This is a genomic window from Seleniivibrio sp., from assembly GCF_021209385.1.
GTDB lineage: Bacteria > Chrysiogenota > Deferribacteres > Deferribacterales > Geovibrionaceae > Seleniivibrio.
Map to the genome: position 1 here is coordinate 1 of NZ_JAJOIL010000005.1, position 55,672 is coordinate 55,672.

Here is a 55,672-nt window from a genome sequence, read left to right on the forward strand (position 1 = left end):
GATGTTTCATCATCTGCGCAACAACTGAATAAGGGATAGTGGCGATATCAACGCCTACTTCCTGAAGCTGGAGCATATGCGCTGTGCTTCTGATGCTGGCGGCGATAACCTCTGTTTCAAATCCGTATGTTTCAACAAGCTGTTGGCACTGGCTGACAACTTCTATACCGTCGTGACCTATATCGTCCAGACGACCTGCGAAGGGGCTGATATAAGCAGCGCCTGCTTTGCATGCCAGAAGAGCCTGATTTGCAGAGAAGATAAGTGTTACGTTAACAGGGATACCTTCGCCTGCGAGGATGCTGGTTGCTTTCAGACCGTCCTTTGTGAAAGGAACTTTAACAACGATATATTCGCTGATGTCCGCAAGCTCTCTGCCCTCTTTAACCATAGTTTCCCAGTCAAGGGCGATGACCTCTGCGCTGACGGGGCCGCAAACGATCTCGCAGATTTCAGCAACGGTCTTTTTAAAATCTTTTTTCTCCTTCGCAATAAGCGAGGGATTGGTGGTAACGCCGTCGAGTATGCCAAGGTCTTTAACCTCTTTTATCTCTTCAACGTTTGCAGTATCAAGAAACAGTTTCATCTTTTTCTCCGCTTTTTTGGGCAATAAACTTGTCCATAGAATCTTTAGAGTCGAAATAGTACACTTTATCGTACAGTTTCACCTTGAACTCTGTGTCTTTGCTGACATAAGTTCCGCTGATGGGGTCAACTGCCGTTTCAAGTGCCTGCGCCTCCTCCCTCACTTTTTTAAGTGACTCAGGCTTACGGAAAAGTTTGAATGCTACAAATGCAATGAGAACGAAAAGAAGTAATTTAACCATAGTTAATCTTCCTGTTTTGCCTCGGCATCCTGTTTTGGTGCCTCGGGTTCTGTATTGTTATTTTCACGGTGGTCGTTTCTGGGACGGAAAGGACGTCTGTTGCCGCCGTCTCTGGGGGCGCCGCCGCCTTTACGCTCGGGAACGATGAGTATCTCTTTAAGATGCCCTTCCCCCTTGCTCACCGTACTGATTCCTTTTATCTGTTTGAGCGCAATGTGTATTTCCTTGCGCACCATTGTGACCATAGGAGCCATTTTGATGGGTTTTCCGGTTCTGCGGACTGTTTTTGCAAGTTTGATCGCTTTGTCCTTAAGCTGTTCAACAACTCTGTCTCTGTAATCCTCAACATCAACGATGAACGTGCCTTCGTTGTCCCCCCAGCTCACCATACGGTTCAGGAGAAACTGCATAGCGTCAAGCATCTGGGCGTTTTTGCCTATCAGAAGTTTTGAATCCGGAGAAATGATGTTGTAAATAACATCGGGGTGTCTGAACTTTGTTTCTATTGTAACTTCATGGAATCCTGCTTTTTCAAGCAGTTCTGAAAGAACCAGCCTGCCTTTGCGTTTGTAGAATTCCACGTCGTTGAATTTAATCTTCACAAGCGCGTTCTTGCCGCCGAAACCGAGAAAGCCTTTGCTTCCTGCTTCAAGGGTTTCAAATGTGATGAAATCCTTGGGTATATTGTTCTCCGAAAGGAAATTAGCTACAGCTTCTTCTGCGTTTTTCCCTTCTATTTCAAAATATTTCATAAAAATCCAGTCTCCGTTTTAGGCAGCCTTTTTATTAATATAATACTGCTGCGCAATTGAAAGTATGTTGTTCGTAAGCCAGTATACCACCAGACCTGCCGGAAAGGTAAGGAACATAAAGGTGAAAATGAACGGCATCAGCATAAATACTTTCTGCTGAATGGGATCCTGTACACTGCTGGGTGTCATTCTCTGCTGGATGAACATTGTTGCGCCCATGATTATGGGTGTTATGTAGTAAGGGTCTTTCATTGAAAGGTCAACTATCCAGCCGAAGAAGGGTGCGCCCTGAAGCTCGATGGCGAGGAGCAGGGTTTTATACAGCGCGAAGAATATCGGTATCTGAAGTATCATGGGGAGACAGCCGCCAAGCGGGTTGACACCCTCTTTCTTGTAAAGCTCCATCATTGCCTGATTCAGCTTTTCTTTATCCGCGCCGAATTTTTCTTTCAGTTCAGTCATCTTGGGTGCGAGTGAACCCATCTTTCTCATGCTGACCATACTTTTATGCGTAAGGGGCAGGGTTGCAACCTTAACAACGATGGTGAGCAGGATGATGGCGATACCGTAGTTATGCACATATCCGAAGATGAGGTTCAGGAAGTAGAGCATAGGGATAGCTATGAAAGCGAAGATGCCGAAGTCGATGCTCTTTTCCAGTTTAAGGTGATAGCCTTTGAGAAGTTCATATTCTTTTGGACCTGCATAGATATTGAAGTCAACGACCTGTCTTGAACCGGGGTTAACCTGTACCGCAGTATCTCCGTAGATGTCCGCTTTTTTATCTTTAGGAACAAATTCGCCTTTTGCGAATGAGTTTGTAATAGCCGCCAGATAATATTTGGACGTATAGCCAACCCATGTGGGTTTGTCATAGGAGACCGTTTCGTCCAGTTTTTCCGGTTTTTCGGTTCTGAGCTTCTTGCCGTCATACATAAGAGGTCCGCCGAAGGTATATTTGTCTTCGCGCAGAGCCTGATTGATGCCGCCTGTCATACCCATGCGGACGGGAACCTCAAGGGTTTTTCCGCCGATGTTGTTGACAGTCACCTTGCCGCTGACAAGGTAGCTTGTTTTGCTTATAACATATGTCTTATCCACAACCATGTCGCCCTGAGAACCTGAAAAGGTCACTGTGATGTTTTCAGCGTCCTCTTTTTTGGAGGTCGTATAGCTGTTCACCAGCGGAACGGTTATGAATATGGAGTCGTCTGTTTTGCTGTCAAAGATTATGTCCTGAAGCGGTTTACCTTCATAGGCAAGAACCTGTGCGCTTCTGATGTTACCTGTGTTCTGATTGAATGTATACTTTGCGAGTGGGGTCTGAACGTCGAATGTAACAACTTTTTCTTTAACTTTCGGAGTGTTGTCCACAGTGAGCTTGACAGAGGGCTCCTGTGTTTTTGCTGTTTCGGTCTGTTCTGTTTTTTGTACGGGAGTTGCTTTGGGAGCGAAGAATGTCTGGAAGCCTATCAGAACCAGCGCGCTGAGACCGAAAGCCAGAATTAAATTCTTATTCATTATGAATTATCCTCCGAGGGTCGTCCTTTTTTCATTTAACAGGGTCGTAGCCGCCCTTTGAAAGGGGGGAACAACGTAAGATACGCCACACTGCCATGAGCGTACCCTTGACAAGCCCTTTTTTACGCAGTGCCTCCACCGCGTAGTCCGAGCAGGAGGGATAGAACCTGCATCTGTTGCCGAGCAGGGGGGAGATGAAAAGCTTATATAATCGTATCAGAAATATTATCGGTCTTCTTAAGTCCAATATCTGCCGCAAGGCTGATAACTTCATCTCTCAGTTCACCGTAATCTGCGTTCGTACATGCCGGCAATGCACGGAACACCATGTCCAGACAGCAGGGAAACACTTGTCTGTTTCTGCGGAAAATTTCTCTCAGTCGGCGTTTGATCAGGTTGCGTACCACCGCCCGCTTGTCAACTTTCTTGCTGACGGTGATACCGACCCTCGTGCGGTCTTCTTCATTATATAAATAGTGGAGGCAGATGAATCTGCCCTGTTTCTTTTTTCCCTGTCTGAAGACCCTTTCAAAATCCCGCGTGGTCTTTAAGCGATCCTTTTCCGGAAAGCTTTCCGACATTAAACGGCGAGACGTTTGCGGCCTTTCGCCCTTCTTCTGGCGATAACTGCTCTTCCGCCTTTGGTTTTCATTCTTGCCCTGAATCCCTGTGCGCGTTTGCGTTTCAGGTTGCTGGGCTTTCTCATAGTGAGCTGTGCCATTTGAAACTCTCCTTTCTATTTTTGAAGACTAAAATATTAGCATACTTTTAAACGTAAGCCTGTGATTATATCTATGACGTGTCTGTTTGTCAACCGCATATCAAATAAATTTGAATAACGACCCGCCGCCATACTGCGAAAGACGCAAATTTTCTCTATATTTTTTCTTGACACAATATTGCATGGCATGTATAACTGATTTCCCTGTTTAGACAGGATTCGTGGAGGTATGTGAAAAATGTTCGCAATCATAAAGAGCGGCGGCAAACAATATACTGTCAAACCCGGCGATGTGCTGAAGGTTGACAGCATCAACGCTGAAGTAGACTCTGACATCCAGATAAGCGATGTCCTCGCAGTCAGCGAAAACGGACAGCTCAACATCGGTAAACCTTTTGTTGCCAAAGCTGTTGTTACTGCGAAAGTTGTAAACCAGATTAAAGACGACAAAATTCTTGTTTTCAAAAGAAGAAGACGTAAAGACTACAAATCAAGGTTCGGTCACAGATCTCACCTGACCGTTCTTAAAATCTCCGACATCAAAGTCGGCTAAGGAGGCGTAAGATGGCTCACAAGAAAGCTGGCGGATCGACCAGAAACGGAAGGGACTCCAATTCCAAACGCCTCGGCGTTAAAAAATATGACGGTGAAGTGGTTATCGCAGGAAACATCATCGTCAGACAGCGCGGTACCAAGTTTAAACCCGGTACAGGCGTTGGCATCGGCAAAGACGACACACTCTTCGCACTGACTGACGGCTTCGTCAAGTTTCAGGACAGAGGCAGCAAGGGTAAATTCGTTAACATTCTTTCCGAAAGAGCATAGCAACAAGGCCCGCTGACAACAGCGGGCTTTTTTCTTGAGTTTTCAGCGTAAATCCTATAGTTTCAACACATCAGAGGTCTTTTCATGAAATTTATTGATACATGCGAAATTATGGCCATTGCAGGCGATGGCGGAAACGGATGTATGAGCTTCCGCAGAGAAGCATACGTTCCCAGAGGCGGTCCCGACGGCGGTAACGGCGGTGACGGCGGAAACGTCATACTTGTTGCTGACAACTCAAAGCATACCTTAATGGATATACGCCAGCAGTACCATTACAAAGCTGAACGCGGCGTCCATGGCAAAGGAAAAGGTATGCACGGTCGCAGAGGCGTTGACCAGCTCATCAAAGTTCCTGCCGGAACCATCGTATACAATGCCGAAACCGAAGAGATGCTTGCAGACCTTACAGAGAACGGTCAGCAGGTGGTAGTTGCACATGGAGGAAAGGGCGGACGCGGAAACGCGAACTTCATGTCACCCACTCACAGAGCGCCCACACGCCACGAACCCGGTTTTGAAGGCGAAAAGATGAAACTCGCCCTTGAACTTAAACTCATTGCCGACGTGGGTATTATAGGATTTCCCAACGCAGGCAAATCCACATTCATATCAACAGTGTCCGCTGCAAAACCTAAGGTTGCGGATTATCCCTTCACAACACTTACGCCCCACCTCGGCGTGGTGAAAGGACATTACGGCAACTCGTTCGTTCTGGCAGACATGCCCGGACTTATCGAAGGTGCGGCAGACGGTATAGGTCTGGGTATACAGTTCCTCAAGCATATCGAACGCACAAAGGTGCTTCTGCACCTCATAGACGCTTCAGCCGATGAATCAATGGTGGAACGATACAAAATACTTCGCAACGAGCTTGAAAAATATGAGGGCGAAGTTGCAGACAAGATAGAGGTAATCGGAGCTTCCAAAATGGATTCTCCCAACGAGGAGAATCTGGCAGAGTTTGAGGCATTCCTCAAAGCTGAAATGCCGGATACTGCATACTTCCGCTTCTCTTCTATGGCACAGGAAGGCACAAAGGAAGTTACAGATCATCTGGAAAATATTATCCGTGAAATGGAGCAGGAGAGTGAAGAGACTTTCTGAAATCCTGTCGGAAACAGTCAGCAGGGAAATGCGGGACTACGCCCGTATTGCCCGTGCATGGGAAACGTCATGCGGCGAGGTGATCGCGCGCATGACCACCGTTCAGAAGCTCAAATCCGGCGTACTTGAAATTGCCGTCCACGATTCTGACTGGGTCACTGAGCTTAATTTCCTGAAGGGTGAATTTCTGGAGCGCATCCGCGAAAAAAATATTCAGGCGGACAGCATCAGATTTTTTTATAAGCAAAAACCGGCTCCGGAGGCGTATAACCTTATTCCCAAAAAAGAGATGTCACCTCGCGAAAAACAATATGCAGATGCTATGGCGGACGGTATTGAAAAAGAGGAATTAAGAGAAGCGTTCAGACGCGCAATGTACTCTTATTTCACGGTCTATTCTCTTGACGATAAACATAATTCTTGATTTTCTCCATAATTCACTTATTCTCTTAAACAGGAGGAACGATGATAAGAAAGATTCACACTTTCCCTGATGATGTACTTAGAAAAAAGGCACAGCCTGTTGAAAATATAGATATCGAGATATCAGAGCTGATCAACGACATGACAGAAACCATGTACAGCCAGAAAGGCGTTGGTCTTGCGGCTCCGCAGGTTGGAGTAAGTCTGCGTGTGGTTGTCATAGATACATCTGCAGGCGAGGACCCGGGCGCCCTGATTCAGCTTATAAATCCGGAGATAACCGCTTCCGAAGGTGAGCAGACAGGTGAAGAAGGCTGCCTGAGCATCCCCGGCGAATATGAACCGGTTCGCAGATATAATAAGGTAACAGTAAAGGCACTCAACCCCGCAGGTGAAAATATCGAACTTGAAGCGGAAGGCTTCCTTGCAAGAGCTGTCCAGCACGAGCTTGATCACCTTGAAGGTGTGCTTTTCATAGACAGAATCCCTCCCTATAAAAGGGATATTGTGAAAAAGCATATAAAACGCCGCATAGCCGACGGTGATTATGGTTATGCGGAGGATATAAAAAGTTAACTTTATTTTGTCCTGCACAATGATATAATCTTGTATTCATAGGAGGACTGTCATGGTTGAGGCTGTTGCTATTGCTATTGTAAAAACTCTGGCTGCTTTCCTTTTCAAAACCTATATGTTGGCTGCAAGCAATGTTAAAATTGACGGTGCTCCATACTGGTACATGAAAAATGTCAACTCTTCCGTCTGTGTTTACGACTTTAAACAGGGCGGACTGGAATCTGTTGATGCGGTGAAAGATTCCACAGCCACAAAGATGCGTGCGGAACTCACAAAGATAATCGAAACGGTCATCTATTCCGAATACTCCAATCTGAAAGACCCTAAAGAAAAACAGTTTGTCTATATGTTCAAGAACGATCCTGAACTTAACATCTTCGTAAACAAGAATATTCAGTTCCCAAATCTTGAATACAACGAAAAAAGAAGAATTGCTTTCGCACAGGGATGCATAGATAAGGAAGTAATACTTGACTATCAGACCAAACGCGCTGAAAAGATTAAATTTGAACTGACCCACAAACGCGCCAACGACGCTTTCGACGAGCTGGACAAAGGCGACATTTCAATACAGTAGGTTAATATGAAATACTTTTTATTATTTCTTTCAGTGATCTTCATAGTATCGTGCGGGGATAAAAAGTCACCGACCTCCGTAGCCAGTCTTGATGCACACAATATGGCTCTACAGGACTATATGTGGCGATTTGTTTTCAAAAAGCCCGACGAGCAGCTTAAGATAATTTTCTCTTCAGAGCCTTTTCAGCCTTTGCCCTCAGATATTGCAGTTTATGAAACTGATCTGAATGAAGACGGCAAACCGGATTTCATAGCATCAATGATACATTTCAGATATTACGAAAACGGAACCTATCCGCTTTATATCATGATGCAGAATGACTTTAACAGCTATAAACCCATGAAACTTAACCAGCGAACAACTAATTTCGATATTAAAGTTCTGCCGGAGAAATCTAACGGCATGCAGAACATAATGGTTGACGGCAAAGTGCTTCTTTTCGATGGTAAAACATACACATCAGGACTGTAAAATGAAATATGTTATCGTTGCGCTTCTCGTGCTTGCTTCTGCTACAGCTTTTGCACGTGTTAAGATAAAAGACCCGATGGTGATAACGGATTCCGTTACAATCAGCTCATCTGCGAAACCGGATATAATGGAATCCGGCATGACGGTTCAGTACAAATCACAGAATTATGCGGCAGTAGCGTCTGCTATGGAAAAGATAACCGGAGCCGTTAAGAAATCTAAAGATATCTGCACTTTTTCAGGGTATAGAATATCACCCGAATATCAGTACGTTGACGGAAAACAGATAAACGACGGCTATATGGGGTATCTGGATTTCGACTGTAAGTTCAACTCTGCGCCCGTTTACGAAGCCGTGGGGAATGACGTTTTCGCAATAGCGGATGCAGACAGCGCCTACCTGCTCACTTCAAAACAGATACGCTGGTCGGTATCGCGCAAAGTTATGGACGCTCAGCGCTCCCAGATGAAAATTGAAGCTATAAAGACGGTTCTCAGGACTGCCAGAGACTATTCCAGAGCGTCAGGGCTTCATTGCACACCCAAGGACATAAATCTTGAGTATAACGACTTTTCACCCGTCGCAAGAGAATACAGCGCTGTAAGGGCAAGCAAGACCTCCATACAGGTAAGTGAGCCGGACAAGACAGACCAGACGGTCAGCCTTTCCGTTAAATACAACTATGTATGCAGATAGGAGCGCTTAGGCTCCTGTTCCGTCAGCAAGATTTGAAAGCACTGTCTGTCCGGGGCGTATCACACAATTCTTTCCTATCCGGACACCGGCTCCGATGACTGCTCCCGCTCCGATAGCCGTCTCGCTGCCGACAGCAGCTCCTGTCTCAAGGATGGCACCGGCACCGATACTCACACCGAATTCAAGGATACAGTCGCTTTCAAGAATAACCCCTGCCCCGATTATGCACGCCTTTCCACATATTACTGAATGATTTATAAGAGCACCTGCCATAACTATGCACCCTTCACTTAAGGAAGCATTATCCGATATCCAGCATGCCGGATGCACCAGAGGGAGAACTTTCGCTTTTATCATTTTGAGTTCGTTGAAAAGAAGTGTTCTTATTCTGTTGTCTGTGATGGCGAGGATTATTTTATCATCTGTTACGATTTCTTCCTCGCTAATGACTTTTATATGATTGAAACCTGCGCACCTCGTGTCCGAAACTGCAAGCCCGTCTATCTGTATCCCATTTAAAACCGCCGCGTCGTATACCATTTTCGCGTATGCGCCCGCACCCATAATATATGTTGACATAAAAAAGCACCCTACTTGTTTTCGGGATACTATAACAAAAAAGCCCGCTTTGAAAGCGGGCTTTTCATATTTGCAAAGATTATTTTCAGTTTTCTATGTTTATGATGTCATCATAGATATACTGAATGTCCTTCTTATGGCAAGCGACATCATAAGCGAGGCGCTCGAAAGCTTCTCCCGCTTCTGAGCCTTTGAACTTATCTGCCATAGACTCATAATACTTCATACTGGCATCTTCGTGGCGGATGGCGATGAGCAGGAGTTCCTGAACGTTCAGACTGTCTGTTACAACCTCTGAGTGTCCTGTTTTTCCTATGCCCAGATCTCTAAGCTTGCAGCTTGAGTCACGCCCGAGATCCTCAAGGCAGTCACACTTTATCGCTTCCTCTATGACACTTTTGAACTTCTTCTTCGTTTCGATAAGTTCCTTGATTATCTCTTTGGAACTGAGTTCCGAAACGATATCCAGAAGTTTTTCATAAAAGTCCAGAGTAAGCTGCTCTTTCCTTGCCGCCTCGTTCAGTGCCTCAACAACCGTAGCTTCCATCGTTTCTCCTTACACCAGCAGGTGTTTTACGAAGTTGATAAACACTGCGGGGAAGAATCCCACGAACAGCACCATTGCAGCTCCGATAAAACTTGTGATGAATGCTGAACGACCGACAGTAGCATCAACTTCATACTCAGGCTCGTTGAAGTACATGTAGATTGTTACTCTCATGTAATAGTAGCAAGCGAGAGCCGAGTTAAGCGCACCTATAACTGCCAGCCAGATCATATCTGCTTTCATAGCAGCCATAAATATCTGGAACTTGCCTATGAATCCTGCCAGAGGCGGGATGCCTGCCAGAGAGAACATGAATATCAGCATGCCGAGAGCATACAGAGGGTTCTTTTTGGCAAGACCTGAAAAGCTTTCCAGACGCTCGTCCTCAACCATACCTTTGTTTTTCAGAATACCGAGCAGTGTGAATGCTCCGATGTTCATAAACACATAGATAAGGGAGTAAAGTGCGATGGCTCTGTAGCCTTCGGGGTTCATAGCAACCAGACCGATCATCATGTAACCTGCGTGGGAGATTGCGGAGTAAGCCAGCATTCTCTTAACGTTTGTCTGAGCAAGCGCCACAAGGTTACCGTATGTCATTGTTAAAACCGCGAGGATTGAGAACAGAGGTACCCAAAGTCCTGATGCGGGTTCAAGTGCGATGTAAACAAATCTGATAAGAGCGGCAAACGCTGCAGCCTTAGGAGCCACGGTCATAAAGCCCGCAGCGGGTGTGGGTGCGCCCTGATAAACATCAGGAGCCCACATGTGGAAAGGCACGGCAGAGATTTTGAACGCGAAGCCGGTAAGCATAAGGATAAGCCCTATCTTAACTGTCATGTTGTCCGCGATCATACCGCTTTTAAGCACCTCGGCTATCTGAATGTAGTTCAGACTGCCTGTGGCGCCGTAAACGTATGTCATACCGAACAGGAGCATAGCGGAAGAGAAAGCACCGATGATGAAGTATTTAACTCCCGCCTCGGATGAACGCATCTCATTCTTGTTGAATCCTGCAAGGACGTACATTGCGATTGCCATGGTTTCAAGACCGACATAGAAAATTGTAAGGTCAAACGCTGACACCATGAACATCATACCGAGTATGCTGAAGAACATGAGTGTGTAAAATTCGCCTTTCAGTATCCCTTTGTCTTTAAGGTACTCAACAGAACCCAGTGTGGTCAGTGTGTACGCCAGAGCGAAGATCACAAAGAACACATATGAGAAGTTATCCCACATGAGCATGTTGTTGAAACCGAGGTATTTGCCGCCAAGCTGAGGGTTGGTCAGCAGAGCGACTATAAGCAGGAAGGCTATTCCGAAATAGCCGACCATGGACTTCTTCTCTTTTGAGGTCATGACATCAAGCACAACCATTATCAGACCGAAGATGGTCATCAGCACTTCGGGAAAAATTGATTGCAGGTTCATCATAAAGTTCTGCATTTCAGCCCCCTACTGCATTGCCACTGCGGCAGTGTTCATATGCTCAACAAGCTTGATAACGCTTGCGTGCATGTAAGACTGGAAAGTCTCAGGGTACATTCCGACCCAGAACACTATGATAAGCAGCGGGAATATGTAGATTACTTCTCTGAGGTTCATATCGGCGAGGTTTTCCCATCTTTTGTTCAGGCTCTGATACAGAACTCTCTGGAACATCCAAAGCATGTAAACGGCGGAGAAAATCACACCGATAGCAGCGAGGATTGCCCAGTCGGAGAATGCGGCGAACGCACCCACCAGAACAAGGAATTCACCGATGAAGGCTCCCATTGAGGGAAGACCTATTGACGCCATTGTAAACACAAGGAAGATCGTTGCGTATACGGGAACGCTTGCAGCGATACCGCCGTAGTCCGCTATCTCTCTCGTATGTGTTCTTTCATATATCAGACCTATCAGAAGGAACAACGCGCCGGTGATGATACCGTGGTTGAACATCTGGAGGATACCGCCTTCGATACCAGCCTGATTAAGAGCGTAGATACCAAGGGTTACAAAACCCATGTGAGAAACTGAAGAGTAAGCAACCAGTTTCTTGATGTCTTTCTGAACCATCGCAACCAGTGCGCCGTAGATGATGGCTATCACGGACAGAGCCGCAACGAAAGGCATCAGCTTGATGGCAGCGTAGGGAGTCATGGGAAGACAGAAACGGAGCATACCGTATGTACCCATTTTCAGCAGTACGCCCGCCAGAATGACCGAACCCGCAGTGGGCGCCTCAACGTGCGCATCGGGAAGCCATGTGTGCAGCGGGAACATGGGAACCTTGATGGCAAATCCGAGGAAGAATACCGCGAAAACAACCATCTGGAATCCCTGAGTGTACATCCCGTACTGTTCAGTTATCTTAAGAACGTCAAATGTGTAGTTGCCTGTAATCTGACCGTGTGTGTAGTACAGAGCGATGATTGCAAGCATCATCAGAACTGAACCTGCGAGGGTGTATATGAAGAACTTCACCGCAGCGTAAACCCTGCGTTTTCCGCCCCATACACCGATGATCAGATACATGGGTATCAGCATCGCTTCCCAGAAGATGTAGAACAGGAAGAAGTCAAGCGCAAGGAAAGTACCTATCATACCTGTTTCAAGAACAAGCATCGCTATGTAGAACTCTTTCTGTCTCTTCTGGATGTATGTGAATGAACCCAGAATGGCTATCATTGTAAGCAGTGTTGTCAGGAAAACCATGAGGATGGAGATTCCGTCAACGCCCAGGAAATACTGAACGCCGATGGATTTTATCCACCATGCTTTTTCAACGAACTGCATGCCGGCTTCGCTCTTGTCGAAGTTTGCCATAAGCGGGATCGAGATGATAAACTCGATAACGCTGGCTATGAAAGCTGCCCACATGGAGCTTTTGCCCTTCCTGAAAAAGATCAGGATGAACAGTGCAGCCGCAAGCGGGAAGAAAATCAGTAAGCTGAGTATATGTTGCATGATATTTCCGTCCCCCTTACACAGTGTAGAACAGTGCAACCAGCGCTATCACACCGACAACCATTGTGAAGATGTATGTCTGGATACGTCCTGTCTGCACATATCTTATTACTCCGCCGAACCACATCGGAACACGTCCGAATGCGTTTACGATGAAGTCTATAACGTTTACGTCTATCGCTCTCCAGAGAACAACGTTGGAAAGCATTACTATGGGATGAACGAACAGGAAGTCGTAAAGCTCGTCGAAGTACCACTTGTTAAGCAGGAACTTGTGAACAGGTTTGAACGTCTTCACTGTTTTCTCCGGAAGTACCGGATAGAACTTCACATAGAACAGGTATGCAACCGTAATACCCGCAACCGCAACCACGATTGAAAGTATCATAAGCGCCTGAGCAACGGAGTGGCTCATGTGATGCTCGTGAGCATGCGCAGGAGTCAGAACCGGTCCGAGGAACTTGTGGATGTACCCTGCTTCCAGAGGATAACCGAAAACCATACCCACGAGCACTGACAGGATGGCAAGGAACACAAGGGGACCTGCCATTGTCCAGGGTGACTCGTGCGCGTGGTCGTGAAGGTGATGGTCTCTGGGTTCGCCTTCAAACACAAGGAAGTAGCTTCTGAACATGTAGAATGCAGTCATAGCCGCAACCACTGTACCTACTCCCCATGCAAGGGTGTGACCGCCTGCAAAGGTGAAAGCGAGGATCTCATCTTTTGACCAGAAGCCTGCCAGCGGGGGGATACCTGCGATTGCGATACAACCTATGAGGTATGTCCAGCGTGTGACGGGCATTTTCTTTTTAAGACCGCCCATTACCCTTACGTCCAGATTGTCGTGCATTGCGTGCATTACAGAACCGGAGCAAAGGAACAGAAGACCTTTGAACATTGCGTGTGTGAAAAGGTGGAATATCGCTGAAACATAAGCGCCCACACCGGTTGCCATGATCATGTAACCGAGCTGAGATACAGTTGAGTAAGCGAGTATTCTTTTAAGGTCATACTGTGTAAGACCGATGGATGCGCCGAGGAACGCTGTCATTGCACCGGCGAAGATGACAAAACTGCTTGTCATGTGCGCTTCGGCGAACAGAGCGTTACAGCGTGCAACCATGTAAACCCCTGCGGTAACCATTGTTGCCGCGTGGATCAGGGCTGAAACTGGGGTGGGACCTTCCATCGCATCGGGCAGCCATGTGTGCAGCGGGAACTGGGCAGATTTACCCATAGCGCCGCAGAACAGTCCGAAGGTCATAAGGTCGAGAAGCGAGAACTCCATACCGAATACGGTATAGGTCACTTCTTTAATATGGTGAATAGCCTCAGCGTTGAAAGCATCGGAGTAGTTAAGGCTTCTGAAAGTGAAGATCACAAGCAGAAGACCGATGTAGAAACCGAAGTCACCGATTCTGTTCATTACGAAGGCTTTCTTACAAGCGTCAGCAGCGCTCTTTTTGAAGAACCAGAAACCGATCAGCAGGTAAGATGACAAACCCACCATTTCCCAGCCCACAAAGAGCATAAAGAAGTTGTTTCCAAGAACAAGCACAAGCATTGAAAGGGTGAACACTGAAAGATATGTGAAAAATCTCCAGTAACCTTTGTCACCGTGCATATATCCCATTGAATAGATGTGTACCATCAGGGATATAGTTGTAACAACTATAAGCATTATGGACGACAGCGGGTCAACAAGTATCCCGAAGGGAACTTCGAGCTTGCCCGCAATTACCCAGGTGTAGAGTGTTCCGTCTACGGTAAAACCTTGTGTGGATACAAGGTAGAACAGTATAAGAGCGCAGACGAAGGAGACACCAACACCCGCTATGGCCACCGCAGGTGCAGCAGTCTTGATATAACGTCTTCCGAAAAGACCGTTAATCAGAAAGGCAACCAGTGGTCCAAGTAGTGTTAATACTGCAAAGATCATAACCTACCTCTATCCTCTCATAGTATTGATTTCATCAGCGTTGATGGTCTGTTTGTTTCTGAACAGTGAAATGAACAGAGCCAGACCGACAGCGGCTTCCGCAGCGGCAACAGCCATGACGAAGACGATGAAAATCTGTCCTGTCATCTGCTGAAGATAGCTTGAAAAGGCTGCGAGGTTGATGTTAACCGCGTTAAGCATAAGCTCCAGCGACATAAACATAACGATGAGGTTTCTGCGTATCAGAACACCTGCAACGCCGATGCTGAAGATTATTGCGCTAAGGACAAGATAATGTGCCAAAGTCAGCATCCTTAACCCCCTTAATCCTTTTTCGCTATTACTATCGCGCCGATCATAGCTACCAGCAGCAGAACTGAGGCAACCTCGAAAGGTACGATATATTGTGTGAACATTACCGCTCCGAAGGCTTTCACGTTTGAGAGACCTTCAGGAAGGTTAATTCCTGTCATCTGAGCCGATTTGATAACGCCTGTTCCCATGAGAGTCATGACTATCTGAAGGAAAAGCACCAGCGCAACAACCGCGCCGAGGATAACCTTCGCAGGCAGCTTAATGAATCCTGTGGATTTCGGATTAAGCAGCATCACGACAAACATGTAAAGAACGAGGATCGCTCCCGCGTATACCATAACCTGAATGGCGGCGATGTATTCAGCATCGAGCTGAATGAAGATGCCCGCCACGGCAAAGAAAGTCAGAAGCATCCAAAGTGCGGAGTGGACAGGGTTCTCTCTGGTCACCATGAAAAGTGAGGCGACCACGGCAGTGATGCCCAGCACCCAAAATCCTACATTCATGAAGATTTCGTTCATTGCTGCACTCCTTCCACAAGTTTCTTTTGAAGATGCTTGTTTTTCCAGTTGCCTTCCACGTTATCTTTGTAGTTCTGGGAGAGCGTTTTCATGTTGATCACATAGCCGCTTCTGTCGGAAGCAACTGTGTTCCACTCCCAGCCCATGTGGATGGCGTCGACGGGGCAGACCTCTTCGCAGTATCCGCAGTAGATACATCTGGAAAGATCAAGCTCATACTTTCTTATAAGCCTTTCGCCGTTGGGACCGCAGTCTGTTTCGATGTGTATGCACTCGGAAGGGCACACTTTCTGGCACAGATAGCAGCCGACGCATTTTGTGCGTCCGTCGGCATGGGTCTTAATGTACTGTATGCCTCTGAAACGATCCTGAATGGGGGTCGCCTCAAAAGGATATCTGTATGTCACGGGTTTCTTGAACATATGGCTCAGAGTGATTCCGAGACCCTGCAAAATCTCCGTGAAAAAGATTGTTTCAAATACGTTCTTCATGATTCACCCCTAATTCCTGATCGCATAAACAACGATGCTGGTGATCAGCAGGTTGGCGAGTGCGATCGGGATGAGTACTTTCCAGCCGAGATTCATGAGCTGGTCGAATCTTAATCTGGGGAGAGTAGCTCTCAGCCACAGGAAGAAGAACATGAATGCCAGCATCTTGATCAGGAACCATACCAGCGGGGGAAGAAGCGGACCGGTGTAGCCTCCGAGGAACAGAATTGCACACATGCAGGATACAACGTACATGTTTGCATATTCGCCAAGGAAGAACATTGCGAATCTCATACCTGAGTATTCAACGTGGAAACCGGCAACCAGTTCTGTTTCCGCCTCCGGAAGGTCAAAGGGCGCTCTGTTGGTTTCAGCAACCGCAGAAATAGAGTAGATGACAAAAGCCACGAACTGCGGAATGAAGAACCAAAGTCCTCTTTGCGCCTCTGTGATCTCTTTAAGGTTCAATGAACCTGCCAGAAGAACAGGACCGAGTATTGACAGACCCATTGCTGTTTCATAGCTGATTATCTGCGCGGATGAACGCAGAGAACCGAGGGTTGCATACTTGGAGTTGGATGCCCAGCCGGACATAATGATACCGTATACGCCGACAGATGACAGTGCCAAAATATAAAGCACTCCCACGTTAATGTCTGCAACGACAATGTTAGGCGCAAAAGGTATAACCGCAAAGGCTGCGATACCGGGAACCATGCCGAGAAAAGGTGCAACATAAAAGACAGGTTTGTCAACCATATCCGGTGTCATATCCTCTTTCGACATCAGTTTCAGACCGTCAGCCAGGGGTTGCAGAAGTCCCATGGGACCTGTGTGCACGGGACCGAGCCTCACCTGCATGTGACCGATAACCTTACGTTCGGCATAGGTCATGTAGGCAACGCCGGTAAGCACGCATACAACGATAATCAGTATCTTGATTAGTGTAAAAACAATCGCGAGTACCATTCCCTACCTCTTATCTATAACTTTCATTACTTTACAATATCAGCCCTGAGGCTCTTTCCGTTACAGAAGATGCCGGCTGTTGCAACAAAGTCCTCCGGCAGAGCTATGCAGCCTTTGGATACTTTCTTTTCTATTTCGACAAGAAACTCACCTTCAAAGCCTTCGCCTTTGACCTTGACTCTGTCCTTGGCGGAGATGCCGAGTTCTTTGGCGTCTTCGACGCTGAGCTCAAGCATAGGCTCGCCGTAAACCTTGGCAAGATCGGGTGACCATCTTGTGAAAGAGCCTGAGTGGAGTCTGAGGCTGGCGGGATAAAGGAAGAATCTGCCTTTACCTTTCGCCTTGCCGTCTGTTGCAGCGACTTCACCCGCAAAGACATAAGGGTAGGAAACCACGCCGCCGTCCCAGTTTATGCCTGAGTAAAGCGGAACTTCCTTCTCTATCATGCCTCTTACGGCACTCACTTCGGCGGGAAGCTTTATTCCAAGTCCTTTTGCTATTGCGGAAACGACACAGGCATCAGTATTAACACCTTTATCAACCGCTTTTGCTATGGACTGGACATGTCCCTCAAGGTTTGTGAATGAACCGCTCTTCTCTGCGAAAGTGCTTACGGGAATGTAAACATTCGCCATTGCAGCCGTTTCGCTCATGAAGGGGTCTGTCACCAGCAGAAGCTCAAGCCCTGCCGCCTTGGAAGCCGATTTTGTCCAAACGGATCTCGCAGACAGGTTTTCACCCAGAACCACTACAGCCTTGAATTTGCCGGACTCAAGTCCCTGTGCAAATTCTGTGGGGCATTTGGCTCCGAATCCCATGTCAACGATACCCACTGAGTTGTTTTTAGCTTTCGCGGGAACAACTTTAACTTTCGCACAGGCTTTTTTGATATCCTGAGCGAGTTTAACGTCCGCTTTGTTATAGGGATCAAATATAACCACGGGTCTTTCGGCGTTTGTAAGTTTAGCCGCCCATTCGGAATATTCGTTGGAAGCGCCCGCAACCGCAGCCGCGTAGCTTTCCATAGCCGCTCTCACCTCGTCGGGTGTGCCTGTGACGAATTTCTTCGACACTCTTCTGAGCGCTGTATATCCGGGGTAGAACACTGCAAGGGGAGCTGTGCCTGTTCTTGCGGCGTGTCTCACTGCCAGACCGAGTATGGGGTTTGATTCTGTTACGTCTATGTTAAGAACTGTGACGCAGTCGCTGTTCTCAACTTCTTCCAGTGTCGCTTCGGGGTTGACTTCGTTTGTCTCGGTTGAGAACAGGTTTGAAGTTCCCAGAACGTCTTTAGCAAGTTTGCCTGCAAGGAAAGCCTCTTCATTGGTCAGTCTGGGGGAGACGACAACAGCGATGGCGTCGGCGCCGGCTGTGTCTTTAACCTTTTTGAGTTTTTCCACTGCAACATCAACCGCTTCGTTAAATGATACCTTTTTGGATTCTCCGCCCGCTTTAACAACCGCCTCAGATTCACGTTTGATGCTGTTGATAAACTCGAAACCGAAGCGTCCTTTTGCACACATATATCCGTGGTTGATGCCCTCTTCGGGGCTTTCTTTCATACGGAAGACCTCGTTGCCTTCATAATCTATATCCACGGTACATCCGCAAGAGCAGAGTCCGCATACGGATTTGACACGGTCGAGGTTCCAAGGTCTGTTTTTGAACAGATATATCCTGTTGTTCAGTGAACCCACGGGGCATACGCTGATGCACTGTCCGCAGTATTCACAGTTCCAGGGCTGTTCAAAAGAAGTTCCTATTATTGTATCAGTGCCTCTGTTAAGGAAGCTTATTGCCTGAATGTTCACCACTTCGTCGCAGACACGAACGCAGCGTCCGCAGAGAACGCATCTGTCGATATCCCTTTCGATGAAAGGGTTTGTATGGTCAACGGGGGTGTCGTTGGGTTTCGCATCAAAACGAACCTTAGTGACGCCCACTTCATATGTAAGATCCTGCAGAGTACACTCGCCGCCCTTATCGCAAACCGGGCAATCCAGAGGGTGATTTATAAGAAGCAGCTCGATGGCTGTCTTGCGCACTCTGGAGAGCTTTTCCGAACGGGTGACTATCTCCATCTTGTCAGTTACGGGTGTTGTACAGGCTGCCTGAAGCTTGGGGTTTCCCACCTGCTCAACAAGACAAACCCTGCATGCACCGAAAGGATTAAGACGGGAGTCATGGCAAAGTGTCGGGATGGAGACACCCGCCTCCTTAGCGGCGTCGAGGATGAGCGTGTTGGGAGCTACCTGTACCTCTTTTCCGTCAATTTTTACAGTAACCATACTGAGTCTCTCCTCTGCCTTAATCTATTGCATTGAAAGGACAGTTAACTATACATTCGCGACATTTCACGCATTTGGATTTGTCAATGTATGCGACTGTTCCTTTTTCCCATGTGATAGCATCAACGGGACATGCTTTTTTGCAGATACCGCATTTTTTGCATCTGTCGTCAACAACAACGAACTCGATAAGTTCCGCACACTCCCTTGCGGGGCATTTTTTGTCTCTGATGTGCGCCTCATACTCGTGTCTGAAATATTTCACAGTCGTAAGTACGGGGTTTGGTGCTGTCTGACCCAGACCGCAGAGTGACGCAGTCTTGATGTCGTTACCTACTTCCAGAAGAAGATCAATATCCTCTTCCCTTCCCTGACCTGTGATGATCCTTGTAAGGATATCAAGCATGGTCTTTGTTCCGATACGGCAGGGGATACATTTGCCGCATGATTCTCTCTGGGTGAATGTAAGGAAGAAATGAGCCACGTTAACCATGCAGTTCGTTTCATCCATAACAACAACACCGCCGGAACCCATCATCGCACCTGCTGCGATGAGCGAATCGTAGTCTATGGGTGTTTCAAGGTGGTCAGGTGTAAGACAGCCGCCAGAGGGACCGCCAAGCTGAACAGCCTTGAATTTTCTCTTTTTCGGGATACCGCCGCCGACATCAAAAATGAGTTCGCGCACGGTGATACCCATAGGAACCTCAACAAGTCCGGTTGACTTAACCTTGCCTGAAAGGGCGAAGATCTTAGTACCTTTTGACTTTTCAGTACCTATGTTTGCATACCATTCGGATCCGTTAAGCAGGATGCCGGGGAGGTTTGCAAAGGTCTCAACGTTGTTAACGTTTGAAGGTTTCTGCCAGAGACCCTTAACAGCGGGGAACGGAGGTCTGGGACGGGGCATGCCTCTTTCGCCTTCAATTGAGGCGATGAGAGCTGTTTCCTCGCCGCAAACAAACGCGCCGGCTCCTTCTTTCAGCTTCAGTTTGAAGTGGAAGTCGGTACCGAACACCTTGTCGCCAAGTATTCCTGCTGCTTCAGCATCTTTAATGGCTTTGATAACCCTTACGATGGCAAGCGGATACTCCGCACGGCAATAGATGTAACCTTCGTCGCATCCGATTGCATAACCTGCGATAAGCATACCCTCGATGACCGCGTGGGGGTTACCTTCGATTATGGAACGGTCCATGAACGCGCCTGGGTCACCTTCATCCGCGTTGCAGATAAGGTATTTGTGGTCGCCGGGGCTGTTTCGGCAGAACGTCCATTTAAGACCTGTGGGGAAACCGCCGCCCCCCCTGCCTCTGAGGCCTGACTTCTTGACTTCGTCAATAACCTGCTCAGGGGTCATGGTGAGCGCTTTTTTAATCGCTTCGTATCCGCCGAGTTTAATGTAGTCTTCAAGACTTTCGGGGTCTACACGTCCGCAATCGGCAAGAACGTAGCGTTTCTGTTTATCATAGAATTGAAAATAGTCGGCCTTTGCCGCCCACTTCTCAACAACATTACCGCCGACAATGTGTTCCTCAACTATTGTGGGAACCATTTCAGCCGAAACGTGTTCGTAAGTGACCGGTTCTTTGCCCGGGATATAAACGTCTATAAGTACATCACGGGCGCAGAGTCCTCTGCATCCTGTCTGTTTTGCGGCACAGTTGCGTTCTTTTGATTCCGCGTTTTTAAGACCTCTTTTGGCAAACTCCTGTTCCAGAGCCTCCATGACCTCATGTCCGCCGGAAGCAACACCAGCCGTACCCATACAGACGTGTACTTCAACGTGATCTGTTGTATAACTCATATCCTACCCCTGAAGTTCTGCATAATCCCTGAAGATCTTTCTTGCTTCTTCAGGTTTCAGGTTGCCGTATGTTTTATTGTTGATCATGATAACGGGAGCCATTCCGCATGCGCCGATACATGAAACTTCCTCAAGGGTAAACTTGAGGTCTGCGCTTGTCTCACCGTTTTTTATCCCGAATTCCTCACACACAACTTCGGAGATACGACCCGAACCCTGCACGTGGCAGGCTGTTCCTCTGCATACCCTGATGACATACTTGCCTCTGGGTTTAGTGTAAAACTGTGCATAGAAGGTAATAACGCCATAAATCTGGTGTGCTGACATATTCAGGTTGTCGGCAATCCTTTCAACAATTTCGCTGAAGAGATATCCGTATGCTTCCTGAACCTGCTGAAGAACCGGAATGGTTGCGCCTTTCCAGTCTTTGTACTTTTCGCAGATCTCGTCGCAAGCGGTAAAATCTATCTCTTTGCCTGCTGATTCTGTCTCTTTTACTTCTGTCGCCATTATGTCACCCCTTACCTGTCGATTTCGCCGAGTACCACGTCGTTGGTACCGACTATCGCAACAAGGTCAGCCAGCATGTGTCCTTTGGCCATCTTGTTCAGTGCGCCGAGGTTGACATAGGAGGGGGCTCTTATCTTCATTCTGTAAGGTCTTTCCTCTCCTTCGGAAACAAGATAGAAACCGAGTTCGCCTTTGGGCGCCTCGATACCTTGATATGTTTCGCCTTTAGGAGCCTTGAAACCTTTGGAAACGATGTAGAATCTTCTGATAAGTGCTTCCATGCGCTCGTAAACGTCTTCGTGTTTGGGCAGAGCAACTCTGGGGTCGTCAGTCATGACTTCGCCGGTTGCGGGGATCTGCTCAAGAGCCTGCTGAAGAATTTTGTTGGATTCACGAAGCTCTTTCATTCTGACCTTGTAACGTGCGTATGTATCGCCTTCCTGCTGTACGGGAATTTCCCATTTGAATCTGTCGTATATACCATAGGGTTCGTCGCGGCGAAGGTCGAAGTCAACACCTGAGCCTCTCATAAGGGGACCTGACGTACCGTAAGCCTGAGTATCGTCAGCGGAAAGATGTCCGATGCCGATTGTTCTCATTTTCCAGATCCTGTTGTTTGTCAGCAGGTTTTCGTATGTATCAACGTTAGCGTCGAATCTCTCCACGAAGGATTTAAGCCTTACGAAGAAATCTTCGGGCATGTCCGCGCGTACGCCGCCGATACGGATCCATGAGCTGGTCATACGCTGACCTGTACCCACTTCAAACATATCAAGTATCTCCTCGCGCTCACGGAAAGCGTAAAGGAAAACAGTCATCGCGCCTATGTCAAGGGCGTGTGTCGCAACCCACACAAGGTGAGAAGCAATTCTTGCCATCTCTGCGAGTATAACGCGGAGATATTCAGCCCTTTCGGGGATATTAACGTCAAAGAACTTCTCTACTGCAAGGCAGTAGGCAAGGTTATTAGAAAGAGGTGAAAGGTAGTCAAGTCTGTCTGTGAGCGGAATAACCTGGTGGTATGTTCTGTTTTCGGCAAGTTTTTCAGTGCCTCTGTGGAGGAAGCCCACATCGGGTTCCACGTTGACAATGGTCTCGCCGTCGATGTCTACCACAAGTCTCAGAACCCCGTGTGTAGAGGGGTGCTGGGGTCCCATGTTGACGGTAATTACTTCTGAAATGTTATTATTAATCATATCAGTTCCTACCTTGAAAACTTAAGACCGAGACCTTGCTCATCAGCATTGTTGAACCATGATCTCTCTTTAAGCGGGAAGTCTTTTCTTAAGGGGTGACCCTCGAAGAATTCGGGAAGCAGGACTCTTTTAAGATCGGGGTGACCTTCAAAGACTATGCCCATAAGGTCATACTGTTCCCTTTCCATAAGGTTTGCACCCGGCCAGATATCTGTAATAGTGGGGAACTTATTGTCCTCACCGGACAGTTTGACAAAAACGCGCATCTTGTTCTCAATAGAGAACAGGTTGATTGTGATCTCAAACTTTTCACGTTTTTTGGGCCAGTGTACGGCAACAACGTCCACTATGTACTTGAAGGATGCTTCGTCTCTTAAAGCAGTTAAAACCGCTTTATAGGCGGCAACGTCCTTCACTCTTATGAAGTTGCACTTAAACTCCGTATAGCTGTTGAGCTTTTCGGGGAAAAGCGCTTCCAGTTTGGCTGCAAGCTGTTCAAATGTCATCCTTTCCTCCTACTTTCTCACGACTTTTTCAGTCATGATTTTCTTTTGCAGAGCAGTAATGGCATCGAAAAATGCTTCGGGTCTGGGAGGGCAGCCGGGAACATAGAAATCAACCGGAATAACCTCATCAACACCCTGTACTGTAGAATAGGTGTTATAGATTCCGCCGCTTGTTGCGCAGCTTCCGATTGCTATGACCCATTTGGGCTCAGGCATCTGCAGGTAGACCTTTCTGACGACAGGCGCCATTTTTCTGGTAACAGTTCCGGCAACCAGCATCAGGTCAGACTGACGCGGTGTCGCACGGAAAATGATACCCATTCTGTCAAGGTCGTATTTGGCAGCGCCGCAGGCCATCATTTCGATCGCGCAGCAGGCGAGACCGAACGTAACAGGCCAGATAGAGCCTTTTCTGCAGTAGTTGATCACACTGTCAACTGTCGTCGTGAGAACGTTGTCAGGTAATTTTCTGTCAATTAAGCCCATTCTAACGCTCCTTTCTGCCATGCGTAAAAGTAACCGAACACAAGGATTACGATGAACAGAATCATCTCGATGAGACCGAAAAGCCCGATCATGTCGAAGCTGACGGCCCAGGGGTACAGAAACACTGTCTCCACATCAAAAATAACAAACAGCATAGCGATTATGTAGAACCTGAGGTTCAGACGCTTTCTGTTTTCATCCAGCGAGGGCATTCCGCACTCATATACGCTGAATTTGACCTTTTCATATTTCGCGGGACGGACAATGGCTCCTACGAACATAATTATTATGCCGAGAGCTCCGGCCACGATAAGGAAAAGCACTATAGGCAAATATCCACTCATACCTCACCTCTGTATTTTGTATACAGTATGCAGTATCTATCATGAAGCAGTAAAGGTGTCAACAAGAAACATCGTTTTAGGACTAAAAGAATCCCCGTATTGGAAGGGGGTTTGCGCGCCTGAGCCATTGTAGCGGGAGTTCAGAATAATACTATAATTTAAGTCTTTTTACAAGCTCTTCAATATCTGTGGGAAGCGGCGATAGAAAAGACTTTTGAGTGTTATCGAAAGGATCTATAAAGGACAGATGCCACGAATGCAAAGCCTGTCTTTTGATGGGCATCGCAGCGGAAATCTTGTTTCCGTATACGCTATCACCAGCCAGCGGAAAGCCCATATGAGACATGTGCACCCGTATCTGATGGGTTCTTCCGGTGTATATTTTTACCTCTGCAAGGAATGCCCCTTTTAATAATTTTAGAACAGTGATTTCACTTTTAGCGTATTTGCCGTTTTCGTCCACAGCCATCTTTTTACGGTCTTTTTTGCTCCTTGCGATGGGAAATTCGGCTGTAAATTTCTCTGTTTTCGGATTGCCCGCACAAACGGCAAGGTATTTTTTATCCACTGTTCTATCCGCAAACATCTTTGACAGTTTCTCCCGCGCATTTCTGTTCTTCGCCACGAGAAGAAGCCCTGAGGTGTCTTTGTCCAGACGATGCACAATGCCGGGTCTGACATCATTATCGTCTTGTATATCAAACATATAAAGCAGTCCGTTAACCAGTGTGTCAGCATCTGTGCCGTGAGCTGGATGCACTGTCACACCTGCCGGCTTGTCGATGACTGCGTAATTATCACATTCATATACAACTGTCAGATTCATCTCCACCGGTGTCATATCCGGCATTTTTTCCGGCGGTATAACAACTATTATATTATCACCAACCCTGACCTTATATTTCTTTTCGCGCACGGCGCCATTCACCGTAACGCTCCCCTGTTCTATGAGCTTTTCAGCATGGGAGCGTGAAATTTCCGAATTTGCTGATATGTATGCATCCAGTCTCACGGAGCTTTCAGACGCGGTCATTGTGATTATTTGGCTATTTTCTGTCATTTTCTCTCATCTTCAAAGATTGCTTCGTCAGTACTTTCCTCGCAAAGACGTCTCTGCGAGCCGCAGGTGAAGCAGTCTGACTATAAATTTTCTTGACTTATATTACCCGAACGGATATAAGTTTCAACCACCTTTGTTGCGCATAGTATAAGTGCGTGACTATTTAATCCACGAAGGAGGACATATGAACACTTACGAAACCGTATTCATCGTCCGCCCCGATCTCCAGCAGGATGAGATCGAAAAAGAGCTTGAGTTCTTCAAAGGGAACATCGAGCAGAACGGCGGAAAGATCATCAAAGTTGAGCCCTGGGGCAGAGTAACAATGGCATACGCCATCGAAAACTATGCAGAAGGCTACTACTTCCTTATCCAGTTTGAAGCAGACATCAACTATCCCGACGAGCTTACAAAACGTTTCCGTTACAACGAGAACGTACTCAGATTCGTCATCGTTGCTATTGATGAGAAAAAATTCAAACTCAACCCCAAAAAAGACACTGGTGCTAAGCGCTATGTGAAAAAACCCGGTGCAAGAAAACCCCGCGAAGGTGAAGAGGGTGAGGAAATCGCTCCAGCTGAAGCTGAAGAGAGCGAAGAAGCAACAACTACAGAAGACTCAGCGGCTGAATAAGCCAGCAGGAGAATACTATGGGTTTCCTTAATAAAGTCATGCTGCTCGGCAATGTTACACGCAACCCCGAAGTTCGGTTCATCCCGGGGCGTGACCTGCCTGTCGCCAAATTCGGACTGGCAGTCACAAGGAAAACAAAAGACAGAGAAGAGACCTGTTTCATCGACATAGTAACTTTCGGCAAAACTGCCGAAATGTGCGGAGAATACGTTACAAAAGGTATGCCGCTGCTTATCGAAGGCAGACTCAACTACAGCACATGGGAAGCCGACGGACAGAAACGTTCCAAGCACGAGGTGGTTGCCGAAAATATCCAATTCGTCTCCAGAAGAGACAAATCGGAATATTCCGGTTCAAGTGCATTTGACGAGCCCGCATCCGGTTCCATGGACGAAGACGATATCCCATTTTAAGGAGGAAAAGAAATGGCTGTTGTAAGACGCAAATTTCAGCGCAGAAAAGTATGCAAATTCTGCACAGAAGCTATAGATATAGACTACAAAGATGTTAAACTGCTTCGTCAGTATGTTACAGAAAGAGGCAAAATAATGCCCCGCAGGCTCACCGGAACATGCGCAAAGCACCAGAGAGCCCTTTCAACCGCTGTTAAGACTGCAAGAGTTATCGCTCTTCTGCCTTTCAGCCTCAACAGATAATAAGGAAAGGGGAGGTCAAAAGCCTCCCCGTTTTTTCATGACAAAAACCATTTTATACCCACTGGCATCAGTTCTTTTTTACGCACTCCTCGCTTACTATCCGCAGTATGCGATAATCGGCGCAGTTTTCAGCCCTCTCCTTCTGCTTGTTTATCTGGGTTCTGAAAAACGGAACAAATATTCCGACCTGATGCTTGGCGCGGCAATAGCCCTTACAGCGGGTATAAGCATCATAACCACAGGTCTTTATGTCATTTCCGTGGCATTCACGGCAGTTTTTATATTTAAATTTCTGCATAAGGGACACAGAGACATATGGTTTCCGGTGACAGTTGTACCGCTTTTGGTTTTCATAGTTATGGCGGCTATAATATACGGTATACCCGATTATCGCAACACCCTTATCAACGTTGCCGAACAGGGTATAAAAAGTTTCATAGAAACAGTTAAGGCATCCAAAGGTCCCATGTCCAACGACCCTTATTTCCTGAACATAGAAAAACAGAGCAGACTGGCAGCCCAGTCCGTCGTACTTATCTTCCCTGCGGTAAACTATATTCTGACCGCATTCTGCACCCACATAGCTTTCAGCCTTTACACCAAGCTTAAGCGCATAGAGATAAACAGATTCAGACTGCCCGACAACCTTGTATGGATTCTAATCCTCGGTTTCGCGCTCGTCTTTGTCAAACAAACTATGGCAAAACACGCAGGACTGAATATCATACTTATCATGATGACACTGTATGCATTTCAGGGATTCGATATAGTTTCATACTGGATGACAAAATTTAAGTTCATTCCTGTCATCAAAGCGATAATTTTTATCTTTATCTTTTCAGAACCCCCGTTTATAATCTTCATAGCCCTGCTGGGACTGTTCAGTGTATGGTTCAACCTGTACGGCAGGCAGGAGAATGATCGGGAGCAGACGCCATCAGACTGACTAAGCTGAATGCCACCAAAGTATCTATAGGTACTGCGGTTTTCCTTTCTGTTTTCAAGGCGGCGGTGGGGATATGGTCCGGTTCGCTGGCAGTTCTTTCATCCGCTTTTGACTCTTTGCTGGATGTAATATCCTCCACAGTGAACTACTATGCTCTTAAGGTATCAATGACTCCGCCGGACGAGAACCACCAGTACGGTCATGCTAAGTTTGAACCCCTGGCGGCTCAGATACAGTCATTCTTAATACTGTTCTCTGGTATTTATATACTTTACAAGGCTTACGGTAACTTCCATTCCGAGATGCAGATAAAAGCCGTAGGGATCAACATAGCCGTTATGGCTCTGAGCATGGTCATAACCGCGGTTCTGGTGTATTTCCTGAAATATGCCGCTAATAAATTGCGCTCCACAGTGCTTTATGCAGACAGCCTCCACTACCGTACTGATCTTCTCAGCGGTGCAGGGGTTCTTATAGCGCTGATTATAATAAAATTTACCGGTCTGCACATAATAGACGCTATTGTAAGTGCCGTAATTGCAGTGTATATTATCGTTTCCGCTCTCCGGCTGAACTTTCAGGTGACAAGGGAACTCTTAGATGAGACCCTTCCGGAAGAGGATATGAAGGTTGTTCAGGAGATACTGGACAGGCACAAAATAGAGATAGTCAACGTGCATAAACTGCGCACCAGAAGCGCGGGAAATCAGAAGTTCATAGACATGCATCTTGTGCTCTACCACGGCTTAAGCCTTCAGGACGGAAACGACATCCGTACTGATATTGAAAAGCGCATTAAAAAAGGCATCAAGGGTGCCGACGTTAACATATATATAGAACCCTGCGACCCAGACCACTGCGACACATGCTGTGTGTGCGGCGAACAGGAACAGGATAAAAATACGAACTCAGGGAGTAACTAAATGAGCTTATTCATGGAAAACTTGATTTCCGACAGACTCGGCGGCAAGATGTTCGGCAAAGACACCACCATCTACAAGTTCGAGAAGATCAAACGTGCAAAAAGAGCTGCTGTGAAAGACAACCCGGGCGTTGAACTCATCGACATGGGCGTAGGCGAACCTGACGCTATGGCACATGATGAGGTCGTCAAAGTTCTTCAGCTTGAGGCTACAAAAAAAGAGAACAGATTCTATTCAGATAACGGCATTGACGAATTCAAACATGCAGCCGCAAACTATATGAAAAAACGTTTCGGAGTGGAGCTTGACCCCAACACACAGGTAAACCACTGTATCGGGTCAAAACCGGCTCTGGCACTGCTCCCCATCGCTCTTATCAACCAAGGCGACGTTGCACTCATGACAGTCCCCGGCTACCCTGTTTCCGGAACAACTACAAAATATCTCGGCGGCGAAGTTTATAACCTCCCCCTGCTTCATGAAAACAACTTCCTCCCCGTGCTTGAAAATATACCTGCAGATATCCTGAAAAGAGCAAAATTCCTGTACATGAACTACCCCAACAACCCAACAGGAGCTGTTGCAACTAAGGAATTCTATGAAAAAGTAGTTAAATTCGCGAAAGAAAACGATCTTGCGGTTATCTCCGACGCAGCATACATCGAGCTTTCATACGGCGAAGAACCGTTATCGTTTCTCAGCATAGAAGGTGCGATGGAAGTAGGCATAGAAATACACTCACTCTCTAAATCATATAACATGACTGGCTGGCGTCTCGGTTTCGTATGTGGTAACGAACATCTCGTTAAAGCATTCGCAACCGTTAAGGACAACAACGACTCAGGACAGTTCATACCGATTCAGAAAGCAGGATGCTACTGCCTTGAAAACCCGAAACTCATCGAGCATACAAAGGCTAAATACGCAAGAAGACTGAATATGCTGGCGAAAGTTCTCCGCACACACGGCTTCACCGTGAACGAACCCAAGGGAACTTTCTACCTTTACTTCGGCATCCCCAAGGCGACAGTTTCAGGTCGCAAGTTTGAAAGCGCCGAACAGTTCTGTGACTTCCTCATCAGAGAGAAGCTGATCTCATCTGTTCCGTGGGACGACGCGGGCAACTTCCTGCGCTTCTCCGTAACCTTCGACGCTCCCACGGTGGAGGCGGAAGAACGGATAGCCAAGATCATCGACGAACGACTGGCAACAGAAAAATACATATTCTGATAAGAGCCCCGCTAAAAAGCGGGGCTTTTTTTTTTCGTTACAGGGGGAGACATGAACCGACTGCTCACAGTCTTGTTCTTAATTATTTTTACGTTATTTTCGGCTAATGCAGAAAATGTAAAAATAATCCATATAAACGATACACATTCCCATCTGGACAGCACAAAGGTTGACGATGTTTCCACAGGAGGAATGGCGAAAGCGGCTACGGTCATAAAACAGCTTAAAGCCGAAAACCCAGACGCACTCCTTCTGCATGCGGGGGATGCCGTTCAGGGAACAATTTACTATAACATGTTCAAGGGGCGCTCCGACGCTGACGTTCTGAACCCGCTTGGGTTTGATGCTATGGCGATAGGAAACCATGAGTTTGACGACGGCGACGCACAACTCGCCTCTTTCATAGGGATGCTTAACTTTCCGGTTATAAGCGCTAACATCATCCCCGCAAAAGGGAACGTTCTTGACGGCAAATTCAGCCCTTACATAATAAAGAACGGCATCGGCATAATAGGTGTCACTACCGTCAAAAAGACAAAACACTCCTCAAGTCCCAGCGCTGAAATAAATTTTAAAGATGAGGCAAAGAGCGTTCAGAAATATGTGAATGAGCTGAAAGCCCAGGGCATAAACAAAATAATCGTCCTCAGCCACGAAGGATATAAGAACGATATTGAACTCGCCAAAAAGGTCACCGACATAGACATCATAGTAGGCGGCGATTCCCATACGCTTCTGGGTGAATTTAAAGATGCGGCGGGACCATACCCCACTGTTGCAGAAAACAAAAACGGCGACAAGGTTTGCATAGTTCAGGCATGGGAACACGGCAAGGTCGTGGGGTTTCTTATTGCTGATTTTGACGGCGGTAAGATACGCGCATGCGGCGGTAAGCCCTACCTGACAGCAGTTGAGGACGACAAACAGACTGCGGAGATAGTATCAAAATATTCTTCGCAGGTACAAACACTGAAAAATTCCGTTGCAGGCGTTGCAGAAGAGGAAATAATCCACAGACGCACACCCGCAGGTGCAGACCCCTATTCCGGCTCGGAAGTTGTGCCGATAGTCGCACAGTCCTTTTTTGAAGCCAGTAAACGGGCTGATTTCAGCATACAGAATGCCGGCGGTATCCGCATGAGTATCCCGAAAGGTGACATCACAGTGGACGACGTGTATACGATGCTACCCTTTTCCAACACTATCTTTGAAATTGAGCTTTACGGTCGCGAGGTCAAAGAACTGCTGGAAGACCAGATACAGTCTATCATAGACAAAGGTTCTAAAGGAGGCTTTCCTTATTCATACGGTCTGCGTTACTCAATAAACGGGAAAAAACCGTATGGCGAGCGGGTAACAGACATTGAGATTAAAGACAAAAAGACCGGAAAATGGATGGCGGTTCAGGCTGACAAGCTTTATGTAGCTGCTACCAACTCGTTCCTTGCCAAAGGAAAAGACGGATATATGGTCTTTCCGAAGGTCATAAAAGCGCGCAACGCAGGCACCGACACAGGGCTTGGGTATGCCGAAACTTTCATAGAGTTTCTGCAAAGGCACAAAACCATAAAGAAACTGCCGAAAGAGGAATATCCCATAAAAAGTTACATAGCGCCTTAATCTGACCGATTCGGCACAGGTTCTGAACTGCTGTGTACTTTTCACCGCCTCTTTAAGTGATATTATGCATGAAAAGGAGGCTTATATGAGATACATAACCTTTATAATCATCACTCTGCTCGCGGTCTCTGCCTATGGTGCAGATTTCAGTGTGAGTGTCCCCACCGCAAAGAACGGCGTTTTTTCCAACGAACAGGTATTCAACGGATTCGGCTGTTCAGGAGAAAACGTCTCGCCGGAAGTGGTCTGGGAAAACCCGCCTAAAGGTACAAAGAGCTTCGCTCTCACAGTATACGACCCAGATGCGCCCACAGGCTCAGGCTGGTGGCACTGGGTGGTAACGGACATTCCCGCAAACCTGCGCAAAATAGAAAAAGGCAAAACTCCTGTAAGCAGCGTACAGTCAGGTACTGATTTCGGCAGACCAGGATACGGAGGTCCCTGTCCTCCGGAGGGAACAAACCACAGATACATATTTACGGTAACAGCTCTCAAAGTCGAAAAACTCGGAATAGATCCGTCCTCAACTGGTGCCTTGGCAGGATTTATGATAAACATGAACGCCATAGGAAAAGCATCGACAATCGTCAGATACGGAAGATAAATTTTCGGGTGCGGTAAATCCGCACCCGTATTATACTTTCTACTAAGGTGAAACATGAGCAGAGAGATACGTTCCAGAAAGGGCATCGGCGCTGTCGGCACCATCGTTCAGGCATGTGAGGAAACACTTTACAACCTTGCGATTGCTGACCCCTGCGTCATAATGGTGGAGCTTGGCACCAAAAAGATGAAATCAAAGGAAAAGGGTTTTGAGATACGCTCTTCACAGGCACTCGCCATCTGGAATACGGTTTACATAGATGTCACCAACCTCAAGGCAGATGCAGGTTTTTATCAGGCATCGTGGATAGCGTGGGACAGGGAACTCATTTCCGAATACGTCCTTAAGCGCGCTGCAAAAAAGAATGATACCCGAAGAGATGTTATCCATATCCCCAAAACCGATAAAATACTGAAAGAGACATTTACGAGAGCAGCAGAAGGTATATCCGACGAATCCGTACCGGAAGAGATAGCCGCACACAGAATGATTGAACTGCTGATGGTTCTGGATGCAAAAGGAAGCTTCTCACCGCCCGGCGCAGAAGTTCCGCTTTCATGGCGTGTGCGCAAGATGCTGAACAGCGATCCGTCGTATAAATGGCGCATAGCAGATATGACCAGAGAGTTCGGTATGAGCGAGTCCACGCTCCGCCGCAGACTTGCAGAAGAGAACATTAACGTGGCAGAACTCATAACCGACGTGCGGATGTCATATGCGCTGGCACTCTTGCAGTCAACAGATATGACCGTAACCCGTATCGCGTCCGAAGCCGGCTACGACTGTGTTTCGCGCTTTACTGCACGTTTCCGAACCCGTTTCGGGTTTACCCCGTCGTCAGTCCGCGGGCAAAGATGATATATCCATTATGCGTTCGTCGGCTGTGGTAAGCCCGCTGCGCATGCTTTCGCGTATGTAGTCCATGCCGTTATAAAAACATTTCAGCATAACCGACAGAAGAAACCTGCCCTTCGGGGTTATCTCCGCATTATCACCATGACCGTTAACAGCTCCCAGAAGACGCAGTGCGTTATATTCTATGAAAGGTTTATGCGCCGGATTGCCATCCAGCCCGAACATTTCCACCATCATCCTATAACGGTTTATTGCGCTTGTGCCGAATGTCACGCTCTTCGTCGCGGATGTCATACCCTCTGATATCCTGTCTGCGTATGTTTTAAGAGAAAAAGAGTTAGCATAGAGCGTCCCGTCCAGAAAGCTGAATGCACCGGAGCCAAGCCCGACATATTCCTGATGTTCCACAACGTATTCGTCAATGTTCGTACCCGCCTCGTGTGAATAAGCCCAGGAAGTTCTCTGAATATAAGGTGCGCCCATCATCTGTGTAATAAGCCTGTAATGACCAGCCTCGCTCTCATATCCTGCCTTTCCTAAACGTCTGCCGAATTTATGTCCGGCGAAGGGGGCATACATAAGCGGATAAAAAGTAACCTGCTGGGGGTTCAGCTTTAAAACTGTAAAAATATCTTCCCCAAGTTCGTGTGCCGTCTGCTCAGGGAAGTTATACATCATATCTACGTTCACCACCGGAAAAAGCCTGAGAATCTCCTCTACCTTGCGATACTGTTCCTCGCCGCTGCCGAATTTCATTTTGCGTCCGATGCGCTCCAGATATTTGTCGTTAAATGTCTGTATCCCAACTGAAAGTCTGTCCACCCTGCCAACTGTATGCTCCAGATTATCAGGGTCGATATGGTTCGGATCGGTCTCAATAGAAACCTCCTTCACATCGAAAAGCTCTTTTGCAAGGTCTATTGTCTTTGCAAGCTCTCTGGGGATCACGGTTGTTGTTCCGCCGCCAAAGCATACAGAGCTGAATTTATAACCCAGTGCGGCTGTCATACGCATTTCGCGCCGCAGAAAGCGGAAATAGTTCGCCGCTGTCTCCTCGTGGAATTTGAATCTATGAAAAGAACAATAAGGACAAAGTGTTATACAGAAAGGGATATGGATGTAGAGCATATACGATCTGCCCTCTATGGGCTTCGGAAGGGAAACTATATCCGTTTCATCGCTGAAACGCAGGTAATACTTTACCGCCTGCTTCATCACAGCGCGGACAAGCTTTGCCGAATAGTCCCATTCAATGGCACCAGTGTCAGAATCCGGATCAAAATGTGATACAGCCTTGGAAAATGAAGTTTCTCTGGGAAAACCGCTCAAATCAGCACCCTCAATAAAAAATATTTAATCGTTTGTTTTATATTAATCTCGGGTTCAAAATAAATAAAGAAAAAACATTCACAAACAAACAAAAAATTGAAGCCAGCGTGAATATTTAAATATTAATTATAACAGGTTATTTGGAAATTTTCTCAGATAAATAGATTGGATATCAGGAATAGAGCTCACGCTCAATGGTTGTGATTATAAGCTGAACCTCGCGGCTCTCCTTATATTTATCTGCTATGGAATTTACCGCGTGCAGAACTGTTGAGTGATCCCTTCCGCCAAACATGGAACCAACCTCCTGCAATGATAGGTTGAGTTTTTCGCGCAGAAGATACATCGCCACCTGACGGGGCATAGAGATGCTTTTTGTGCGTTTTTTGGACTTCATATCAGCCAGCTTCACATTGAAATAGGATGAAACAGCCTCAATGATATTATCTGATGTGACAATCCTGTCCTTTTTCACGAGGAACTTTTCAAGTGCCTGCGTTGCAAGGTCTATGGTCACTTTGCGCTTATGGAAGCTTGAGAACGCACTCAGACGCACCAGAGCGCCGATAAGTTCTCTGATGTTCTCCGTAACAAGGTTCTCCGCCATGAAGAACGCAACCTCCTGCGGCATGGGAAGCCCCATGAACTCCGCACGTTTGATAAGTATAGCGGTCTTTTCCTCAACACTGGGCGGCTGAATGTCTGCTATAAGTCCCCATGAGAAACGGCTTTTCAGCCTGTCTTCCATCTCAGGAATCTCAGCAGGGGTCTTGTCGCTGGTTATGATTATCTGTTTCTGGTTGTCATACAGAGCATTGAAAGTATTGAAAAACTCTTCCGTACTCCTCTGTTTGCCGGAAAGAAACTGAACGTCATCGAAAAGAATAAGGTCGATATTGCGGTATTTATTCTGAAATTCGTCCATCTTTTTCATACGGATGGCGTTTATCATCTCGTTTGTAAAGGTTTCACTGGTGCAGTAAAGCACCTTCATTTTCGGGAATTTCTCAAGGATACGGTTTCCCACCGCCTGCATCATGTGGGTCTTTCCAAGTCCTACACCACCATAGATAAAAAGCGGGTTATACTGCATGAACTGCCCTTCGGAAACTGCCTGACAGGCGCTGTATGCAAATTCGTTGGAACTTCCCGCAACGAAATTTTCAAAGATATATTCCCTGTTGAGGTTATTTCCGTTCTTCGGCTGGGGTACTACTGTTCCGGAGGGTACACTGTTGCCCTCGGTCTGTGCCGGACGTTTTTCAGCGCCGACAGTAATGGAGACATCCGCCTCAACGGCAAGATTCTCCTTGAATACCTTTTTTATCTGAGGGAGGTATTTGTCTTCTACCCATTTTTTATAAAATTTGTTCGGTGCGGTGAGTGTTATAAGGTCGCCGCGCAGCTCTGCAACAGCCAGCGGTTCAAGCCATACCTTGACTTCCTGCTCGGATATCTCCTTGCGCAGGTATTTAAGCACCTCTTCCCAGATTCCCGTTTCGTCCATACTACCCTGATTACCCTGAAAAAATTGAATGAAAGAGTATTATATCAGAACCCCACAAAAATGTATACTGCAACCGAAACAAATTCATCAGTTCAGTATATATACAGTTTTGGGGCCTTCAAATATCCTGGACGCCCTTTTGATGTCCTCTTTCGTGATGTGGCGAAGTACGTCGATGTAATTCTCGAAATAGCTGCTCGAAAGCCCTACGTTCTCGAAGAAACAAGCGTACCATGCCTGTTTGGAGTTGGTCTGCGACTCGGTGAGTATCTTGCCCAGCATATAGTTTTTAACAGCCTCAAGCTCTTCGTCTGTGAGGGTCTCTATGAAAGTCCTGTTTATCCTGTCGATTGATTCCACCGCATCCGGAATATTTTCGGAGTTCAGCCCGATGTAAGACATAAACCTTGACCGGCAGAGTTTCGATCCGTAAGCCGAACCTACGGAATAGGCATAGCCTTTGTCTTTGCGCAGTTCGTTAAAATATCTGCTGCTCATTCCGCCGCCTAGTATGTCCGCAATGACCTTAATGGAAGGATAATCCTTATCACCTGCATCGGGAGCTGTGTAGCCTATATAAAGTTTCGCCTGTTTGGCGTTCTTGTCTTTCTCTTCAATTCGGGAATCTTTAGTTATCTCGCTTCCTTCGCATGATGGAACGTATTCTTTTCCGGCAGGAAGCGCCGCAAAGATGGCGCGGATGCGTCCCATCTGGTCGTCTGTGAAGTTACCCGCCACAGCAAGCGTGATGTTCTTTCCTGCGAACATCTCCTTCGCATATGCCTTCATGTCTGCTTCAGTGAGGGATTCCACACTTTTAAGAGTGCCTTCGGAGGGCAGACCGTAAGGGTGTGAGCCGTATGTAGCTTTATTAAAGTTATTAAATGATCTTGATGAGGGGTTGTCTTCTGCGGAAATTATAGCCTCTTTCAGCAGATTCTTTTCACGCTTGAACACCTCGCTGTCGACAACGGGGTTGTTCAGCATTGTAGAGTAAAACCCGATAAGCTTGTCAAATTTGTCTGAAGGGATGGAGAATGAAACCTCCATGAAATCCGAACTAGCGGATGCGGATATACTCCCGCCGTAAAACTCAACCTGTTTAAGCAGTTCGCTGCTCTTAACCCATGCCGATGTGAAAAGATCGCCCAGACCGTTATTCTTTTCAGTCTCTCTTATGGTGCCGCCCTTAACAAAAAATACAATAGACATAGTGTTAGTATACGGGCGTTTGATCTCGATAACTCTGACACCGTTTTCCATAACAGGCTTTCCTCCGGCATAAACATAAAGCGAGCTGAACAGGCTCAGCAGACAAATTAAAAATATTCTCATATCACAAAGACCTTGCGTCCTTCAACCTTAAGTTTGTCAGCACAGAACAGTGCCACAGCCTCAGGGTATATTCTGTGTTCTTCTTTCAGTATACGCTCGGAGAGTGTGTGGTCATCATCATCCTGATTAACGGGTACCACCGCCTGAAGGATTATGCTTCCGTGATCCATCTCCTCATCAACGAAATGCACGGTGCATCCTGCGAATTTCACACCGTACTCGAAAGCCTGTTTCTGAGCATCCAGCCCCTTGAACGAAGGGAGAAGAGAAGGATGTATGTTGAGTATCCTGTTGCGGAACTCGCTGACGAAATAAGGTGATATGATGCGCATGAAGCCAGCCAGACAGATAAGCTCTACACCGTTCTCTCTGAGGATACGCACCAGTTCCCTGTCATAAGCTTCGCGTCCGTCGAACTCTTTCGGGTTAACGAACACTGCGTTCAGCCCCTGTTCCCGTGCAAACTCAAGCCCCTTTGCGTCGGCTTTGTTGCTTATAACAACGGCTATCTCACCGTTTATAGCGCCTTCGTCTATTTTCTTTTTGATTGATATAAAGTTACTGCCGCGACCGGACAGAAGAACTGCTATCTTTTTCAATTCACACCCTCAATCTCCACTTCTCCGGTGGATGTTACACTGCCTATGACAGCCGCATCGTCCAGAAGTTTGATAATTTTATCCGCTTCGGACTTTTCAACTGCAATGATAAAACCGACGCCCATGTTGAAAACCCTGTAGAGTTCTTTGGGCGCAACACCTGACTTTTCGAGAATAAATTTATATATTTCAGGCAGTTTGAAGGTTTTCGGGTCTATTTTGCATCCTGTGCCTTCGGGAAGCACTCTGGGTATGTTGTCGTAAAATCCGCCGCCGGTGATATGCACCATTCCTTTGATGTCGATACCTTCGGCAAGCAGTTTCATGATATGGGGAACATATATTTTTGTGGGAATGAGAAGTGCGTTCTTAAGCTTCGTGTCGCCGTATACAACGTCGTCGGGTTTCATGCCGAGGCTGTCAAAGAACAGCTTGCGCGCCAGTGAAAATCCGTTGCTGTGCAGACCGCTGGAAGATATACCCACCAGAACGTCGCCCGCCTTTATGCGTTCGCCTGTGATAGCCTTTGGCTTGTCCAATATACCGACCGCGAATCCGGCGAGGTCGAAATCATCGCCCGCATACATTCCGGGCATCTCCGCAGTTTCGCCCCCGACGAGAGGACAGTCGGATATGCGGCACCCTTCGGCAATACCTTTAACAACTTCCGCCATCTTCTCGGCGGAAAGTTTGCCTGTCGCCATATAATCCAGAAAGAACAGCGGTTTGGCACCAGTTACAATTATATCGTTTACACACATGGCAACAAGGTCAATCCCGACAGTGTCCAGAATATTAGTATCTATAGCCACTTTCAGTTTTGTTCCCACTCCGTCGGTTCCCGACACAAGAACGGGATGTTCCATGCCCTTCATACAGGACACATCAAAAAATCCGGCGAATCCGCCTATGCTTCCCAGCACGTTTTTATTGTATGTGGACTCGACCGTCTTTTTTATTACCGATACGAAACGGTTGCCCTCGTCAATATCAACGCCGCTTGATTTGTAATCCAGAGACACACTCTCCCCCTATTTTCCTTTTACAAGTCTTTCTATCTCTTTTCTGATGGCGCGCTCCACAAGAACTGGAAGCTCCTCCTCCAGAATACGGGTTATCTTATCTGTCAGAACCTCTTTTATGGCAAATTTCAGAGTATCCTCATCAATCGCCTCGTATACTGCTTCAACAAGTTTTTCCTCGCTGATGCGTATCATGGGTTCTGGGTCTATTATCCCTTTATCTTCAATGTATTCGGGTTCTTCCTCAATATGAGGTTCAGGCTCGGCAGAAGGTTCTTCATATGCTGGCATATCAGTATGCACATCATCCGATTCTATCGGGTCATGCACCTGCTCTTCCATAACATCGCTGAGCGAAAGTTCCGCCTGGATATCGGTAAGAACGGTTTCAACCGTCTCGTCAAGAGCTTCTTCCGCATCGTTCAGTGTTGCGTCGGCATGTGTCACATCTTCTGAAATATGTTCTTCGTTTATACCGTCGAGGATATTGTCAAGCTCGTCCCCTTCCGGTTCATCAAGCTCGCTGAACAGATTCTCCTGTTCAGCCTCTGTCAGCTCTGTCTCCGGTTCAAGTACTACCTCAACAGTCTCTTCCGGCTCTTCCTGTTTCTCTTCTTTTTCCTCAAGCTGATCCTCATCAACCTCAATCAGTCCTTCAAACGTTTCCTGAGGTTCGGTTCCGGTCTGCTCAGGTTCATCCTCTATAACCTCTTCCGGCTCAGGAACTGTCATTGCAAGCTCCGCAGCAAGTCTCTCTTCCTCTTTCTTTCGTTCCTCTTCCGCAAGGAGCTGGTCTTCGTCAACCTCTATCAGCCCTTCAAACGCACTGGAAGAAGGAGCCGCCGAACGACCTATATCAGCAAGGGCATCCTCTGCCACCGACGGCATTTCCACTTTGGTCACAGGATGCACCTGCACAGGTTCTTCAAAAACCGCTTCTTTCTGTATCTCAGGCTCTTCCTGTATTTCCGGTTCAGCCTGTACCGCTTGCTCTTCAAAAAGCTCTTCGGGAATTGTCACATCTTCAACAGTTGCGGGGAGTTCCTCCTCTTCGGGTTCCTCCTCCGTGAGCATCATCTCCATCTCTTCTGGGACGTCGGTCATAGCCGCCGCAAGTTCTTCATCCGTGGGAGTTTCAGATATATCGAGTGTTTCATGATAGGGTGCGCTGTTGAATCCGCTTGCTATCTTTTCTTCAAGAGTTTTCGCGTCGAATGGTTTGTATATGAAATCGTCTGCGCCGACTATATGGCAAAGATTGCTGTCAAACTGGTCAAAGGCGCCTGTGAGCAGGATTATCACAACATTTCCCGCCGCATTCCGCAGTGCCGCTATCATGTCTTTTGAAGCTATGTCGCCGAGTTTGTTGTCCAGAAGAATCAGGTCGGGTTTGTCTGTTTTTATATGACTCAGAGCTTCTTCTTTGCTGAACACCTTGACAACATCGTATTTTTCCTTGTCCAGACAAAGGTCTATGACCCTGTGGATGGTAACGCTGTCGTCGATAAGCATTATTCTCTTCTTCATATAACACCCCTGACCGATTGATTCACAATTCACCGCTTCAGAAAACCTGACAAATCATGATAACATCATAATGCTGATTAATCAACGGATTAAGGCTTATCTGCACTCCATTTCGGGCTTGCCGAAACGCTCGATGATACGTTTGTTCACACAGGCGGGAACAAACTGGGCAACATCGCCTGCGTGGAGGGCAACCTCGCGTATGGTGCTTGAGCTTAAGAAGATATGCTCCTGTGTGGGCATAAGAAAAACGCTTTCACAGTCCGGATCCATGTTTCTGTTCATGAGTGCGAGCTGAAACTCAAACTCAAAGTCGCTCACAGCCCGCAGACCGCGCACAACAACGTTCGCTTTATGCTTTTTGAGAAAATTCACCAGCAGGCAGGTGAAAGGCACTACAGTTACCTGCGGCATATACGCCATGGTTTCTTTAGCCATCTCCACTCTCTCTTCCAGAGTGAACGCAGTCCCCTTTTTTTTATTCTCGGACACAGCAAGAATGACATTGCCGAACAGCTTTACCGCCCGCTCAGCAATATCCACATGACCGTTTGTCATCGGGTCGAATGTTCCGGGATAGACTGCAATCATTTGCCACCGCCGCCTGCCGCGAGATAATATATTTTCGTATCGCCGTATTTTTTCTCATTCTCTATAAAAAAGTCTGTATTTGCAACATCAAATGGTGAACGGAAGCTCTCTTCAAATACGATTGTTCCGCCCTCTGCCAGAAGTTCTCCGTCTGCTATCATACCCAGAAGCTCCGCAGGAGCGTATTTACCGTATGGCGGATCGATGAAGATAACGTCAAACTTTCCTGTAAGCGTCGGAAGAATTTTTATAACGTCGCCTTTTATGATATCTGTGCTGTCTTCCATGTCTTTGATATTCTTTTTGACGAATGTAACGTCAGTATCCACAAAAACTGCCTTGTCTGCGCCGCGGCTTATCGCCTCTATACCGTATGACCCTGTTCCGCAGAAGAGGTCGAGAACATGCGCACCCTCCACAGTATCAAAAAGAACGGAAAATACAGCGTTGCGTACCTTATCCGTTGTGGGGCGAACCGACAAGTCTTTCGGCGTGAAAAGCTGCCTGCCTTTGAATGTACCGCTTATAACTCTCAACTTCAGTTATCCTCTTGCATATTGTTCTGATGTCGGGCTTTGCGCCCTCTTTTATCTCAAGTCTGCCCTCACAGGCTTCTCTGTTATATCCGTTATAACCGTATGCAGTGTTTATATATTTCCTGTCCAGAGCCAGATTATGCCCCAAACCTAAATATATGGCAACGGCTATTGTTTTAACCATGTCTCCGGTCGCCGGATGATACTCACCCGCGGCGATCTGCTCCTGCATACTCTCAGCGTCCTGTAAACCGATGCGGATAACCTCTATATCTTCCGCCTCAAACAGTATAAGACCATACGCACAGCGTGCCAGTGTCTCTGCCAAAGGAAGACAGACGTGTTCGCCGGACAGCCAGAGAGAATAGAGTTCCGTATCTTTCAGTACAACACATGGGTATATGCGCACATATTCAGGCTTTACACTCAGCACAGAAGTCACTGTGGCGTCGAAGCTACAAAAATTCTCGCCGTACATGCCTGTCATTATCTGTGCGGAAAGTTTTTTAATGTGTTTTTTTACCGTGTGCAGCGCTTGAATGGTCTCTTCTGAATTACATGGACGTTTATTAAGCTTAAGAACGTCATCGTCAAGACTCTGCACACCTATCTCAACTGTCTCTACACCTTTTGCCGCAGCCTCTGCCATATTTGCGTCGGTTACACAATCCGGGCTGGTGGAGAAACGCAACTTTTTGAAACCATAGCCGCGAGCAATAGAATAAAGCCTCTGCTGAAGCGCGTCAGGCAGACAGGTAAAGCTTCCCCCGTAGTAGGCGAGCTCATCCCAGTTATCTGATATATCAAGATATTTTCTTATCTGCTGTTCGACTGATGAAAGAATTTCAGAAGGATTCTGACCTGTAATTGAGTTTTGACTGCAATAGACGCATCTTTGTCTGCATCCGGCGAAAGGAATGAATACGGGAAGTATCCTATTTTTCATTACCCAGTTTCTTGAGCGCTTTTGCCGCGGCAGCTTTCTCTGCGTTCTTTTTTGTCTTTCCCTTGCCCTCTTCAGTAACAAGTCCTTCGACATGCACCCGAACCAGAAAAATCTTGTCATGCTCGGGACCGGATTCGTCCAGAACCGTATATTCAGGCAGGGTGCCGAACTGGCGCTGGGTTATCTTCTGCAGTTCGCTTTTGGAATCTATAAAGGTGCTGTTTGAAATATCCTCGTCAATTCTTGTACCGAAATGGTCGATGATGATCTTGCGCGCTTCGTCATAACCGCCGTCAAGATAGATGGCAGCCACCACGGATTCAAATATATCGCAGAGGAGTGATTCTTTATATTTGCCGCCGGACGCTTTTTCACCTTTGCCAAGAAGGATGTGATCCCCAAGCTCCATCTCAGTTGCGACCTTGCTCAGAAATCCTTCACTGACGAAAAAGCCCCGAAGTTTTGAGAGAAGTCCCTCGTCATAGTCCTTATATCTGTCCAGCAGATATTCCGTGACTATGAGCTGAAGAACTGCGTCGCCCAAAAATTCGAGCCGTTCATAGTTTTTGTTGTTCTTCTTCTCATGGGCGTAAGATCTGTGGGTCAGAGCCTCCAACACCACAGACCTGTCGCCAAAGCTGTAACCTAGCTTATGTTCGAGAGTTTCGAGATCCGAACTCAGCTTTTTATTCATATCTCTTAAATATTAATGTACCGTTTGTTCCGCCGAATCCGAACGAGTTGCTGAGAGCGTATTTGAAATCACATTTCTCAGGCTTATTGGGAACGTAGTAAAGATCGCAGTCGGGATCGGGGGTGGTATAGTTTATTGTCGGGGGGAGTATGCCTTTTTCAAGCGCCATACAGCAGTAGATAGCTTCAACGGAACCTGCCGCACCGAGAAGGTGACCTGTCATTGATTTTGTTGAGCTGATCTTCACATTTTTAGCATGATCGCCGAAAACTTTTTTAACAGCAAGAGTTTCTATCTTATCGTTAAAAGGAGTTGAAGTGCCGTGTGCGTTTATATAGCCGATGTCTTCGGGTTTAATACCTGCGTCCTCAAGTGCCGCCTGCATACATCTCATAGCGCCGTCACCTGTTTCATCGGGTGCTGTCATGTGATATGCATCGGCAGACGCGCCGTACCCTGCATATTCGCCGTAAATTTTTGCGCCTCTCGCCATAGCGTGCTCGTATGACTCAAGAAGCATGATGCCGCAGCCTTCGCCCATAACAAAACCGTCACGGTCTGAATCGAAGGGACGTGAAGCCTTTTCGGGGTCGTCGTTTCTGCGTGAAAGTGCCTTCATATTGCCGAAACCGCCGATGGAAAGCGACGTGATGGCGCTCTCTGTGCCGCCTGCGAGCATAACGTCGGCATATCCGTGCTGAATAAGTCTTGCCGCCTCGCCCACAGAATGGGTTCCTGTTGTGCAAGCTGTAACGATGCTGTAGTTAGGTCCTTTGAATCCGAATTCAATAGATACCGCACCGCTCGCCATGTTTATGATGGAAGTGGGGATGAAAAAGGGTGAAATCTTCTTAACGCCCTTCGCATCAAAATCTCTTGTGGTGTCTTCAATAGCTTTGAAGCCGCCGATACCTGAACCGATGTGAGTACCGCATCTGGTGAGATCGGCCTTTTCCAAATCGAAGTTCGCCATTTTCACAGCGATAGCTGAAGCAGCGATGGCAAAAATTACGAACTGTTCGTGCCTTTTGACAGCTTTGGGGTCTTTAACATACTGGGCGGCATCAAAATCGTCAACAACACCTGCAAACTTAACAGGGAGTTCCTCAGTGTTAAGTCTTTCAGCAGGAATATATTTGATTCCGCTCTTACCGTTCATAAGAGCATCCCAGTTTTTCTCATTTCCGCTGCCGAGGGGAGTTACAAGCCCGTAGCCTGTTACAACTACTCTTCTCTTCACAAAATCCTCCATTTAGAAAAGGTCGGGGGGACAACCTTAACGGAAATCCCCCCTCATCTGAATTATGATAAAATTTACGCTTTTGCTTTTTCGATGTGAGAAATGGCATCGCCGACAGTTTTGATCTTTTCAGCTTCCTCATCGGGAATTTCAAGATCGAACTCTTCTTCAAAAGCCATGATAAGCTCAACAGTGTCAAGAGAGTCAGCGTCAAGGTCGTCTATGAAAGATGCGTCTTCTGTAACTGCGTCCGCATCAACATTAAGCTGCTCAACAATAATCTCTTTTACTTTAGCTGCGATATCTGACATTTTCTGTCCTCCTATGATCTCTTTAAAGAATTATCTTCTTCTCATCACATTGCATGTGTTATTTACTAAATATTGCGGCAGAAATCCAGTCATTTTAATTTCCGCCTTATATATAAGCTTCTTACGAAGCTTTATCACATGTACATTCCGCCGTTGACGTGGATTGTCTGACCTGTGATATAGTCTGATGCGGGTGACGCAAGGAACATTACGGCTTCCGCAACATCGTCCGCCTCGCCCAGTTCGCCAAGAGATATCTTCGCGAGCATTGCGTCCACAACTTCTTTGGGAAGTCCGTCTGTCATTGCGGTGCGGATGAAGCCGGGAGCAACAGCGTTAACTCTGATACCACGGCTTGCAAGTTCCTGTGCGGAAGTTTTTGTGAGACCGACCAGCCCCGCTTTGCTTGCGGAATAGTTAGCCTGTCCTGCGTTTCCTGAAAAACCTACTACGGAAGCGATGTTTACGATCTTTCCGTATCTCTTTTTCATCATGCCTTTAAGAGCGGCTTTTGTACAGATGAACGCGCCTTTAAGGTTGATGTCGAGAACTCTTTCCCACTGTTCAACCTTCATACGCATGATGAGCCCGTCCTGAGTGATCCCTGCGTTATTCACAAGGATGTCCACAGTGCCGAGTGTGCCTTCAACCTCTTTTATCATTGCCTCAACGCTGTCCTCTTTTGAAACGTCGGCAGCAAACGCAGCTGCAACGCCGCCTTTGTCTGTGATCTCTTTAACAACAGCTTCTGCATCGGCTTTGATGTTTGCGATGTCGATATAGTTCACCGCAACTTTTGCACCCTGTGCGGCCATTTTAAGCGCGATGATACGGCCAATGCCGCTGGAAGCGCCTGTAACCAGCGCTACTTTTCCTTCAAGTACCATGTTTACTCCGGTAAATCCGCGACCTTGGAAACGTTTTCAACGGTCACGTTTTTGTCTATTTTTTTGATGAGCCCCGCAAGAACCTGTCCTGCTCCCACCTCTATGAATCTGTCCACCCCTGAGTTTACCATATTTTTTATCAGGGTTGTCCATAAAACTGCTCCGTCCACCTGTCTGCAAAGCGCATCGTAAACATCAGCAGAGTTCTTTTCTTCTTTAGCATCAACGTTATTGAACACAGGAGTGTTCAGGTCTTTTATGACTATGTTATTTTTGAGGTAATCCGCCATCTTCTCTCTGGCGGGTCTCATGAGCGAGCAGTGGAAGGGTGCTGAAACCGGAAGCAGAAGAGCTCTTTTCGCTCCTTTTGCCTTTATCTTCTCTGAGAATTCTTCAACCGCTTCTTTATGCCCTGCAACAACTATCTGTCCGGGGCAGTTAAAGTTTGCGGGTTCAACAACCTTAACGCCGGAAACCTCTTTACAGGTTTCAACAACCGCCTCGTCGTCTATACCCATAACAGCAGCCATAGCGCCGACGCCCACAGGTACGGCGTCCTGCATGAACTTTCCTCTGTTGTGGACGGCAAGAACGCCCTCTTCAAATGTGAAGCCGCCAGCCGCAACAACCGCAGAATATTCCCCCAGAGAATGTCCGGCGAAATAATCCGCCTTAACTCTGTTTTTAAGCACTTCCCAGATACCGACACTCATTGTGAGCAGTGCGGGTTGGGTGTTGTATGTGGTTTTAAGTTCCTCTTCGGAACCTTCAAACATTATCTTTGTCAGGCTGTAGCCCAGAGCCGAATCAGCCTTATCGAAAATCGCTTTAACTTCCGGCATGGCATCATAAAAATCCTTTCCCATGCCTACGAACTGTGACCCCTGTCCGGGGAAAACAACCGCTGTCTTACCCATTATATATGTCTCCTTATATCTCCCCCTTTATAAAAGGGGGATTAAGGGGGATTTAATTAAGAAAATCCACCCCGACCCTCCTTTGCTAAAGGAGGGAGGGAAATAATCAGAACGTAAACGCCATGCTTCCCCATGTAAGTCCGCCGCCGAATGCCGCAGACACAACGTTGTGTCCGCGCTGTATACGTCCGTCGCGTACAGCCTGATCAAGCGCCGTGGGGATAGTTGCCGCTGACGTGTTCCCATAGTTTGTAAGGTTAATTATCACCTTCTCTTTGTCAAGTCCAAGTCTCTTCGCAGCCGCGTCGATGATACGCAGATTTGCCTGATGAGGAATCATCCAGTCAATCTGGTCGGATGAAAATCCGGCAGCATCCGCCGCTTCCTGTGCCGCATCCGCCATAGCCCGCACGGCAATTTTGAACACATCGTTGCCCTTCATTTTTATCATGTGGTCGATGGCGGGTTCATTTATCATTTTTTTCAGATACTGCGATCCGAGATTGTCCTGTTTAAGAAGCTCGCCGTATTCCCCATCGGCATAGTTGAATATGCTTCTGATGCCGGGTGTGGAATCAGCAGAGACAACAGCCGCACCCGCTCCGTCACCGAAAAGGATGCATGTCGATCTGTCGCGCCAGTCAACGCATGCTGTGAGATGTTCCGCACCGATGACCAGAATATTTCTGGCACCTCCGGAGCGTATCATGCCATCAGCGACACGCACTCCGTAAAGGAAGCCTGAACATGCCGCAGCAATGTCAAACGCCATGCACGGCTTTGCGCCGAGTTTGTATTGAACTCTGCAAGCTGTTGAAGGCATTATGGTATCCGGAGAAAGTGTACCAACTATGATGGCGTCAAGCTCGTTAGCGTTCAGCCCAGCCATTTCAAGCGCTCTCTTACCTGCTTCCGTTGCCATATCGCTGCAGGATTCTTCTTCTGCAACGTGCCTCTGCTTTATACCTGTGCGGGTTACGATCCATTCATCCGAAGTATCAAGAAATTGAGCGATATCATCATTGGTCATTATTTTAGAAGGGAAATAGGAACCGGTTCCTGTGAATCTTGAATATATACTCATGCGCCACCTGAAAGTTCAGCAAAAATTAATTAGTTACCATGTCGAACTTTTCGGGAACATTGTTCCAGAAACAGACATTTTTGTCAACTCGTAATACCTGTGTCTGCTTTGGGGAGGGCTTTCTCTATCTGGTCATTGAGTTTTTGCTTCGCAAGCTCATACGCCATTTTGATACTGTATTTCACAGCGGTGGAATTTGAGCTTCCGTGACCTATGATACATACGCCGTTTACCCCGAGAAGAGGTGCGCCGCCGTATGATGAGTGATCCGCCTTCTTTTTGATCCTTTTAAGCGCGGGGATCATGAAGAGAGCGCCTATTTTTGAAAGTGTGGATGAGCGTATTTCATCCTTAAGCATTTTTGAAATATACCAGCCTGCGGACTCGGACACCTTAAGCGCCACGTTTCCGGCAAACCCGTCAACAACTATAACGTCGGAAGTGCCTCTGAAAAGATCTTTGCCTTCGACATTGCCGTAAAAGTTGATGACACCGCGGTTTCCAAGTTCTGAAAGTTCTTTGAAAACCGTTTTGGTGGTCTCGTTCCCTTTAACGTCCTCTTCGCCCACAGACATAAGACCGACGGTGGGTTTCTCTTTTTCCATCACGATAGATGCATACGCACTCGCCATGATTGCAAACTGAATGTAGTTTTCAACCTTGCAGTCAACGTTAGCACCCACGTCGCACATCACGGTATGCCCTTTAACTGTGGGCATGACAGCAGCGATGGCGGGACGGTCTATCCCGGGAAGAGTTTTCAGCACCATTTTGGCAACAGCCATGACAGCGCCGGTGTTACCCGCACTGTAAAATGCCGCGCCGCTTCCGTCTTTCACAAGACGCAGACCTTCATGGATAGAGGAATTCCTCTTTGCCCTGATAATCTGTGAAGGAAGGTCATCCATAGTGACGACCTGATCGGCATGAACAATTTCGATATTTTTCGAGGCTTTCGGACCACAGGCATCAAGCTCTGCTTTGACCTGTTTCTCATCCCCGACAAGGATAAGTTCAGTTCCGAATTCCTGAACAGCTATAACGGCACCCTTGACAATCTCATGCGGGGCGTAGTCTCCCCCCATGGCATCAACGACGACTTTCATGTTATATCTCTTCTTTCGCCACTACCTGTTTCTTGTTGTAATACCCGCATGAAGGACATACTCTGTGGTTGAGCTTAAGCTCGCCGCAGTTTGAGCATTTGCTGTAAGCCATTGTTGTTGCATGGTGATGGCTTCTTCTGTTGCCCTTTTTCATTCTGGAAGTTTTACCCTTCGGTACACCCATTTTAATACTCCTGTATCAGAGTAGCTGTGTCATCTGCACAGCCTCAATTATTTTTTAATTTATCAAGTCCCGACCATCTGGGGTCGGTCACGTCTTTGCATTTACATTTGCCAAGGTTGAGGTTCTCTCCGCACTGGGGACAAAGCCCTTTGCAGTCCTCTCCGCATATCATTCTGACGGGGAGGTGAAATACAACCTCCTGACGGACTATCTCCTCGAGATTTATCTCGTCCTCTTCCACCCAGCAGACGCCCATATCGTCGTCTGTAAGCTCCGTCTCTTCTTTAACATCCTCAAGACTCTGACGCATAAGCTGTATGCCCGCGGTCTGTTTTCCGAACCCTGTCACAGGTTCCAGACATCTGGCGCAGGGCGCTTCAAAACTGTAGCTGAACTCAACATCCAGAAACAGTCCCGAATCTGTGGGGATGAGCTCCGCAGAGAAGTTCTCCACGTTAACCTTCATGTCGTCTTCGGTAAAGGCGAAGTCTCCCTCGAAATGTCCGCCTTCCGCAAGAAGTTCTTCAAAAGACAGCTTCACGATATCAACTCCTGAAAGCCCTGACCGTTTAAGGGTCAAAGAGCAACAATACTAGTCATACAAATTCTGAAAGTCAAGTTTATTTTATCGCCCTGTTCCACAAGCCCCTTCAATGAAGGAGTACCAAGGGTGATTTACATTTACTATTAAGAAAATCCACCCCAACCCTCCTTTGTTAAAGGAGGGAGAAAGTCCTTATTTTCGTATACCCGAATGCCCGAAACGCTCTGTGAGCACTGCCGTGACTTCCTCAAAAGCTACGCCTCTCATTTCAAGAGCAACTATCATATGATATAAATAGTCGGCAGCTTCACCTGCCACGTCTCTGTCAGTTTCGACAAGGATAGCCTTTATAAGTTCCGCGTTCTCCTCGCCAAGTTTTTTAATTATCTTGTTGGTGCCGCCCTGCAATAGCTTACAGGTATATGATTCGTCTGACGGATTCGCTTTTCGCTCGCGAACCACATCGACAAGTTTGCCGATTATTGATACATCCATCGCCTTACTCCGTTATCCTCACCGGAACGTTGCGTTCCGCAAGAAACTTTTTAACTTCGCCTACGGAATATTCCCGAAAGTGAAAAATGCTAGCAGCAAGCGCTGCGTCCGCCTTTCCCTCTGTCAGTCCGTCATATATATGCTGAGGGTTGCCTACGCCTCCGCTGGCGATAACAGGTATTCCCACAGCCTCAGCAACGGCACGGTTAAGCCCGTTGTCATATCCGTCCTTTGTTCCGTCGCAATCCATGCTTGTAAGTAAAATCTCGCCCGAACCGAAACTCTCCATCTTCGCCGCCCATTCAAGAACGTCTATCCCCGTGGCATTTCGTCCGCCATGGGTATAGACCTCCCAGCCCTCGCCATTATGTCTGCGTTTTGCATCTATGGCAACGACGATACACTGGGAACCGAACCGGAGCGCCGCTTCTTTTACAAACTCCGGTCGATGCACAGCCGCAGTGTTTATCGACACCTTGTCCGCGCCGGAGTTCAGCAGATTTCTGATATCCTTTATCTCGCGAACGCCTCCGCCCACCGTAACAGGCATAAAAACACGTTCAGCCGTGCGTGCAACAACATCAAGAATTATGCCTCTGTTGTCTGAACTGGCTGTTATATCAAGAAAAGTAAGTTCATCTGCGCCCTGTGCGTCATATATTTCGGCAACCTCCACAGGGTCGCCGGCATCTCTGAGATTTACAAAATTCGTACCCTTAACAACCCGTCCGTCTTTAACATCCAGACAGGGAATAATGCGTTTTGCCAGCATAATTATACCTTTAATAATATTGTACGAAAATAATGGACTAAATAGAGAAAAGGGTCAAGAAATTAAAAGTTGAGCTGAACTTCCCTGCCCTTTATGGTCAGACATCCGTCCTTCGTCATCTGTTTTATGACGCGGGACAGGTTTTCAGGGGTACTGCCCAGAAGCACAGCCAGCTCGCATCTGGGAACAGGCAGGCGGAACCGTCTGTTACGCTCCCTTTTTGAAAACTGCTCAAGGTATGCGCAAAGACGTTCCCGCGTGCCGTTCAGCGCATGGGATTCTATCAGCCCGACAAGATGCACCATATCCAATGCACACCTTTGAAGCTGGTTTTCCAGAAGCTCACTGTCCGCCATAATGAGCTTCTTTATACAGTCCCTCTCCACCATGAGGATTTCCGAATTTTCAAGCGTCATGGCACCGAAAAGACTTTTTGTTACCACAATGCCCGAATCGCTGAGTTCACCGGGAAAAATGTACTTAATTGTTATCTCTCTGCCGTCCTCCCGTATCCTGTTCAAACGAACAAGTCCGTTCACAAGAAAACAACAGTGCGCCGAATTTTCTCCCTGCGCAAAAAGAACCTCCTGCCTTCCGTAGCGGACAAAACTGCTTTTCGACATGACAGCATCCGCAAGCGCCTTAGTATGCTTTCTGAACCTCAGACGGACAAAATCGTCCACAGCATCTTTTTTTCCCGAAATCTTAACATGTGTCAATGAATCCCACCTTTATTAATGATACTAAAAATCAATATCAACTGATTCGGAATTTTTGTCAACTGAAAACATACCAACAAGTATGATATCCGGAGGTTATTATGAAGAAACTTCTGCCGGCGGCCGTTGTGCTGCTTCTGGCATCAACGGCATCTGCGGACAAAAACAGCATGATGCAGGACACCATCTATTTTGAGACGGTGAAAGTAACGGACACAGCCGTTTCGGAAGGACAAACGCTTCAGTCCACCAGTGCGACCGTTCAGGAAAAGAAGAAGAGCAACAATATTGCGGATTTCATTGAACAGGATCCTGAAATCAGCCTTAAACGCAGGAGCGCTTTCGGCGACAGCGGCGATATTCTCACTATAAGAGGGCAGAGCGGTCAGCGTATCATGCTGAACCTAGACGGACGCAATCTGAACTCAACAGGCGTTAACGGCGGCAACTACATAGATTTCAACACGATCCCGCTGGATAACATCGAAAAGATTGAAATAATCAAGGGCGGAAGCAGTGCAGAATACGGGAATAACGCTATCGGCGGCGTTATCAACGCATACACAAGGCGCCCGGCAAGCGATCCGTCAATAACCTTTTACGGAACTATGGGCGGATGGAACGCAAGCGACGACTTTATGAACCTTCGGGGCAGTTATTCCCAGAAATTCGGCAATCTGGGCATCAGTCTGGGCATGAGCCGTCAGGAGGCTGACGCGTACCTCTGGAACAACGACTACCGCTCAACTCACATAGCTCCGAAGTTATATCTCACAACACCGTGGAAAGGTGAGTTCATCGCGGGACTTGACTACACAAAAACACGCAGAGGACTGATAAAGAATAACCGCGCGTCCCTGGACCCTGATTCCGACGGATGGAGCCAGACAATAAACTCTGACTCCCCACTCTCACTCGGTGACGTATTCTCCGGCGCGCCGGTGGAAAAGCTATGTCTGTCATAGGTGAAGGCGCACACTCAAACGTCGAGAAAAAGCTATACAGCACGTCATATTCTCAGCCCATAGGAAGCAGCGTCTACTTTGAGCTGTCGGCATACAAAAACGACGAGGACAGGTCTGACATCAACTATTCCGACGGCACCGGAGGCGTTGCGGCGGGTGAACTGGTTCTGGACAGAGAGGTTGAAGTTGACAGCAGCTACGGGTACAAAGCTAAAGTTGATGCCGAATTCGGAGTGCACAATGTAATTTTCGGAGCGGAACAGAAGAACCTCAGAGGCGGCGAGATCGACGTAAACTACGTTGCCGCAAGCTGGAAAGGCAGCATTGCCAGTTCCGATTCCGACCACAAAATATACAACACGGGCGTCTTCGTTTCCGATTCATGGAAACTCACCGACAGATTTACAATTGACCTCGGTCTGCGTTTCGACGATTACGAGGCGAGCCAGCTCAAAAGCGGAAGCAGGGTCAAATATGACGACAGCAAGGTAACGCCAAAACTCGGCGCCACATATGCACTCACTCCGTCGGACAAAATAGGAATGTTCGTCTACCAGAGCTACAGAACCCCTGTCGCAAACGAGATGAACCACTACATTGACGGATTAAGCTATTCCATGCTGGCGGCTAAAGACCTTAAAGCGGAAACGGCAAACGCGATCGACCTTGTTTACAAGCACACTTTCGGTTCAAAAGGTTTTGCGAAAGTGTCCGCTTTTTACTATGACATTGACGATTATCTCCTTTTCGGGAGCAAACCGGACGGCACCAGCGGACGCATCGCATATAATATTGATAACGCGAAATTCACTGGCGTAAGCACCGACGGAAGATACAACGTAACATCAAAACTCAGCCTGAACGCCGGTCTTGCATGGCAGAAAACTGAAAAAGAGGGAGACCCCGTCGCAGATGCATATTCAGACTATGCAGACGACAAGGTTGACTACATCCCCGACTGGAAAGGTACAGCAGGCGCAAGCTGGAAATTTTCCGAAAAATTCACTCTGGACGCATCACTCAATTATGTGGGGGAGCGCAGTTACTTCTATTACGGCAAATCGCGCGAGCTTGACCCATATACAACAGTTGATGCAGGACTGACATACGCTATGTCCGAACACACAACACTTGAGGTCTATGCGGAAAACCTGCTGAACAGAACCATAGAAGAACAGTACGGCTACCCCACTGTAGGTCTGATACTCGGCGCAAGCGTCAAGCTGGTGTTCTGATGAAAAACATGATGAATCCCGAAGCGAAATGGGACAAAAAAGCGCTTACATATCCGAGATACACATCATCCGAGGATACATATGAAGCAAAGATCATCCGCACTCTGGAGGGTGCGGATGTCTCCTTTAAAGGGAAACGTGTTCTGGACGTAGGCTGCGGAAGCGGCAAATTCACCCTCAGAATTGCAAAAGAGGCGGCATCGGTTCTCGGCACGGACATTTCCTCCCAAATGCTCAGAATACTCCATGAGGATGCCGAAAAAGAGGGGGCGGATAATCTCCGCTCCCTCAAATGCACCTTTGACGATTTCGACCCGAAAGGCGAAAAATTCGATATCGTCTTCGCCTCCGTAACGCCCGCAGTAAGGACAGAAGAGCATTTCAGAAGGGTGACTGAACTTGCGGGAGAACGCGTCGTATACATCGGCTGGGCAGGCAGAAAAGAATCGGAAATGCTCTATGCCATATATGAAAGATGCGGCATAACACCCAAAATATTCAACGACGTTCCCGTGCTTAAAGAATGGCTGGCGAAACAGAACATCCCATATAAAACAATACCAGTCGAAGAGACATGGGTGAGAACTTATGACCGTGCAAAGGCGGAAGCCCTCTGCATGGAAGCAATAGAGGACAATGCTTCCGGCGCCTGCATCAAAACCGTCGCGCCGCTGCTTGACACCATGGCGGGTGCGGACGGCAGAATAACAGACAGGATGCATGTCAAAATGGAGATGATAATATGGTAAGGCTGCTGACTATACTTGCCCTGTCCGTATGTTTTGCAACAGCAAACGCGGACGTAACCATAACCGACATGATAGGCAGGAAGGTGAAACTTCCTGCCGGAAAAATTGAAAGAGTTATACCGCTGGCAAGCAGTATGAGCTTCATATCGTTCTTAAACGCGCAAAATATGGTGGTCGGAATTGAAAAAACAGACACAATAAACCATGCAAAACGCACCTATGTGTATGTCAATAAGCCGATAACCGACAAACTGCCGATAATCGGCGAAGGCGGCGCGGCAAGGCGCCCGAACATAGAAGCCATGGTGGCTCTGAAACCCGACATAATATTCACTATAACAGCAGACGCTTCGGAAGCGGACATGCTCCAGCGCAAAATACGCGTTCCGGTGGTGGTACTCAGCTACGGATACACAGGGGTTGAGCTTGAAACTGTGTACAAATCTCTCCGGCTCACTGCGCAGATACTCGGCAGAAAAGAGAGAGCGGAACAGCTCATTTCGTACGTCGAGGGGCTTAAAAAAGAACTCTCATTCAGACCCAAAACCCCTGCAAAGGCATACATAGGAGCTGTTTCATATAAAGGTATCAGAGGTATAGACAGTACGGAGGCGAACTTTCTGCCTTTCCGGCTGGCTGGCATAGCTAACACTGCGGACGCGGCGGGGCGAAAGGGTCACATTTTTCTTGAAAAAGAATACGTCGTGATGCTGAATCCGCCTCTGGTTTTTATCGACAGCGCAGGTTTCGCCACTGCATCACAGCAGGCGGCAAAATCGCCGGAGCTTTATAAACGCCTGAACGCTTTCAAAACCGGAAGAGCATATCTCATACCGGCTAACACCTTCTATTACATAAACATCGACCTGATGCTGTCCAATGCCTTTTTCATGGCAAAGACGGCATATCCGGAAGCATACGCAAATCTTGATCCTGAAAAGAAAGCGGGCGAGATAATCAAAGCCTTCACAGGGCAAAACGTATTTGATGTGATCAAAAACGATTCAGGCGGATACAAACGCATTTCACTTTCACCTGACGGATTCAAAACAGAGGAAATCAAATGGTAAGTCGGCTTATTTTCTGGGTTGTCCTTTCGCTACTGCTTATAATTTTCGTTCTGTCGGCGCTGAAACATGGAGCCATAGAACGTTCGTGGGCGGATACCGCATCGGCTCTTTTCGGAGTCGGCAATGACGAAGACCTGCAATATTTCATATGGCATCTTCGGCTTCCCCGCATAGCTGCGGCACTGGCTGTGGGCGGCGCACTGTCTGTCAGCGGCGTGATACTGCAGAACATACTCAACAACCCCCTCGCCTCCTCCTTCACCCTCGGACTTTCACAGGGCGCGGCATTCGGAGCGACCTTTTCAATAATAATTCTCGGTGCGGGAACGGGGCTGTTCGCAGGGCTTGGCAACGTCGCAATTGGCGCTTTCGCAGGTTCAATTCTTTCGGCGCTTATAATCCTGCTGTTCTCGTTCGTACGCGGTATGACACCTCAGGGGCTGATCCTTGCAGGTGTTGCAATGTCGGCGTTCTTCAGCGCCTGTACAATGCTTCTGCAGTTCTTTTCCACAGACACACAGCTTGCGGCGGCGGTCTTCTGGACGTTCGGCGACCTTGGCAAAGGAGGCTGGAGCGAAGCCCTCACAGTGCTTATCGTAACGATGGCTGGCATACTGTTCTCTCTTCGCCTTAGCTGGAGCTACAACGCAATACAATGGGGAGAACTCTCCGCATCCGGTCTTGGCGTCGAAGTGAAAAAAATACGCATAGCGTCTCTTGCGGCGACATCTGTCATGGCGGCTTTCGCAACCGCATACTACGGTGTGATCGGTTTCGTCGGTCTTATCGCGCCGCACATGGTGCGTCTTATCTTCCGCCATTCAGGT

Annotated in this window: 67 protein-coding genes (1 of these 67 cut by a window edge); 22 read left to right on the forward strand and 45 right to left on the reverse strand. The window is 47.3% G+C overall.

The window, feature by feature from the left end; genetic code table 11:
- From fsa to rpmH, 7 genes are all read right to left on the reverse strand, one after another.
- A partial coding sequence (gene fsa, locus LRY47_RS01315) for a fructose-6-phosphate aldolase (RefSeq protein WP_295221741.1) occupies positions 1-586 on the reverse strand: 586 nt, incomplete at its 3' end.
- Positions 570-827, reverse strand: coding sequence for a hypothetical protein (locus LRY47_RS01320; RefSeq protein ID WP_295221744.1), 258 nt, complete (start codon positions 825-827; stop codon positions 570-572). The genes fsa and LRY47_RS01320, both read right to left, overlap by 17 nt.
- A gap of 2 nt (positions 828-829) precedes the next feature.
- Positions 830-1,579: a Jag N-terminal domain-containing protein gene (locus LRY47_RS01325; RefSeq protein ID WP_295221747.1), complete on the reverse strand. Its 750-nt coding sequence runs from the start codon at positions 1,577-1,579 to the stop codon at positions 830-832.
- A gap of 18 nt (positions 1,580-1,597) precedes the next feature.
- Positions 1,598-3,100, reverse strand: coding sequence for a membrane protein insertase YidC (yidC, locus tag LRY47_RS01330; RefSeq protein ID WP_295221750.1), 1,503 nt, complete (start codon positions 3,098-3,100; stop codon positions 1,598-1,600).
- A 31-nt stretch (positions 3,101-3,131) separates the two neighbouring features.
- Positions 3,132-3,374: a membrane protein insertion efficiency factor YidD gene (gene yidD, locus LRY47_RS01335; protein ID WP_295221751.1), complete on the reverse strand. Its 243-nt coding sequence runs from the start codon at positions 3,372-3,374 to the stop codon at positions 3,132-3,134.
- The gene (gene rnpA, locus LRY47_RS01340; RefSeq protein WP_295221753.1) at positions 3,304-3,681 is read right to left on the reverse strand and encodes a ribonuclease P protein component; all 378 of its coding nucleotides are present in this window, start codon (positions 3,679-3,681) and stop codon (positions 3,304-3,306) included. The genes yidD and rnpA overlap by 71 nt, the downstream gene beginning before the upstream one ends.
- Entirely contained in the window at positions 3,681-3,806 is a 126-nt protein-coding gene (rpmH, locus tag LRY47_RS01345; protein WP_132872944.1) for a 50S ribosomal protein L34, read from the reverse strand. The genes rnpA and rpmH overlap by 1 nt, the downstream gene beginning before the upstream one ends.
- Positions 3,807-4,059: 253 nt before the next feature.
- Here rpmH and rplU point away from each other — a divergent pair, with 253 nt between their 5' ends.
- From rplU to LRY47_RS01385, 8 genes are all read left to right on the forward strand, one after another.
- A complete protein-coding gene (gene rplU / locus LRY47_RS01350; protein WP_295221755.1) occupies positions 4,060-4,374 on the forward strand; it encodes a 50S ribosomal protein L21 in 315 nt (104 codons plus the stop codon).
- Between the two features lie 11 nt (positions 4,375-4,385).
- Positions 4,386-4,646, forward strand: coding sequence for a 50S ribosomal protein L27 (rpmA, locus tag LRY47_RS01355; protein ID WP_295221757.1), 261 nt, complete (start codon positions 4,386-4,388; stop codon positions 4,644-4,646).
- An 84-nt stretch (positions 4,647-4,730) separates the two neighbouring features.
- Positions 4,731-5,753, forward strand: a complete 1,023-nt coding sequence (obgE, locus tag LRY47_RS01360; protein ID WP_295221760.1) for a GTPase ObgE — start codon at positions 4,731-4,733, stop codon at positions 5,751-5,753.
- Complete coding sequence (locus tag LRY47_RS01365; protein WP_295221762.1) at positions 5,737-6,177, forward strand: DUF721 domain-containing protein; 441 nt, start codon at positions 5,737-5,739, stop codon at positions 6,175-6,177. The genes obgE and LRY47_RS01365 overlap by 17 nt, the downstream gene beginning before the upstream one ends.
- 41 nt (positions 6,178-6,218) lie before the next feature.
- Positions 6,219-6,752 (forward strand): peptide deformylase, encoded by a 534-nt coding sequence (gene def / locus LRY47_RS01370; RefSeq protein ID WP_295221764.1) that lies wholly within the window; start codon positions 6,219-6,221, stop codon positions 6,750-6,752.
- Between the two features lie 52 nt (positions 6,753-6,804).
- Positions 6,805-7,329: a hypothetical protein gene (locus LRY47_RS01375; RefSeq protein ID WP_295221766.1), complete on the forward strand. Its 525-nt coding sequence runs from the start codon at positions 6,805-6,807 to the stop codon at positions 7,327-7,329.
- Positions 7,330-7,335: 6 nt separating this feature from the next.
- Positions 7,336-7,803, forward strand: a complete 468-nt coding sequence (locus tag LRY47_RS01380) for a hypothetical protein (protein ID WP_295221769.1) — start codon at positions 7,336-7,338, stop codon at positions 7,801-7,803.
- 1 nt (position 7,804) lies between these two features.
- Positions 7,805-8,500 carry an SIMPL domain-containing protein gene (locus LRY47_RS01385; protein ID WP_295221771.1) on the forward strand — a complete coding sequence of 232 codons (696 nt, stop codon included), beginning with the start codon at positions 7,805-7,807 and terminating at the stop codon, positions 8,498-8,500.
- Positions 8,501-8,506: 6 nt separating this feature from the next.
- On the opposite strand, the gene LRY47_RS01390 is transcribed toward LRY47_RS01385, so the two are convergent.
- The 17 genes from LRY47_RS01390 to LRY47_RS01470 all read right to left on the reverse strand — a co-directional run bounded on the left by LRY47_RS01390 (position 8,507) and on the right by LRY47_RS01470 (position 25,013).
- Positions 8,507-9,079 carry a hypothetical protein gene (locus LRY47_RS01390; RefSeq protein ID WP_295221773.1) on the reverse strand — a complete coding sequence of 191 codons (573 nt, stop codon included), beginning with the start codon at positions 9,077-9,079 and terminating at the stop codon, positions 8,507-8,509.
- Between the two features lie 85 nt (positions 9,080-9,164).
- On the reverse strand, positions 9,165-9,626 hold the full coding sequence (locus LRY47_RS01395) for a rubrerythrin (RefSeq protein ID WP_295221774.1): 462 nt from the start codon (positions 9,624-9,626) through the stop codon (positions 9,165-9,167).
- Positions 9,627-9,635: 9 nt separating this feature from the next.
- Positions 9,636-11,075 carry an NADH-quinone oxidoreductase subunit N gene (locus LRY47_RS01400; RefSeq protein ID WP_295221776.1) on the reverse strand — a complete coding sequence of 480 codons (1,440 nt, stop codon included), beginning with the start codon at positions 11,073-11,075 and terminating at the stop codon, positions 9,636-9,638.
- A gap of 9 nt (positions 11,076-11,084) precedes the next feature.
- Positions 11,085-12,581 carry an NADH-quinone oxidoreductase subunit M gene (locus tag LRY47_RS01405; RefSeq protein WP_295221778.1) on the reverse strand — a complete coding sequence of 499 codons (1,497 nt, stop codon included), beginning with the start codon at positions 12,579-12,581 and terminating at the stop codon, positions 11,085-11,087.
- Positions 12,582-12,597: 16 nt separating this feature from the next.
- The gene (gene nuoL, locus LRY47_RS01410; RefSeq protein WP_295221781.1) at positions 12,598-14,520 is read right to left on the reverse strand and encodes an NADH-quinone oxidoreductase subunit L; all 1,923 of its coding nucleotides are present in this window, start codon (positions 14,518-14,520) and stop codon (positions 12,598-12,600) included.
- Between the two features lie 9 nt (positions 14,521-14,529).
- Complete coding sequence (gene nuoK, locus LRY47_RS01415) at positions 14,530-14,832, reverse strand: NADH-quinone oxidoreductase subunit NuoK (RefSeq protein ID WP_295221783.1); 303 nt, start codon at positions 14,830-14,832, stop codon at positions 14,530-14,532.
- Positions 14,833-14,843: 11 nt separating this feature from the next.
- Positions 14,844-15,356 (reverse strand): NADH-quinone oxidoreductase subunit J, encoded by a 513-nt coding sequence (locus tag LRY47_RS01420; protein ID WP_295221785.1) that lies wholly within the window; start codon positions 15,354-15,356, stop codon positions 14,844-14,846.
- The gene (locus tag LRY47_RS01425; protein WP_295221787.1) at positions 15,353-15,847 is read right to left on the reverse strand and encodes an NADH-quinone oxidoreductase subunit I; all 495 of its coding nucleotides are present in this window, start codon (positions 15,845-15,847) and stop codon (positions 15,353-15,355) included. The genes LRY47_RS01420 and LRY47_RS01425 overlap by 4 nt, the downstream gene beginning before the upstream one ends.
- Positions 15,848-15,856: 9 nt before the next feature.
- On the reverse strand, positions 15,857-16,816 hold the full coding sequence (nuoH, locus tag LRY47_RS01430; RefSeq protein ID WP_295221789.1) for an NADH-quinone oxidoreductase subunit NuoH: 960 nt from the start codon (positions 16,814-16,816) through the stop codon (positions 15,857-15,859).
- Positions 16,817-16,842: 26 nt separating this feature from the next.
- Complete coding sequence (locus LRY47_RS01435; RefSeq protein ID WP_295221791.1) at positions 16,843-19,104, reverse strand: molybdopterin-dependent oxidoreductase; 2,262 nt, start codon at positions 19,102-19,104, stop codon at positions 16,843-16,845.
- A gap of 19 nt (positions 19,105-19,123) precedes the next feature.
- Complete coding sequence (gene nuoF / locus LRY47_RS01440; protein WP_295221793.1) at positions 19,124-20,911, reverse strand: NADH-quinone oxidoreductase subunit NuoF; 1,788 nt, start codon at positions 20,909-20,911, stop codon at positions 19,124-19,126.
- Positions 20,912-20,914: 3 nt separating this feature from the next.
- Complete coding sequence (gene nuoE / locus LRY47_RS01445) at positions 20,915-21,421, reverse strand: NADH-quinone oxidoreductase subunit NuoE (RefSeq protein WP_295221796.1); 507 nt, start codon at positions 21,419-21,421, stop codon at positions 20,915-20,917.
- A gap of 11 nt (positions 21,422-21,432) precedes the next feature.
- Positions 21,433-22,617: an NADH dehydrogenase (quinone) subunit D gene (nuoD, locus tag LRY47_RS01450; RefSeq protein ID WP_295221798.1), complete on the reverse strand. Its 1,185-nt coding sequence runs from the start codon at positions 22,615-22,617 to the stop codon at positions 21,433-21,435.
- Between the two features lie 8 nt (positions 22,618-22,625).
- Positions 22,626-23,123 (reverse strand): NADH-quinone oxidoreductase subunit C, encoded by a 498-nt coding sequence (locus LRY47_RS01455; RefSeq protein ID WP_295221801.1) that lies wholly within the window; start codon positions 23,121-23,123, stop codon positions 22,626-22,628.
- Between the two features lie 9 nt (positions 23,124-23,132).
- Entirely contained in the window at positions 23,133-23,609 is a 477-nt protein-coding gene (locus LRY47_RS01460; protein ID WP_295221803.1) for an NADH-quinone oxidoreductase subunit B, read from the reverse strand.
- Complete coding sequence (gene ndhC / locus LRY47_RS01465; RefSeq protein WP_295221805.1) at positions 23,600-23,953, reverse strand: NADH-quinone oxidoreductase subunit A; 354 nt, start codon at positions 23,951-23,953, stop codon at positions 23,600-23,602. The genes LRY47_RS01460 and ndhC overlap by 10 nt, the downstream gene beginning before the upstream one ends.
- A gap of 151 nt (positions 23,954-24,104) precedes the next feature.
- Entirely contained in the window at positions 24,105-25,013 is a 909-nt protein-coding gene (locus tag LRY47_RS01470) for an RluA family pseudouridine synthase (protein ID WP_295221807.1), read from the reverse strand.
- A gap of 184 nt (positions 25,014-25,197) precedes the next feature.
- On the opposite strand from LRY47_RS01470, the gene rpsF reads away from it, so the two are divergent.
- The 9 genes from rpsF (at position 25,198) to LRY47_RS01515 (ending at position 32,484) form a co-directional block, all read left to right on the forward strand.
- Positions 25,198-25,647 carry a 30S ribosomal protein S6 gene (rpsF, locus tag LRY47_RS01475; RefSeq protein ID WP_295221809.1) on the forward strand — a complete coding sequence of 150 codons (450 nt, stop codon included), beginning with the start codon at positions 25,198-25,200 and terminating at the stop codon, positions 25,645-25,647.
- Between the two features lie 17 nt (positions 25,648-25,664).
- A complete protein-coding gene (gene ssb, locus LRY47_RS01480) occupies positions 25,665-26,060 on the forward strand; it encodes a single-stranded DNA-binding protein (protein WP_295221811.1) in 396 nt (131 codons plus the stop codon).
- Positions 26,061-26,072: 12 nt separating this feature from the next.
- The gene (gene rpsR / locus LRY47_RS01485; protein WP_295221814.1) at positions 26,073-26,303 is read left to right on the forward strand and encodes a 30S ribosomal protein S18; all 231 of its coding nucleotides are present in this window, start codon (positions 26,073-26,075) and stop codon (positions 26,301-26,303) included.
- A gap of 37 nt (positions 26,304-26,340) precedes the next feature.
- Positions 26,341-27,249, forward strand: a complete 909-nt coding sequence (locus LRY47_RS01490; protein ID WP_295221816.1) for a DUF2232 domain-containing protein — start codon at positions 26,341-26,343, stop codon at positions 27,247-27,249.
- 5 nt (positions 27,250-27,254) lie between these two features.
- Positions 27,255-28,172 (forward strand): cation diffusion facilitator family transporter, encoded by a 918-nt coding sequence (locus LRY47_RS01495; RefSeq protein WP_295221928.1) that lies wholly within the window; start codon positions 27,255-27,257, stop codon positions 28,170-28,172.
- Complete coding sequence (locus LRY47_RS01500; RefSeq protein WP_366043025.1) at positions 28,173-29,402, forward strand: LL-diaminopimelate aminotransferase; 1,230 nt, start codon at positions 28,173-28,175, stop codon at positions 29,400-29,402.
- Between the two features lie 51 nt (positions 29,403-29,453).
- Positions 29,454-31,022: a 5'-nucleotidase C-terminal domain-containing protein gene (locus LRY47_RS01505; protein ID WP_295221820.1), complete on the forward strand. Its 1,569-nt coding sequence runs from the start codon at positions 29,454-29,456 to the stop codon at positions 31,020-31,022.
- Positions 31,023-31,107: 85 nt separating this feature from the next.
- Positions 31,108-31,626 (forward strand): YbhB/YbcL family Raf kinase inhibitor-like protein, encoded by a 519-nt coding sequence (locus LRY47_RS01510; protein WP_295221822.1) that lies wholly within the window; start codon positions 31,108-31,110, stop codon positions 31,624-31,626.
- Between the two features lie 54 nt (positions 31,627-31,680).
- A complete protein-coding gene (locus LRY47_RS01515; RefSeq protein ID WP_295221824.1) occupies positions 31,681-32,484 on the forward strand; it encodes a helix-turn-helix transcriptional regulator in 804 nt (267 codons plus the stop codon).
- Here LRY47_RS01515 and LRY47_RS01520 read toward each other — a convergent pair.
- From LRY47_RS01520 to LRY47_RS01620, 21 genes are all read right to left on the reverse strand, one after another.
- Positions 32,464-33,810: a coproporphyrinogen III oxidase family protein gene (locus tag LRY47_RS01520; protein WP_295221826.1), complete on the reverse strand. Its 1,347-nt coding sequence runs from the start codon at positions 33,808-33,810 to the stop codon at positions 32,464-32,466. The genes LRY47_RS01515 and LRY47_RS01520 overlap by 21 nt on opposite strands.
- A 172-nt stretch (positions 33,811-33,982) precedes the next feature.
- Positions 33,983-35,317, reverse strand: coding sequence for a chromosomal replication initiator protein DnaA (gene dnaA, locus LRY47_RS01525; RefSeq protein WP_295221829.1), 1,335 nt, complete (start codon positions 35,315-35,317; stop codon positions 33,983-33,985).
- An 87-nt stretch (positions 35,318-35,404) separates the two neighbouring features.
- Positions 35,405-36,652: a pitrilysin family protein gene (locus tag LRY47_RS01530; RefSeq protein ID WP_295221831.1), complete on the reverse strand. Its 1,248-nt coding sequence runs from the start codon at positions 36,650-36,652 to the stop codon at positions 35,405-35,407.
- Complete coding sequence (gene purN, locus LRY47_RS01535; RefSeq protein WP_295221833.1) at positions 36,649-37,251, reverse strand: phosphoribosylglycinamide formyltransferase; 603 nt, start codon at positions 37,249-37,251, stop codon at positions 36,649-36,651. The genes LRY47_RS01530 and purN overlap by 4 nt, the downstream gene beginning before the upstream one ends.
- Complete coding sequence (purM, locus tag LRY47_RS01540; RefSeq protein ID WP_295221834.1) at positions 37,248-38,273, reverse strand: phosphoribosylformylglycinamidine cyclo-ligase; 1,026 nt, start codon at positions 38,271-38,273, stop codon at positions 37,248-37,250. The genes purN and purM overlap by 4 nt, the downstream gene beginning before the upstream one ends.
- A gap of 9 nt (positions 38,274-38,282) precedes the next feature.
- Positions 38,283-39,800 (reverse strand): response regulator, encoded by a 1,518-nt coding sequence (locus LRY47_RS01545; protein WP_295221836.1) that lies wholly within the window; start codon positions 39,798-39,800, stop codon positions 38,283-38,285.
- 96 nt (positions 39,801-39,896) lie between these two features.
- On the reverse strand, positions 39,897-40,391 hold the full coding sequence (gene coaD, locus LRY47_RS01550) for a pantetheine-phosphate adenylyltransferase (protein ID WP_295221837.1): 495 nt from the start codon (positions 40,389-40,391) through the stop codon (positions 39,897-39,899).
- On the reverse strand, positions 40,388-40,927 hold the full coding sequence (rsmD, locus tag LRY47_RS01555; protein WP_295221839.1) for a 16S rRNA (guanine(966)-N(2))-methyltransferase RsmD: 540 nt from the start codon (positions 40,925-40,927) through the stop codon (positions 40,388-40,390). The genes coaD and rsmD overlap by 4 nt, the downstream gene beginning before the upstream one ends.
- Positions 40,848-41,873 (reverse strand): radical SAM protein, encoded by a 1,026-nt coding sequence (locus LRY47_RS01560; RefSeq protein WP_295221842.1) that lies wholly within the window; start codon positions 41,871-41,873, stop codon positions 40,848-40,850. Before LRY47_RS01560 ends, rsmD begins: the two co-directional genes overlap by 80 nt.
- Complete coding sequence (gene rnc / locus LRY47_RS01565; protein ID WP_295221845.1) at positions 41,863-42,567, reverse strand: ribonuclease III; 705 nt, start codon at positions 42,565-42,567, stop codon at positions 41,863-41,865. Before rnc ends, LRY47_RS01560 begins: the two co-directional genes overlap by 11 nt.
- Complete coding sequence (gene fabF, locus LRY47_RS01570) at positions 42,560-43,807, reverse strand: beta-ketoacyl-ACP synthase II (protein ID WP_295221848.1); 1,248 nt, start codon at positions 43,805-43,807, stop codon at positions 42,560-42,562. The genes rnc and fabF overlap by 8 nt, the downstream gene beginning before the upstream one ends.
- A 74-nt stretch (positions 43,808-43,881) precedes the next feature.
- Positions 43,882-44,118, reverse strand: a complete 237-nt coding sequence (locus tag LRY47_RS01575) for an acyl carrier protein (protein WP_295221849.1) — start codon at positions 44,116-44,118, stop codon at positions 43,882-43,884.
- 134 nt (positions 44,119-44,252) lie between these two features.
- A complete protein-coding gene (gene fabG, locus LRY47_RS01580) occupies positions 44,253-45,005 on the reverse strand; it encodes a 3-oxoacyl-[acyl-carrier-protein] reductase (protein WP_295221852.1) in 753 nt (250 codons plus the stop codon).
- A gap of 2 nt (positions 45,006-45,007) precedes the next feature.
- Positions 45,008-45,922, reverse strand: a complete 915-nt coding sequence (fabD, locus tag LRY47_RS01585) for an ACP S-malonyltransferase (RefSeq protein ID WP_295221855.1) — start codon at positions 45,920-45,922, stop codon at positions 45,008-45,010.
- 106 nt (positions 45,923-46,028) lie between these two features.
- A complete protein-coding gene (locus LRY47_RS01590) occupies positions 46,029-47,006 on the reverse strand; it encodes a beta-ketoacyl-ACP synthase III (RefSeq protein ID WP_295221857.1) in 978 nt (325 codons plus the stop codon).
- Between the two features lie 83 nt (positions 47,007-47,089).
- A complete protein-coding gene (gene plsX / locus LRY47_RS01595) occupies positions 47,090-48,112 on the reverse strand; it encodes a phosphate acyltransferase PlsX (protein WP_295221859.1) in 1,023 nt (340 codons plus the stop codon).
- Position 48,113: 1 nt separating this feature from the next.
- A complete protein-coding gene (gene rpmF, locus LRY47_RS01600; RefSeq protein ID WP_295221862.1) occupies positions 48,114-48,296 on the reverse strand; it encodes a 50S ribosomal protein L32 in 183 nt (60 codons plus the stop codon).
- A gap of 43 nt (positions 48,297-48,339) precedes the next feature.
- Positions 48,340-48,837, reverse strand: coding sequence for a DUF177 domain-containing protein (locus LRY47_RS01605; protein WP_295221865.1), 498 nt, complete (start codon positions 48,835-48,837; stop codon positions 48,340-48,342).
- A 195-nt stretch (positions 48,838-49,032) separates the two neighbouring features.
- Positions 49,033-49,335 (reverse strand): phosphoribosyl-ATP diphosphatase, encoded by a 303-nt coding sequence (gene hisE / locus LRY47_RS01610; protein WP_295221868.1) that lies wholly within the window; start codon positions 49,333-49,335, stop codon positions 49,033-49,035.
- A 4-nt stretch (positions 49,336-49,339) separates the two neighbouring features.
- Positions 49,340-50,107, reverse strand: a complete 768-nt coding sequence (hisF, locus tag LRY47_RS01615) for an imidazole glycerol phosphate synthase subunit HisF (protein ID WP_295221869.1) — start codon at positions 50,105-50,107, stop codon at positions 49,340-49,342.
- Positions 50,108-50,169: 62 nt separating this feature from the next.
- On the reverse strand, positions 50,170-50,826 hold the full coding sequence (locus tag LRY47_RS01620; RefSeq protein ID WP_295221871.1) for a Crp/Fnr family transcriptional regulator: 657 nt from the start codon (positions 50,824-50,826) through the stop codon (positions 50,170-50,172).
- 101 nt (positions 50,827-50,927) lie between these two features.
- On the opposite strand from LRY47_RS01620, the gene LRY47_RS01625 reads away from it, so the two are divergent.
- The 5 genes in view from LRY47_RS01625 to LRY47_RS01645 are tightly spaced (each overlapping or abutting the next) and all read left to right on the forward strand, a layout consistent with a single transcriptional unit that may run on beyond the window.
- The gene (locus tag LRY47_RS01625) at positions 50,928-51,791 is read left to right on the forward strand and encodes a TonB-dependent receptor plug domain-containing protein (RefSeq protein WP_295221873.1); all 864 of its coding nucleotides are present in this window, start codon (positions 50,928-50,930) and stop codon (positions 51,789-51,791) included.
- Positions 51,779-53,026, forward strand: coding sequence for a TonB-dependent receptor (locus LRY47_RS01630; protein ID WP_295221876.1), 1,248 nt, complete (start codon positions 51,779-51,781; stop codon positions 53,024-53,026). The genes LRY47_RS01625 and LRY47_RS01630 overlap by 13 nt, the downstream gene beginning before the upstream one ends.
- On the forward strand, positions 53,026-53,775 hold the full coding sequence (locus LRY47_RS01635; protein WP_295221878.1) for a class I SAM-dependent methyltransferase: 750 nt from the start codon (positions 53,026-53,028) through the stop codon (positions 53,773-53,775). Before LRY47_RS01630 ends, LRY47_RS01635 begins: the two co-directional genes overlap by 1 nt.
- On the forward strand, positions 53,769-54,845 hold the full coding sequence (locus LRY47_RS01640) for an ABC transporter substrate-binding protein (protein ID WP_295221881.1): 1,077 nt from the start codon (positions 53,769-53,771) through the stop codon (positions 54,843-54,845). Before LRY47_RS01635 ends, LRY47_RS01640 begins: the two co-directional genes overlap by 7 nt.
- Positions 54,839-55,672 carry the 5' portion of an iron ABC transporter permease gene (locus LRY47_RS01645; protein WP_295221883.1) on the forward strand. Its footprint extends 183 nt past the window's final position, so the window shows 834 of its 1,017 coding nt (coding positions 1-834); its start codon is at positions 54,839-54,841; its stop codon lies beyond the right edge, outside the window. The genes LRY47_RS01640 and LRY47_RS01645 overlap by 7 nt, the downstream gene beginning before the upstream one ends.

Excerpts from the sequence above, each read along its gene's own strand:
- LRY47_RS01320 (WP_295221744.1), bottom strand. The coding sequence starts at position 827 with ATGGTTAAATTACTTCTTTTCGTTCTCATTGCATTTGTAGCATTCAAA.
- LRY47_RS01325 (WP_295221747.1), bottom strand. The coding sequence starts at position 1,579 with ATGAAATATTTTGAAATAGAAGGGAAAAACGCAGAAGAAGCTGTAGCT.
- yidC (WP_295221750.1), bottom strand. The coding sequence starts at position 3,100 with ATGAATAAGAATTTAATTCTGGCTTTCGGTCTCAGCGCGCTGGTTCTG.
- yidD (WP_295221751.1), bottom strand. The coding sequence starts at position 3,374 with ATGAAGTTATCAGCCTTGCGGCAGATATTGGACTTAAGAAGACCGATA.
- rnpA (WP_295221753.1), bottom strand. The coding sequence starts at position 3,681 with ATGTCGGAAAGCTTTCCGGAAAAGGATCGCTTAAAGACCACGCGGGAT.
- rpmH (WP_132872944.1), bottom strand. The coding sequence starts at position 3,806 with ATGAGAAAGCCCAGCAACCTGAAACGCAAACGCGCACAGGGATTCAGG.
- rplU (WP_295221755.1), top strand. The coding sequence starts at position 4,060 with ATGTTCGCAATCATAAAGAGCGGCGGCAAACAATATACTGTCAAACCC.
- rpmA (WP_295221757.1), top strand. The coding sequence starts at position 4,386 with ATGGCTCACAAGAAAGCTGGCGGATCGACCAGAAACGGAAGGGACTCC.
- obgE (WP_295221760.1), top strand. The coding sequence starts at position 4,731 with ATGAAATTTATTGATACATGCGAAATTATGGCCATTGCAGGCGATGGC.
- def (WP_295221764.1), top strand. The coding sequence starts at position 6,219 with ATGATAAGAAAGATTCACACTTTCCCTGATGATGTACTTAGAAAAAAG.
- LRY47_RS01375 (WP_295221766.1), top strand. The coding sequence starts at position 6,805 with ATGGTTGAGGCTGTTGCTATTGCTATTGTAAAAACTCTGGCTGCTTTC.
- LRY47_RS01380 (WP_295221769.1), top strand. The coding sequence starts at position 7,336 with ATGAAATACTTTTTATTATTTCTTTCAGTGATCTTCATAGTATCGTGC.
- LRY47_RS01385 (WP_295221771.1), top strand. The coding sequence starts at position 7,805 with ATGAAATATGTTATCGTTGCGCTTCTCGTGCTTGCTTCTGCTACAGCT.
- LRY47_RS01390 (WP_295221773.1), bottom strand. The coding sequence starts at position 9,079 with ATGTCAACATATATTATGGGTGCGGGCGCATACGCGAAAATGGTATAC.
- LRY47_RS01395 (WP_295221774.1), bottom strand. The coding sequence starts at position 9,626 with ATGGAAGCTACGGTTGTTGAGGCACTGAACGAGGCGGCAAGGAAAGAG.
- LRY47_RS01400 (WP_295221776.1), bottom strand. The coding sequence starts at position 11,075 with ATGCAGAACTTTATGATGAACCTGCAATCAATTTTTCCCGAAGTGCTG.
- LRY47_RS01405 (WP_295221778.1), bottom strand. The coding sequence starts at position 12,581 with ATGCAACATATACTCAGCTTACTGATTTTCTTCCCGCTTGCGGCTGCA.
- nuoL (WP_295221781.1), bottom strand. The coding sequence starts at position 14,520 with ATGATCTTTGCAGTATTAACACTACTTGGACCACTGGTTGCCTTTCTG.
- nuoK (WP_295221783.1), bottom strand. The coding sequence starts at position 14,832 with ATGCTGACTTTGGCACATTATCTTGTCCTTAGCGCAATAATCTTCAGC.
- LRY47_RS01420 (WP_295221785.1), bottom strand. The coding sequence starts at position 15,356 with ATGAACGAAATCTTCATGAATGTAGGATTTTGGGTGCTGGGCATCACT.
- LRY47_RS01425 (WP_295221787.1), bottom strand. The coding sequence starts at position 15,847 with ATGAAGAACGTATTTGAAACAATCTTTTTCACGGAGATTTTGCAGGGT.
- nuoH (WP_295221789.1), bottom strand. The coding sequence starts at position 16,816 with ATGGTACTCGCGATTGTTTTTACACTAATCAAGATACTGATTATCGTT.
- LRY47_RS01435 (WP_295221791.1), bottom strand. The coding sequence starts at position 19,104 with ATGGTTACTGTAAAAATTGACGGAAAAGAGGTACAGGTAGCTCCCAAC.
- nuoF (WP_295221793.1), bottom strand. The coding sequence starts at position 20,911 with ATGAGTTATACAACAGATCACGTTGAAGTACACGTCTGTATGGGTACG.
- nuoE (WP_295221796.1), bottom strand. The coding sequence starts at position 21,421 with ATGGCGACAGAAGTAAAAGAGACAGAATCAGCAGGCAAAGAGATAGAT.
- nuoD (WP_295221798.1), bottom strand. The coding sequence starts at position 22,617 with ATGATTAATAATAACATTTCAGAAGTAATTACCGTCAACATGGGACCC.
- LRY47_RS01455 (WP_295221801.1), bottom strand. The coding sequence starts at position 23,123 with ATGACATTTGAACAGCTTGCAGCCAAACTGGAAGCGCTTTTCCCCGAA.
- LRY47_RS01460 (WP_295221803.1), bottom strand. The coding sequence starts at position 23,609 with ATGGGCTTAATTGACAGAAAATTACCTGACAACGTTCTCACGACGACA.
- ndhC (WP_295221805.1), bottom strand. The coding sequence starts at position 23,953 with ATGAGTGGATATTTGCCTATAGTGCTTTTCCTTATCGTGGCCGGAGCT.
- LRY47_RS01470 (WP_295221807.1), bottom strand. The coding sequence starts at position 25,013 with ATGACAGAAAATAGCCAAATAATCACAATGACCGCGTCTGAAAGCTCC.
- rpsF (WP_295221809.1), top strand. The coding sequence starts at position 25,198 with ATGAACACTTACGAAACCGTATTCATCGTCCGCCCCGATCTCCAGCAG.
- ssb (WP_295221811.1), top strand. The coding sequence starts at position 25,665 with ATGGGTTTCCTTAATAAAGTCATGCTGCTCGGCAATGTTACACGCAAC.
- rpsR (WP_295221814.1), top strand. The coding sequence starts at position 26,073 with ATGGCTGTTGTAAGACGCAAATTTCAGCGCAGAAAAGTATGCAAATTC.
- LRY47_RS01490 (WP_295221816.1), top strand. The coding sequence starts at position 26,341 with ATGACAAAAACCATTTTATACCCACTGGCATCAGTTCTTTTTTACGCA.
- LRY47_RS01500 (WP_366043025.1), top strand. The coding sequence starts at position 28,173 with ATGAGCTTATTCATGGAAAACTTGATTTCCGACAGACTCGGCGGCAAG.
- LRY47_RS01505 (WP_295221820.1), top strand. The coding sequence starts at position 29,454 with ATGAACCGACTGCTCACAGTCTTGTTCTTAATTATTTTTACGTTATTT.
- LRY47_RS01510 (WP_295221822.1), top strand. The coding sequence starts at position 31,108 with ATGAGATACATAACCTTTATAATCATCACTCTGCTCGCGGTCTCTGCC.
- LRY47_RS01515 (WP_295221824.1), top strand. The coding sequence starts at position 31,681 with ATGAGCAGAGAGATACGTTCCAGAAAGGGCATCGGCGCTGTCGGCACC.
- dnaA (WP_295221829.1), bottom strand. The coding sequence starts at position 35,317 with ATGGACGAAACGGGAATCTGGGAAGAGGTGCTTAAATACCTGCGCAAG.
- LRY47_RS01530 (WP_295221831.1), bottom strand. The coding sequence starts at position 36,652 with ATGAGAATATTTTTAATTTGTCTGCTGAGCCTGTTCAGCTCGCTTTAT.
- LRY47_RS01545 (WP_295221836.1), bottom strand. The coding sequence starts at position 39,800 with ATGAAGAAGAGAATAATGCTTATCGACGACAGCGTTACCATCCACAGG.
- coaD (WP_295221837.1), bottom strand. The coding sequence starts at position 40,391 with ATGATTGCAGTCTATCCCGGAACATTCGACCCGATGACAAACGGTCAT.
- LRY47_RS01560 (WP_295221842.1), bottom strand. The coding sequence starts at position 41,873 with ATGAAAAATAGGATACTTCCCGTATTCATTCCTTTCGCCGGATGCAGA.
- rnc (WP_295221845.1), bottom strand. The coding sequence starts at position 42,567 with ATGAATAAAAAGCTGAGTTCGGATCTCGAAACTCTCGAACATAAGCTA.
- LRY47_RS01575 (WP_295221849.1), bottom strand. The coding sequence starts at position 44,118 with ATGTCAGATATCGCAGCTAAAGTAAAAGAGATTATTGTTGAGCAGCTT.
- fabG (WP_295221852.1), bottom strand. The coding sequence starts at position 45,005 with ATGGTACTTGAAGGAAAAGTAGCGCTGGTTACAGGCGCTTCCAGCGGC.
- fabD (WP_295221855.1), bottom strand. The coding sequence starts at position 45,922 with ATGGGTAAGACAGCGGTTGTTTTCCCCGGACAGGGGTCACAGTTCGTA.
- LRY47_RS01590 (WP_295221857.1), bottom strand. The coding sequence starts at position 47,006 with ATGAGTATATATTCAAGATTCACAGGAACCGGTTCCTATTTCCCTTCT.
- plsX (WP_295221859.1), bottom strand. The coding sequence starts at position 48,112 with ATGAAAGTCGTCGTTGATGCCATGGGGGGAGACTACGCCCCGCATGAG.
- rpmF (WP_295221862.1), bottom strand. The coding sequence starts at position 48,296 with ATGGGTGTACCGAAGGGTAAAACTTCCAGAATGAAAAAGGGCAACAGA.
- hisE (WP_295221868.1), bottom strand. The coding sequence starts at position 49,335 with ATGGATGTATCAATAATCGGCAAACTTGTCGATGTGGTTCGCGAGCGA.
- hisF (WP_295221869.1), bottom strand. The coding sequence starts at position 50,107 with ATGCTGGCAAAACGCATTATTCCCTGTCTGGATGTTAAAGACGGACGG.
- LRY47_RS01625 (WP_295221873.1), top strand. The coding sequence starts at position 50,928 with ATGAAGAAACTTCTGCCGGCGGCCGTTGTGCTGCTTCTGGCATCAACG.
- LRY47_RS01630 (WP_295221876.1), top strand. The coding sequence starts at position 51,779 with ATGTCTGTCATAGGTGAAGGCGCACACTCAAACGTCGAGAAAAAGCTA.
- LRY47_RS01635 (WP_295221878.1), top strand. The coding sequence starts at position 53,026 with ATGAAAAACATGATGAATCCCGAAGCGAAATGGGACAAAAAAGCGCTT.
- LRY47_RS01640 (WP_295221881.1), top strand. The coding sequence starts at position 53,769 with ATGGTAAGGCTGCTGACTATACTTGCCCTGTCCGTATGTTTTGCAACA.